The organism is Eubacterium sp. AF16-48, assembly GCF_003479405.1.
GTDB classification, from domain to species: domain Bacteria; phylum Bacillota; class Clostridia; order Lachnospirales; family Lachnospiraceae; genus Eubacterium_G; species Eubacterium_G segne.
The window spans coordinates 159,635-217,305 of the sequence record NZ_QUHB01000003.1 but is presented as its reverse complement, the minus strand read 5'-3'; the positions used below and the strand labels follow the sequence as shown (position 1 = coordinate 217,305).

Below are 57,671 nucleotides of genomic sequence, written 5' to 3'. Positions count from 1 at the left end.
TTGTTGGATCATCTCCATCAGAACCGATGGTTCCTTCCGTATCCGTGTTTTTCGACTTTCCATTTCCATCACTGCCGTAAAATAAACCCTTTGGCTTTGTTTTTGATGTTCGAGGCTGAATTGTAATGGAACCAATCTTATCTTGAAGACTTTCTTTATTACTGTCATCTCCACGCTGATTAGTCTTATCCGATTCCTTCTGAAGAACACCAGCCAAACCTGCAACTTCAATTTCATCGTCACTGGAATGTTCGCCCAACGTTTGAATACAGCCTCTTATCCAATCCTTTAGCTCATTGTTATATTCTTTTGCAAGCGGCACATTTGTTGAGTGTCTGCTTGGCAACCACTTATCATGTGCTGGCGTTTCCATTTCTCTAAAGAATTCATTAAGCTCTTTACCTCCCATTTCAAGCACACCAGAAAATGAAATAATTCTCGACATACTACCCAATGCAAACAATTTCATTCCGGAAGATCTAGTGATGAGAATTTTTCTATTCAATTTCTCCGAAGGATCGACCAGAACGCTAAGTTTTAGAGTTCCCATCCCGTGAAAGTCCTTTTTGAACACTTTTGTTTCAGGTCGAACAAGCACTTGGTAGTACCAATATGCATTTTTTATCTTTGAGTTATACGTGCTGAGATAACTTGCAAGCGTAGAGTTATCGATGACTTTATTGTCAACTGTAACACTTAATAAATTCTTGTGAATAGACATCAAGAAATTTTCTAGAACCTCGTTAATTACATCGCTATTCCATTCATGTCCCGCATTAAATCCGTACACAAAAACATCTGTACCAATCTCAGTTCTCTGATATAGTTTTTCCAACTCACTGATAGAATCAACAGGTAAGTTACCTTCCGGATTTCCGTAATAACCAATTCCAGTTGTCATCGTATTCATACTATTGCTTAAATCTTCTGGAAAAGATATAAAGCGTGACATTCCCTGTGCAGCAGTCTCTTGATCTTCATTTAGAGTTCTATAAAAAACTAATCTATAATCCGAATTTGTAAATGGTGCGTTCTTTCCTATTCCAAATGCTCCGGCTTTATCACCCGTTTTTGTCGCACCACCATCGAGTTTTGTCAATGCATTCCAGCCTTCGTCACTATCCTCATATGGATGGCTAAGTCCAGTTGTGTTGAAATCGCTAATTCGCAAAACAACTGTATTAGGCTTCTTAATTGCATTTAATGCCTTTGTCAGTACCTTAATGGTCTTTTCACTATTCTTTTTCGACCAATAATCATAAGCCTTCTGAATTTTAGAAGCATACTGCTCATATCCAGGAATATCAGAAGAAGGAATTCTATACTGTTCAAAATCAACTTTGATGGTCGCATTACTGCCTTCCACCGCTGCATCTAATGAGTTTTGACAAATTTCTCTTGCAAGCGACTGTATCTCTGTTCCTGTAAAGGTTTCAATGCCTGCGTCCGATACTCCACGCACTTGTCCAAATCCATTATGCGGAAACTTCCATTCAATAGTCATCTAAATCACCTCAACGTAAATTTGCTTTCTTTATTGCTATTATCCTGATACTTGCTTTTACAAGTTTTTAATTCTGATTCTAGTGCAGAGAAAATCTTTTTTACGTCTTCATCAGTGTATTCATATGTTGCGGTATTAGAGCAGTTACTTAAAAGTCGAATCATATCAATAATTTTGTTTGTTCTAGCTTCAGCAACTCTTATAAATTTATCATGCTTCGATTCAGCCATAATTTTTCTCCTTATCGTACATTTTTATTTTATCATACACATTTCAACTATATTTGTCAATATATCGCAATTATTTCTAAATTATTTTTCATATAATTTTATTATTTGTAAATTAAAATGTCCAGACTTCCGTCTGGACGCTGCTAATTTCTTTATATTTTATCTTAAAACATTGATTTCCATCTTGGCCTTAAAGCAGACCACAAACTTATCGTCATAAATCTTTATCTGATCGATGTATTTCCTTACTAGCTTATCATCATACTCGGTTATCTGAGTATCCTGTGTTTTAACATAGGCTACAAGTTCATTGATTCGCTGTCTGGTGCCTTCGGTCTGAGCATGCTTTACCAAAAGCAGCTGTTTATTCTGCCTAAGCTTTTCCATTTCATCAGCACATTTCGAATAATCTTTTTTGCTGTGTACCAATTCCAAGAGTTCCTTTTGCTTTTATGCAATGGTCTTGTTAATTTCCTCAATTTCATCAGAATTGTCTTGGCTGACAACTTCCAGAATATTCTCTTCCAATATAGCTATCACATCCTTGGAACTCTCCAATACAGCATTCATGGCATCGATAACTGCCTGTTGAAGTTCTTCCTCCGGCACTGTCGGTGCTGTGCAACCCGATGGTCCATTTTCCACTCTTGTGCAGCATCTCCATACTATTGATTTCTTGCCTCGGTTATTCCAAGCCACTCGCCTATAAATATCTCCGCATTTCATGCAAGTGCAAATGCTTGAGAGTGCGTATCGGCTAGAGTAGATTCTTCGTTTCTTCCCATCTCTTCCACTTGTCATATCGGCTCTTCTTAGCATTTCTTCTTGAACCTGGGTGAATACATCTCTCGGTATGATTGCTTCCTGACTGTTTTTTACATAATACTGGGGAACCGTTCCATCGTTTTTAATTCTTGTTTTTTCGATAAAATCTGTTGTGATGGTCTTCTGCAAAAGTGCATCACCAATGTATTTCTCATTTGAAAGAATTCCACGAACCGTACTCATATGCCATTTATAACGTTTTCCTCCGGTTTTAATATGATCTCGTTCCAGTCCCATTGCGATATCTCTAAAGTTTGCCCCTTCCAAATACTCTCGGAAGATACGCTTCACAACCTTCGCTTCTTTCTTATCAACGATTAGGTTTCCTTTTGCATCCTTCGTATATCCGAGGAAATGCTCATGGTTCACTACTACCTTTCCTTCCTGGTATCGGAACTGCAGTCCCAACTTTACGTTCTGTGATAAGGATGCTGATTCCTGCTGTGCAAGCGAAGCCATGATAGTAAGGAGCAGCTCCCCAGATGCCTCTAGGGTATTGATGTTTTCCTTCTCGAATATGATGGCTATATTCTTTTCTCTCAGCTGTCTTACATACTTTAGGCAGTCGATGGTATTTCTTGCAAATCGGCTGATTGACTTAGTAATAATCAAATCTACTTTTCCAGCCATACAGTCATCGATCATCTCATTAAATCCTTCACGCTCCTTGGTATTGGTGCCGGAGATTCCATCGTCAGTATAGGTTCCAGCAAGTTTCCATTCCTTATTTCTGCCAATATATTCTGTGTAGTGCTGAACCTGCACTTCATAACTCCCCGCCTGTTCATCGCTGTCAGTACTGACTCGGCAGTACGCTGCGACTCTTAATTTCGGCTTATTTTCTTCCTTAGATATTCGATTGCCTGCTCGTATTCTGGCAGGAATCAATGTTACATTCTCATTCATTTGCTACCTCCGTGATTTGACTATATGCGTATTCTGCCTGTTTGTATGGATCATCGTATTGCACTGCTACCTTTCTAATAGTGAAAGTACCAATCTCTCCTTTCGGATGAGGTCTGTATGCTCCTATACGATTTTGGCTTTTGGCATTGTTTCCTCTGATTTCCTGTGCCTTCGTAAAAACATTTTCATTGATAATCTGCGGATAATACTCTGTGCCAACATACACTTTGTTTTTTAGAAATCTGCCGATTACCGAGTGCGTTTTATCAATTCCGGCTTTCTTAGCTGCAGCTCTCATGGATCCACATTTAATGTATTCTCGGAATAACATTCTCACTCTTTCTGCATTTGGCTCATCAATAACTGCTTGACCATTGTCAATGATGTATCCGTATGGTGTATGTGTCATGCGTTCACCAACCTCTCCGTTAAATTCAGTCCGCATTTCAGATTGAAGGTTATTTCATCTCTGCAATGAACTGTCATCATATCAACATATTCCAGGAACATCTCATCTTCAAACTCTGTGATTTCTGCTTTCTTTGAAACAAACCGTAGGAGCTTCTGTGCCTCTTCCAAATGAGTAAGGTCACCATTGATACTCTTCGAAATCAGCTGTTTCTCCATTGCAAGCCTGTCAGCCTCTAAGATTAGCTGATTCTTTTCTGTGTGGAAAATCTCCGGCTCGATATAACTGGAACTCAGCAGATTCGTAAGAACCGTTATCTGTTCCACGTTCTTTTCTATCTGTTCTTCCAATGAAAGCACCTGGTACAATCCTTCCTTATTGTTTGCTCCTCTTAGTTCTTCAACAAAAGGCTTTAATACCTTTGCATGAGCAGTTTGCAACTTCCGAATCATTCTGAGAAATGCTGTCTTGATGTCCTCATCACGGATGTACATCATAGAGCAGGCATCCTTATCTGTAATATGCGTATTGCAGCACCAAGCAACATAATCTCCGCTCGGCTTATAATGCTGTCTTCTCTTAAATGTTGATCCGCATTCGCCACAGATAATCTTCCCGGAAAATGCATAAAGACGCTGGTACTTTCCAATACCTGCCTCAATGCTTTTTTCTTTTGCTCTCTGTCCAATCACTGCTGCCGCCTTATCAAAAATCTCATGGCTGATAATCGGTTCATGATGATTCTTGCAAAGGTACATGTTTTTCTCTCCGTAATTGGTGTGCCGATTGAAATCATCATCGGTATATGTCTTTTGAAAAATTACATCCCCGGTATATTTTTCATTCTGCAGAATTCCTCTTACAGTGGATGGATGCCATTTAGTTCCCTTCCTACTTTGAATGCCCTTTTCGTTGAGTTCTCTTGCAATCACATAGGTTCCCATGCCGTTAATGGTCATGGAAAAAATCTCCTTAACAACTACTGCCTCTTCCGGAATGATTACCATCTTACCATCTTCGTTTGCGTATCCATATGGTGGATAGCTGATAATGAAAATCCCTTCTTCGAAGCGGTGTTTTACGGACCATTTGCTGTTTTGCGAAATGGATCTCGACTCGCTCTCTGCAATGTAACTTAATATGGAAAGCATCAATTCTGAACTCATGTGTTCGGTGTCGATATTTTCCTTTTCGAAGTACAGATAAATGTTTAATAATGCCAGTCGTCTTACCATCTCCAGGCAGTCGGTTGTATCTCTTGAAAATCGACTGATAGACTTTGTGATCACTCGGTCGATTTTGCCATCTTCACAATCCTTCAGAAGTGCAAGCAGTCCATCACGCTTTTCCACCTTTGTGCCGGAAACACCTTCGTCATAATACAGACCTGCATATTCCCATTCGGAATTCGCACTAATGAAATTGTCGTAATGTTCCTTCTGTGTTTCCAAACTTAGTAACTGCCCATCCGATCTGGTAGATACTCTGGCATAGGCAGCAACTCGTGTTTTCTTTTTTCTATGAAACTCTTGATGGCTTCAATCTTGGTTATCCTTGCCATTGTCTCACCTGTTATGAAGTGACCTTTGTCAAGAGTAAATTCACAAAAATCACCACAAACTTTTCCTTTCATTAAATTTTAACACTGGGTACAGAGGTAGAACCCCAGACTAACAGTCCCTGGCCTTGGCCACTCTGTTATACGTGGATTGGTTACCAACAGGTCAATGATCCGCCGTGAATCTTGCCGTCTCCTAGCGTGAATCAAAATATATAAATATAGTGTCAACAGAGGTGAGTCGCAAATAATTAGGACCTTAGAGTGCTCCAAGGCTCTACCTCTGTATCCAGTGTTAATTAGTTGTTTTGCAGATGTAATCTGACAGAGTCAGTTTCTTCTGCTTGATTACCCTTAAGAATATTCAGATGATTCTGTCAGGGACCTGTCGCCAATGGCGATGCGAAGCATCCTTGACTGAAACAGATGAATATTCTACTAACTTACATGTTCTGTCATCATACCCCAGATAAAACACGCTAATTCTCTTGCTATTGCTGTTGCTGCCACATTTCGATTAACTCCTTTGTTTAGAGTCATTTTGTAAAGCCTTCGTCTAAGCCTTTCATTTGCTTTATCTGCATACGCAATTACTTCCGGTGGATTTCCTTGCTGTCTTTGCCTCAATGCCACTGATTTGTGTCCTACATTTCCCCTTGTATAACTCTGGGTTGCTTCAACTAAAAGTCTTCGCAAGTGGCTATTTCCAGCTTTTGTTATGCTGTAGCGATTAACTCTCGTATCACTGGAATCTTCACTTGGTACAAGACCTAAAAATGAAGCAAATTTCGGTGCTTTTTCAAATCTTTCAAAATCACCAACTTCGACAATCATTTAAAGGGCTGTATGTGTCTTAATTCCAAGAAGACAACTCATATGTTTTACTTTTTCTTCGTATCTTTCTGCTGATGCAAGTTCTTCTATTCTTTCATCAAATCTGTTGATTTTTTCTGTTAAATATTCATACGTCAGAAGATACTCATCTAAAGCTTCTCTTTGTAAATCTGGCAATTCCAAATTTTTTAACCATTTCAGATGTGCAATAGTCCAATAAGATTTTCCGCCTTCAAAACGTTTTCCCTGTCTTAAAACAAACGCAAGTATCTGTTGTTTTACCTTTTTGAGATACAGCTTCTGGTCATCACGCATTCTAATATATTCCTTAACATCATTGTCATCATTATCTGGAACATATACTTCACTATAAGTATGAAATGCCAGACATCTGGCTATATTTGCAGCATCTCTTTTATCAGTTTTTACATGATGTGTATTGGTTACAGCCATTGTACTTGGAGCCAATATTTTGCAATCTACAGCATGATCTTTTAATTGATGATACAAAGAATAACCCAAACATCCTGCCTCGTATCCACAAACAAATGTAACCTCACCTTCATATCTTGAACGAACCTGTTCCATATATTTAAGAACAAGTTTGTAATCTGATGGTATTGTCTGTTTATATTCAACCTTATCTGTATCATAACTATAACAACAAAGTGTGTACTGTTCCTTATGGACATCCATCCCAACATAAACTATACTATTCATATGTGACCTCCTATTGTATGCGGTAATCCCTGTTACCTTATTATTCGTTCAATATGCAAAGGCAGATCCATAATCTGATCCGCCAAATTCAGCATATCTGCCTCAGTAAGTCTGTCCTTCATCAAATCGAATAAATTATACCTGTATGGTTGCAAGTTGCTTCGCTTCTTTGGGACAGTTCCGTAGTAAGTATAGATATATTTTGCCAAAAGATGATCGTGATTACCACGAATCCATTTTACATTTGTATTTAACCCACAAATTCTAAAATAAACACCAACAGGATCTGGCTCGGCACCTCCACGGTCAAATATATCCCCTAAAAGAATAATCTGGTCTTGCGTTGTAGGTGATATCAGCTTAATCATTTCATCAAATTTTTTTTAGTGAATTATGAATATCTCCAATAACATAAGTTGCCATTACTTAGAATCTCCTTCTCATTTCAGTCTAGCTCTTTTCGTTCCACTTCTCTAAATCTGTCATCCATAGCAATATACTCAAATATCGCAACTCTTTGCGATGTAGAAACCGACACCCGCTTCTGCTCTTCATTCCACCATGCAACTGCCCTATCATAGGCTTCCCTTGCTGTCTTTTTGCTTACATATATTCCAAGCCACTCGTCGGCATCATGATTCCATTCATCTGCTGTAACAAGGAGAAAGAACGGTCCCTTCCCATAAACAGATTCCTTATCAAACTCTGCCCATAGCAATTCAGGTTCTACTTCTACAAATATTTCATTGTCCTGATTGAATTCTTCTATCGTAAGTTTTGTACAAGGATTATTGAGATAAAAATCATATTGTTGAAATCCATACTCATCTGCAGGATTACTAATCACGCGTTCATATGAAGCTTTCAACTTCGATATATCATCATATATTCCAATGATTTCATCTCCATCATAATAACCCGGAAAATATAATAAAAATAATCTATTCTCCATAACAAATCCACCTTCCATTTTTGTACTCTATTTTTAATCCGCTTACTGAAATCAATTGCTTTTTTCTTTGCCGTTATGCTCTACAATTATGTGCATTATTTCTCTATTATGCTTTACACCAGCTTTAGGAATACTATATCTGCATGCTATATCCACGGATACATCCGCAACCTTCCCGCAAAATACTTCCTCTGTATCAGTCTTTACCACAATTTGTGTATTACCATCCCAATTTTCCAAAAACTCAGACAAATTCATAATAATAACCATCCTTCGCTCTAAAATATTCCATATATAGTTTTTCCATTTATTTCAATATCCGTCCTCGCTGTATTTGACAACACAATTACCATCCGCTTATTCAAGCATGAATCAAATTTTCTTTTTTCCAACACTTTTGCGATATTTTTATCGCTTTCTTCTAAATTATCCTCCATGCCTATACCATACACAAACATGTCGTCATAACTAGCTGGAATTTCATTTCGATATTCGTATAATCTGTATGACCAGTCTTCTCTATTAACAACAGCAAAATTTCGCCCTATCTGTAAATAAGGCTTTATATCTTTGAACAAAAGAACATCTTCTGCCTTTCTTTCTATCTCACGTGAATTTTCATGAAGAACAATCTCAATCGCAGGTTCTATCGTATCATCGTTTATTGAAACAATTACTCCGTCTAAATCCTTTTGAGATATGTATATATCCTTAGAAAATTCAACATCTGCCATTCCCACACCATAAATATATAAGTCATTGTATTTTTCAGCCGGTATGTCCGAAATCATCAGATAATCGTGATAATGACCATCTTCAAAACATATGGATAACCTGATATTTCTTTCCAAATACTTTCTAAGTTCCTTAAACTGAATTGCCATAATCTATTGCCTCACTTTCTCTTATAAAGTTTTTCCCATAATTTTCCCTCTATGTTCCGCCAAGATTCCGCTCTCCATATTGGTTCTCCCCAAAATCTATAATCCCAAATATGCCATGATTCATTTTCTTTGCGATAATCATTGGATTTACCCGAATATGCATTTTCGAGATTATCTTTTCCCGAACGACGTATTTTCTTATTCGCTACTCTCTTGGCAAATTTCGTTTTGCCACCGACTTTGTATACTGGTGTATGCTTATAACTTCTGCTCATTGTTAAATCTTTCACTCCCAACGACAATCTCTTCTAATGTCCTTGGTTCATAATTCATAAGTGCTATTCCTCCCACTTTGGCAAAACAGTATATCTGCCACTATAATAGCCTTCCAAAAGTTTTTCCTTCAAATCATCATACCATGCTCTCATTGTAGATTGGAGATAGTATATTTCGCCTCTGCCATTTTCATCAATCTCTAATATGTTGCCCGTCGTTACATCCATGTGAAAGATGATTTTCTTTTCATTTCCACCGTAATATTCGATAGTTAGATATTTATCAGCATCTTTTGCAAACACCATAACACAATTCAAAAAAATAGATATGAGACGATACTCAGGATTCCACCATAATTCTTTTATGTTTATTGTTGTTTCTTCTATAGGTAACCATGCCAGTACATTATCAAGTTCAATTACTCCTCCTCGGCTTTGCCTGAAGCTTCCCGCCTTTCCATTTTCAGTGCTCCATAATCCGGTGTCCCAACAACCAGCAGATAGGTGGCCATTCTTCTCTATAATTAAGCAAACCTCAAAATTATGTGGAAGCACATCTTTTATGAAATGAAATCCTGTTAATGTTATTTCTCCTGGCTTATTTGATACAGCAAATGCCTCATATATATCCAAAATTATCTTCTCCTTTATTTTTTTATCTCTATACTATTTTCACGTAGTTCTGCACTGGTCATAGGTCTGCGGTGTGATTGTACAAACATCACAGCTCTCTTTATCCCACTAACCATATTTATTTCCTGCTGTGAATATTCACCATAGTCTGTGACAATATCTACATTTTCTGGATCCTGCAAAACTTCTTCCAACACACTATCAAATCCATGGGCATGATCCAACTGACCATTACGCACGAAATGATATATTAACCCTGTTCCAGAGAACTCCGCCGCAATATAATCAACAGCTCCTCTTTCAAAACCATATCCCATCTGCACACACCAAATACCAGAAGTATCATCATAAACCGGGATATATTCACTAAGATATCTCTGCTCTAATAAATCATCTGAACCACCTGCATATTCAGGTTTGTTATCAGCATTAATCCTATGACTATTTTTACTGTATAAATTCGTGAGATATTTAAGATATGCAATTCTCTCATCTTTTTCGTTCAAGGACATACGCTCAATATATATCGGATTAATATGCTCATGTTCAAACTCTCCCTGATATGCTACTCCATCAAACTTAATATCTACGCAAACCTGAACATCAGAATAATCTCCTCTGAGATTTTTATAAAGCTCATAATCATCGTCAAAATAACCTAAGATTATTCCTATCTTCTCGTTAAACATAGTTGTGTTCCAGTTACCATAGAGACTTCTTACAATGTCACCATGCCGGAAGTTGTGTGGTATAAATATGAAGTCAGACAATGATTCACTGTACGATATATTTCCTGATGCAATATTTCTCTCATTGTAATATTGCTTGTCTTCCCTAATCTGTGATATCGCCTTTAATATCCTATTCCTTAATACATCATCAGTTATTTCGTCCATAAACTGTTTTAACCACTTTACCTTTTCCTCATATGAAATCATAATGTGATTTGCAACTATTGTAGCCTTTTCTATATCTGTAAATTCGTGGTGAATACTATGTAGATAAGCTCTTGTATCTTTCGATGTGATAAACTCATCAATAAAATCCTTTTCCATTCTAGACCTCCAAATAATTATAGGAGTATGTAAAAACAAAAAGACATTTATTTCTATACTCTTTTAGAAGATTCACTATATATTTGCTAGTCAAAGTATAATCTACCGGATCACAACCAAACTTTTCTGTAAGATCAAGAACTACCACTCCTCCGTAATTCCCCTCAATTATGTCGTTAAGATGATTTTGTACAAGATACACATCAGGTTCTATCTCGCTGATTACTTCCATGCGTCGGCTACTTATACGCTTTGCCCTTATTAAGCTCTGCATAAGTGTTTCCGTCATATCTTTTACAGCCTCAATACTATGACCGCATACCACATAATGAACCATATTTCCCTTGAAGACAGATGCATTTTCATGTTCTTCAATATTAATAAGCTCATCAATAAATGCCTGATCATATATAGCACTCTTGCAAATATTTTTGTCCGGAACAATTCTCTCCTTGAAATCGAAGTGAAATGATTTCGTTTCACTATTGTAGTAGTTGTAAATCCATAAGTTTGATGTGTCTACGAATCTGTTAGTTAAATTCACGAAATCCCTTATTCTTGCTTCCAAAAGAAAGTCAAGTGCCTGATACATGGTAATTTCACAAGGTACAGTTTTTATTCTGTTTACTGAATTTTGGTGCCAATATTGATTTTAAACCTACATTTTCACATTTCATACGTTCTTCACCTCTATGTTTTCTTCATCTCTTTTAACGCTATTCGTGTTATGTAAATTTACAAATTTATCTTTATATATGTCTTCTACAAAAAATACTGGTAATTTTCCACGATATGTCTGATATAATACATCCTCTGAAATCTGTATATAACGTTTTCCCACTGGTGTATCTATTTTTTGCATATAATCTACTACAATAGAATTTTTCATTTTATCATTGATTTTCCCACAGATAATACAATAGCTGTTAAGTGATGTATGAATTTTATTTTCTTCCCAATTCCATTTATATCTAATTAGACATTCTTCATATTGATGCCTGTGTTTTGACTTCTTATTTGCTTTAGATATATCATTTTCTTTCCGTTTGAGATATTTGGGTATTTCTAAATCTGAACTAAATTTTTGTTCCATTTCTTTCACCTTCCTCTGTCACCAATCCGACTAAAACCAAAAACAGAAACGTCTTTTAAAATTGAACTCTCAAATATACCCTCGGTCACCCGAGGACCTCACCATATCTATAGCTTCTTCTGCGGTTATCCTGCCTTCAAGCAAAAGAAACACTGGAATACTTAAATCATCTAGCAAGCCGGGGAGCACTGATGTAATAAAATCTTCTATCTCCAACATATCCAGTTCAAAATGCGTATATGGAATAAGCATTGTTGCTGTAATATCTTGCATTTCGTCTTCGGTAACATAGAATCTTGGCAATATTAAATATTGAGACTGATATAATGCACCTTCCAGACCATCTGAAACGCTTACCCACAATCTGGCATTTATATAATTCATTAATCTGTATAATTCAGGCAGATGCTTCGACTTTTGACATATTTCTGCACCCAATTTTGAATAATAAACTCTTACTTCCATAGAATTCTCATAAAACCAGATACACCCCTCTGTAATATAACCTGGAGATCTGTCACAATTCTTAAAAACCATCGTTATTCTCGGTATACCTTCCATCAGATCTGTTTCAAAATACAAATTATGCTGTTTTAAATACAAGGTAATTTTTGACCACATCCAGATACTGGTTCTCTTTATCATAAACTCCAAAACAACTGCCCCTTTTTGTTTTTTACCTTTAGATTTTACTATATCAATTGGTTTATAAATCTACTCAAATCGTTTCTTTCAGAAATATCAAAAACAAAACTTTATCTCTCTTTCAATTCTCGTTTTACACCTGATACCCGATTCTGAGTAGCATATTTTGTTAAGCGTTCCAAATACACTAGTGGCATCTGTTGTATTTGAAGGAAATGGCTCTCTAAAACTTCTTTTCCAATTCCACTATAATTGGATAATGATCGGACAATGTTGACAATGTTTTATTATCATCAATAAAAACGTTTTTTATATTCAATCTAAAAAGCACTGTATTTTTTATTAAAAAATGATCTATTGAAGATCCTGTTATATGATTTGTTACACCACCTCCAGAAATATCCGTGTAGCCATATACATTAATCAGCTTTCGATACTGTTGTCTTTCACACTCATGTTCTTCATCCCATCTATTCTTGATTACGTAATCTCCTGAATTAAAGTCTCCCAAAATTAAGTCCGGTCTATCGGCTTCTCCCATTCCGTGCAATAAAGGCAATAATACAGATGAACTAGGTAGATGAATTCCAAGTATTCTAAATTCTTTTAACAATTCAATATACTTATTTAAATACCCATCTTTAAATGATGTTTTACAATCATCACCATCTGTCTTTTTCCATACACTTTTCTGCTTAGGAACCACAGCTACTGTTACATTTAGTCCCTTTTTGTACGGTTCTATAACTGTTAGATTATTCTTCTCAAATAAAGATGTCCAGTTACTATACTCATCACAACCCCATTGAATACTACCATTATACTCATAATAGGGGAACTCCTGCAATACTGCCACATCATCTTCATTTGATATTAATTTAACCAAATATCCAATGATTGCTTTTGCCATTTTTTCTCGATATTTGGTGTCTTTATCTTTCTTTTTTTCATACCAGTCCCATACCCCATCAAATCTATTTATATTCCATGTTATTATCTTCATTGGTCATACTCCTCATACTTTTCCAATGCTTTTTTCAATGTTTCTTTAATCTTATTTCTATAGGATTTCTCGCCTTTTTTCTCTCTGTCAAGAACTTCTACACATCCGCTATATTGCAATATCCAAAAAGTAAAACTATTGAGATTTACTTTGAGTTCTATATCATAATACTTGTTTTCGTCCGCATCGTATCCTACAACCTTAAAGCGATCTGAGAACCAATCCACAACCTGTGTGAATTGATCTGCATCTATACGTATTCTTACTCTCTCAACCTTACCTGTGAACATATACGGATTTTCCATTCTATATTCAAATAGATCATTTAATTCTAAAAGTCCGACCTCCTCTTTTGTAACAGCTTTCGCTCGATTAATTGTAACGTCTGTCATCAAATCAATTCTGTACAGCTTATATTTCAAGTCTGTACGTCTTTCCGTTTCCAAATCAGCTCCCAACATATAGTAGCGTCCATTAAAAAATATAATATCAAATGGTGAACAAATCCTGTGTACATCCTCTTTATACTTCTCCGGTGTCTCTGGCAGCACCTTTCCATATCTTCCATATGGTACCAGCCTTACCTTCTGATTTCCATAATCATACACGCACAGATTAAATTTTATCTTTTTCCCCTGCTTAATCGCCTGTCTGATTAACCGAACTTGCTGTAAGACGCGACTTTCTATATAACCAACTTTTTCATCTATATCATCATCTCCAACAAAATACGGCTGATTCCCCATACGGTGACGATAATTCGTCAAATCAGAAAATCTCTTGCCAGCCAGAAATGTAATCCTATTTGCAAGATTATCTGCCTCTTTCTTGGTCAAGATTTTGCTATTAAGTACTGAATCCATCAGAAACATCCATTCCGTGTCAGATAATGTTTCCATCATCCAGTATCCAATCGTCCTTCCTTTCTGCCCTTTTTTAGTAAATATTATTTCTCGCTCAGTCACTCGACATTCTCTTATAATTTCGTCGCATTCTTCTTCCGTTTCATAGACTCTTGCACCCATTCTATCCAAAAACCCCTCAATTGCCTTGCGCTCTATTTTAGATTTAGATTTATCTTTTTCCTTTATATATCCCATCGCTTTTACATGTTTGATAATCTCTGCTTTTCCTATTGGATTTTCTCTACTTGCATATTCTCGCAAAATCTCACGTATAATATCATCATTACTACGTTCTCCAAATTCTTTTTCTGGTCGTGGCATAAAACCGTTCCTTTCTATTTTTTTGTGCTATAAGGTTATACATCTTAATCTTGCCTAATTTTATATATTGCTGCATGCCTTGATCTTGTTCTACATATTTCCCCATTTGCATCTCTGCAATACTCCACATCTTTACGTTCTTTAAAATATTTAGCAATCCCTCTTCCTACTGCACTCCGAACAGCTGGTGTTCCAATACTCCGAAAACTTTCAAAATCAAGTAAGGTAAATGTACCGCCCACTTTTTTTACTTTTTCGTCATCTTTAAGGAATTGATCTATCTCTTCAATTAAATTGTGCAATGCTTTCTGATAATCTTCCTTATCTTCTCTTATTCCAAAATGATCTTTTAATATTTGATCAGCAAGCTCGCATGGTTTCATCTGTTTATCCAAAGCTTCTTTGCATAATCTTTCACTTAACATCGGAGACATATATATCTGTAATCTCATAGCTATAACTCCTATCTTAATCACTCTACTAAATATTATAGTAGAGTGCCCATACATTGTCAATAAGAATTCGCTTCCCTTGTCCAATAATATCAACATCTATATCATCCTGTTGTAATGTTACAGACTTAAATTCCTGCACTAATAATTCACTCTCTGACTCATAATTCTTCGAATACTTCTCTCTCTCATACTCATCATATGACGGAAGCATTCTCTCAAAGTATTCCAGCGGTTTTTTTTCCTGCTCTATGTGTTTTTTTTCTGCCTCAAGCCTACGTTTTCGCTCCTGTTCTGCTTCCATCTCTTTCCGTTCTTTTTCCCTGCGAGCTTTCTCATCGGCATAGAGCTTAGCAAGTAATTCATCTATCCTTTTCTTGTATTCTGCATCCTTCCGCTCCTTCTCCTATGGAGATTCCGGTATAGCAGGGTGTAACGGATCTGTCTCCCTATCCTTGTTGGTTTCTGGTTCAAATTCCAATCGAAGATAGGACTGATACATGTTCTGCGGATCACCTTCCCCTACAGGACACGAAAGGACGACATGATACCCCTGTCGTCCTAACTCTTTTCCAAATGTCTGCTTTGGAAATTTCTGTAACATAGTAGGCGAGATACGTTTTTCGTGTTACGAAAACCCATCTCGTTAGTGGCGGCTGCCCCTAATACCCTGCCGGTACACCTGAGGTGTGGGATATATAACTGTATGAAACAAGCTTATCTGATACTTGTTGTTATCTTTAGGGCATGAAAAAAGCAGACACGTGGAATATTTCCACATATCTGCTTCTTTCATTGCGCGTATTCAGTTTTATATATTTGCAACTATATACTTTTATGGTAATCCTTATGGATTAAGCCACTACTCCATATCCATATTACTTAGCTGCCCGATTTGGTCTCTTCTGCTATAAATAACTGCTGTTACCTGAACTCTGTTATTTTCATCATCAACCCAATAGTAAATCAGGAAATTTTTAACAACAATCTTGCGTACTCCCTCAGTCCTCCATGGCCCTTCATCAATCAAGGCATGTTTTTTTGGAAAACTCGACAACTTAGTAATCTCTGCTTTCATCTTATCAAGCAGATTATCTGCTGCGTCCGGTGCCATTAGATCATTTAAAATATAATGCACTATCTCTTTCATCTACCCTAATGCCAGCCTTGTTACCCTTACCTCATATTCATTCATGCACTATATCTCCGACTTTAATTGATTAAAAGCCTCATCAACAGATACCGAATCGTTCTTTTTTGCCTGTGCAAGCCCGGTCTGCATCATCGTATCAAATTCAGCTTGTGTTATAGAATCTCTTGTAACAAGTTTATCCGGAATATCTAGTGAAAATGGTACTCCATCACGCATAATAACCTGTCTGTAAGTCATATCTATGAATACAGATACAGGAATTCCAAGTCTGTCAAGAATTGCCTCTGCCTGCTCTTTTATATTCGGTTGAATTCGTGCTGTTACATTTGCAGTTTTTGTTGCCATAGTATGCACCTCCTGTTTCTTATAGTGTGTCACCATGTATTGCTTTTTACAACACAAATATTTTTAACTGCTGCCGTCAATCTTTTTCCATCCAATTCAATGCGCTCTGCCATTTCCATCTGTGTCACACTTCGGTCCAACTTGAGCCGAAGTTGCATGATTTGCTTCATTATCCGCCAGCACTTCTGCACCATCATATAATGATGAAACCTCCGGTAACCGCTTTCCCTGGTGCTTCATGGCATCAAGCTTCATCTTATATGCAAATGCTTTCTCGCTTGGTTTAAGATTTTCTCTATGCAGGTTAGAATCAACCATTGCCACAATTGCCTGATCATCATCCAATTCTCTTATCACAACCGGAACCTTAATCTCTCCTGCCCATATAGCAGCTTTCTTTCGCCTGTGACCGGATATCACCTCATACCCATCTCCATAGGGATTTGTCCTTACCAGAAGTGGCACAATCACTCCTTCTTTCTCAATACTTTTCATCAGCTCGCATAATTCCGTATTTACCTCTACCTTAAACGGATGATTCTTAAAATCATGCAACTGATTTATCTCCACATTCCGTATCGTCTCCATAAAATCGCCTTTCTCGAATACATCGAATTCATCTTCCCTGAAGTCCATCTGATATAATGAACTTCAGATATAAAGAAAGACCGCTCACTTTCAATTTTTCTTGAAAATGAACGGTCTTTCACGCTTCTGTTATTTAGTTGAATGATATGATATTGTTCAGAGCCAAGCAAATTTCCTGCAAAAGTGCGAGTCAAGCTTGCATGAACAAACACTTTTGTCTGGAAATCTATTTGGCGGATACGCCTCACCGAGGAAACACATCGTGTTTTCGAGGTTGCTCTGAACGATTTGTTCCTACCTAGATGTGTTTCCGAAGCCGCAGTCCAATACGACTGAGACATTCACACCGTCTGAAATTGCCTTTTTGTATGTTTTTCGATCACTCTGGTCAAACCTGAAAAACCTCTCAAAGTGCCGGAAGTCGAAAACTTTTACAAACTTCCCGACTCGCGGGCAGTCGTCAAATTCCGCATAAACACTGGCTTTACAGCCAGTTGTTTCTTCGGAACTCTCCTCGTTGCCTTCGCGCAAATCAAGGATTTTTACATATCGGTCCGATGTAGTGCAACTATTGTCTCCACATGCCCCGAGACACCACTATTGATGTCCTGCGTTAATGGGAACTTGTCATTCATTTTTGACGTTAATAGAAACATCTCATTTACTCCAAATCTTGTGGGCATCAAAATCCTGCTTATTAGACCAGCCGTTGTAGAACTGCTCTGCCATATTGCAGAGACGTTCGCATAAATAATCAATTGCGATACAGGTAATCACCTTTTCTGTTCCATCCGGCTGTGTTTTTTTAATATATGTGTATCCAGGTTTATAATCCTGATCGTCAGGTTTTAGTAATTCAAAACTATCCACAAGTACTTTTAACTTCGGATTAGTAACTTCTGTATTACCATTATGCAAAACCTTACATCTTAGTGAGTAGCACATCTCGCCATCAAAAGTCTGAGTCTCAAATCCTGCCATCGGAAAATGGAAGTCATCATATTCAGCATGTGAGTTGAACCAATTAATATAGAGAGTTCTATTTCCATCCATTACAGCATTCTCTACCTGCGAACAGATATCCGGCAATGTTAAAGATAATGCCAGTGCTGCAAGATAACAATCCTTATCTAAGGCTTTTCGTATTTCCTGAATACTATCTATCATTTTATTCTCCTAACTTATCATCAATCTAGTCTTATCGCAATTCGATGCTTTACTTTTTCTTCATGATAATCTGCATGTGCTATTTCCTCTTGTTTCCTTATTTCTTCACGCTGCTGCTTATTACCAACATATTCTGGATATGCAGACAGCGCTCTTTCAACTGAAGCAAGAATAGCACTAACTCTTACAGTCTTAAGTGCGCTTTTGTGTTCCTTGCAAATATACGCTGCATTTCCAGTTAACTTAGAACTGGCCTTTACAACATGCAGTTGCTCTTCCGTTTCTTCTAATTCAGCTTCTGTGAAATGCTGGATCAACCAACCAGTAAAGTCCCAATTAGGATTTGCTGAAGATCCGTATGTAGCAGTTTCACTTGGACCATCATACTCTGGATAGTCTTTAGGAAGCAGAAAATATTCGCTCCAACATCCATCAGAAGTCAGCATTCTGTAATGGTTCACTTCTTCAACTTTATACTTTTTCTTACAGTCTTCACACTCAATAACAACCGGGCCATCTTTAAATCTGTTCCAGTCATCACCATAATGCTTCTGTGTGATATATCCCTTACCACAAGGACAGACCGTTTGAGATGTACTCATTTCTTCCCAGCTCATTTCTGCTCCTCCTGCATTTTTTTCTTTCCATAGTTTTTAGGAAAATACGCCTTTCCAAGTTGCCACATATATTTATCTATTTCTTTCAAGTTATACTGATCTAAACCATAAAATGACCTGAAGTCAATTAGCGTGCCCTTGAATTTTTCATAATCTTTAAGCTCTGGAGTTTTAAACTTTGCGAAGCCATCTCTATCCCTGAAGTAACACAAAACCTTTTCTACGTAGCTATCATAAATAGGATACTCAAGAGGTTTATGGTGACTGCAATACTTTGTAGAGAATGAATAGAATTTCTTCTCCACTCCGTTGATTGTTACTTTCTGCAAATCTGAAACAAGGGTCACATCTCCTGACTCCAGACGAGCATCTATGTCCAATGACAAGATATGCTTTGCAACAGGATAAACAGAGAAGATATTCGTGCTGTAGAAATCATTAAGTGCCGCAACCTTTAATAGAATATCGGACATCTCTACATTCTCAGGGCAAAGCTGGAAAAAGAGTTTATCCAGTGCATCTTCCTGCAGATGATAGTTTTCAAGTTCATCCCAGGCCCGCAGATAAAACTCTATCTGTTCAGAGGACGGATTCGGCACGTTTATTTTTACAGACCGCATCTCTCTATTCCTCCTTCACTATTTCTTTGGGTTAATCTTTCCACCTGTAACTACTACAACAGCAACAGTCGCAGCTCCAGCTCCTAGTCCCTTCAGGACATTCTTTGCCGTTTCAGCATGCTTATTTCTACATGCCTCACAATACTTATGCTTGTAACCAGCCGGCAGTACCTTCTGGCACTCCTTGTTTTTGCAAACTCGAATTTCTGCTTCCTTACTCATTTTCTTTTCCTCCGACCAGTTTTATTTTAAATCTGCTTTGGTTCTGGTACATACGGAAGTGCCTGAACCTTCTTACTAATATCCGGTAATGTCTTTGACCAATAATTTTCAGGTGCTGGATCAATCAGATCAAGACGCTCTACCAATGCCGGAACAGATACATAGGTATCTTCGATAAAGCTTGAATAATATGTCAGGCTCTTTCTTGCTGCCTCATGCTCACCAAGCTCCTGGTATGCCATCGCTTCCGCAAAAGACACCATATTGACCGCACACAAACTTTCACGGATCTCACTCATTCTGCCATTAATCTTATCGGTAGAAGCTCCTGATAAGATCTTCTGGAAGAAGTTTTCTGGCTGACTCGTGATGAACTCAACATTTGTCTTCTGGCTCAGCATGAGAAGACTTCTGCTATCTTCTGCTGAGGACGCAAGTTGCATAAGTGCCATTGCCTTTAGTTCCGGATTCTTTATTTCCATTGCCTGAAGTAGCTTCTGCTGACAACTATAAGCCGTTGCCAAGCGATCATACTCCTGACCCATTCTTACTTCTTCAACCGCTAGCTGAACCGCCTGTATCTGCTCAGCAATCTGTGCCATTTGCATTTGAGCAGAAAAACTTGTCATTGCCTGAGTCATTTCCGGAGCCATCTGTACTGATTTCAATGGAATAGTCGTCACAATCTTTTTAGTCTCAGGATTGATCAGATTCGCCATAAGGGATCCGTCTTTCTTGGTCATCAGTTTCAGTGCACCTTTGGCAATCTGCTGCTTCTGCTCATCCGTCAGTACAGCTTGTAACGTAACATCCGGTATCGCGGCCTTAACTGCGTTAATGAATGTCGGTGCAATATAAAGAGCCTTTTCAATTTTTGAGAAGGCAGTCTTCGCTTCCTTAAGCAGCGTTTTTGCTACTTCGGGCACCTGTTCAAAATGTTCACTTAATTCCTCTTTATATTCAGAGGCATCAATTACTTCCACGTCTTCAGGTGGAATAACAATTGTATCTTCATCCATGTCAAATAATCCTTTCACGATATTTCTATTATGGAGAATGTAATTCTTGCGAATTTACCTCTTTATGTAAGAAATCTCGATATCATAGCCGAGCTGTTCCATCATCTGGACAAACGTCTTATTTACGATCTTTTCGGGACTCTTGATAAGACGATTCACGTATGACGGAGATGTGCCAACCTTCTCAGCGAGTTCTGCCTGAGTGGTCTGTTCTTCTACGCACTTAACTTTTACATCTATCTCAATATTATTTCTAAGCATCTAACTCACCGTAGCACTTTCTGTACAACTAGATTTCACTATCAGTTCAATTTATTATACCACACGAATGTGAACATTTCATCATGGTACAATAAAAAAGTGTCTGCGACACTCTCAACTCCCCTAACCCCTCATTCATGAGGGGAAGGGGTTTTCTTATCTCCTTCTTTATTGTAAAATTCTATTATGAATATATTACAATCCATCTTTACCGATTATTATGAACACATCATTTATGAACTCCATCCTCGTCCTGCTGTCATTGAAAATGTCAACAAGATGATTCATTGTGGTGACCCTTCTTACGGTGGTGCCATGTATGGCTGTCCTCACTGTGGAAATCTTAAATTTGTTCCCTTTCGCTGTAAAAGCCGTTTTTGCCCTTCCTGTGGAAACAAATACAACCAGCTTCGTTCTTTTCATATGTCCTGTAAGCTTGTTTCTTGCGCTCATCGCCATTGTGTTTTCACTATCCCAGCGGAACTTCGCGTTTATTTTCTCGAAGACAGGACTCTCTTAGATTGTTTATTTCATTCTGTTCGTGATGTTGTCTTACGCATGTTTTCCAAAATGAATAAAACCGAAAACTTTACTCCTGGGCTTATCTGTATTCTTCACACTTTTGGGCGTGATTTAAAATGGAATCCTCATATCCACGCTCTCATCTCCGAGGGTGGGGCTGGTAACATCACTCCTTGGCGTCCTGTCAAACACTTTGATTACAGTTTCCCTCGTAATGCTTTCCGCAAAGTCCTGCTTGAACGACTTACCTCCCGCATTGGTCCGACTTTTCGCAAAGTCAAAAATGAAATGTACACGAAACACGCTGACGGCTTTTATGTCCGTGCAAAGCCAAATCTTTGCACTCCTGATATCACCATTAAATACATCAGCCGATACCTCGGCAGACCTGTTATTGCCACATCGCGTATTGATACTTATGACGGCAAAAATGTAACCTTTCATTACACCAGACACGAAGACAATAAAACTGTTACTGAAACCATTCCTGCTTTGAACTTCATTCAAAAACTCATTGTCCACATCCCCGAAAAACAATGTTTCCTACATTCTATTCAGGACTGGCGACAATCCATTCTGCTCTCTTTTGGATACGACCCTCTCTGTTGTTCCGAGTGTGGCACTTCTATGTTGGTTTTAGAAGTTTACCACAAAAAAACTGCACTATTTGAACGATATCGAAAGGTTATGAAATATGAATAAATCCATGTTCATAATAATTCTTTCTCCATAGTCAGATAGTGCAGCTAACCTAAACCAAAACAAAAAACTTCATAAACAACGTCATGGCGAAGCCCCCTTCGCTCCATTTCCATTACAGAAACTTCTTCACTACTATGGGCTCGGCTGACTTCTCACAGTTCGTTGTTACTAGGCTAATGGAACCTCTGTGAGACCTCCACGCTTAAGGTGCACGCTCTTTCTCTCCATATATCCGCCACATTTACTCTGCTACTACAAAAGTGATAGTTATTAGACTTCGTTGCTTTTAGCCAACTTATCTCTCATAGCCTAGCCTTATATGTGATTTCTGTCCGTCGGACCAGAGATTTGCTTACAGCTTCCTTCAGATTCCATCTCACGATGGACACCCTTGCTGTTCAGCTATACACTTCCCACTATCTGGGCGTGTTCGAGACTTTCACCCGTTAGAGCGCGCCCATGGCGCGCAAACTAAAAAAGAAGGTGTATTTCAACCTTCTTACATTTAGCAATTTGATGGATTATTTAATACTTCTAATGCGTTCCACACTTAACTCTGCTCTAGATACAACTTCGAGTTTTTGATGATATACTTGCGTACTGATTAATGGCTCACTTACAATGAATAATCCGTAAACATTCCATATAACATCAGATAGTTGATAGTATATTTTTAAATCTTCCAGGTGTTCCTTAACCCAGTCTACTCTTCTAGCATGCTTTGTTGCATAGCATTTCTTTTTACCATCAACAAACATTTTCTGATACTCCAGCTGAATTTCATAAGGATTTCTAGAAAAATTAAAATCCTTTACCTCTGCTACATATATATGATGCATCTCATTATCTATTATTAGCACATCAATGTCTCCTAATGTATTTCCATTCTTGTCAGCCACAGGCTTTTTATTAATCCTATCAACATTCGAATCAATAACAAACACTTCCATATCTGACAAGATATCTGAAATTAATTTATTAAATTTTCTTCCCCTATCATCACTAATTCGTCCTATCAAAGTGCACATCTTATCATTTTTTGTTGATATTTTGCCCTCATAAATCAAGTCTGTCACATACATAAGCATATGATATAATTGTCTATTACCCCATATTATCATATCGTTTCTGATTATTACTGGCCGCCTATTAAAAGAATATGCACGATTAAATCGCCATGGATATACATCTTCTTTCCTAAACCCAGATGGCACTTTCAAAAAATCATCTCTTTCAGTCAAAGAAATATCCTTAATTATGGCTATTGCTATTTCATTAGATAGCTTCTCATCAATTTGAACAATATATTCTATAAGTTTTTCCTTAGGTGCTATATAAACTTCCTGCTCTTCTCTCTCCTTACCATATTCTATCATCCCCATTATTAACCTACAAAATTGAGTAAAAGAATACCCATACTCAGCCTGAAAAGCAATATCTAAAGAATCTGAATAATCTTCATGATTGATGATATATTTTTTATGAAAATCACTAGAAGATTTATAATATAACTGTTCTCTTCTATATTTATCGCCATATTGATATATTGTATAAAATTCATCCTGCTTCATTCCTATTCGGTCCGATTTCAATATTTCAACTGGCGTATTAAAAATGTTATAGTGAAACAAGTCATTCTTATATGCCCACTCTATAATAAGTGAGCATATTGCCAATATATATTCATATTTTCCTATACCAAGTGTCACCTCACCTTTAGGCGGTTTAGCAGCAACGTATTCCATCATGAATTTTAATGCTAATGATACTCGATTCAAATTATTGTATTCTGTTATATATTGTTCCTCTTTTTCAGGATAACATGACAACTCATAAGCATAAGTCTTTTCTGCAAGCATTAGCTTGTATAAAACTTCTTCCAAATCGGAATAAATCGCTTCTACCAAATGATGTGAACTTAATACCTCAATCTCTTCTTGTAACATTTTATATAACATTCCTACAACTTCATTGGCAATCATTGTTCTTTTCTCATCTGGAATAACTCCATATGTCCATTTACTACTTTGTAATATAGATTTCCCTATTATATCAAGCAAATAATCCTCGTCTTCTTCTCGAACAATCCTATCCGCAGTAAACAATATTGGTTTATAATATGGTTTATCCTGAAAATCCAAAGAAAATATTTTTCTCCTCATCGGATTATCAAACAATTTATCTAACCTATCCTCATAAGCAACTGGCTCATATGCATTATTATTTAAAATATCCAAAAGCATCTGGCACAATTCTTTTTCCTTTGCATTCGTCTTACAACTCATTTGACTATATGCCTTAGGTGTCCATACCAAATTATAATGTCTGCCTCTTTTTTCAACACGAATTAAATCTGATACAGTAATATCCTCAGTTGGAGCATAATAATAGGCTTTCTTATCACCCTCCAATATTATTGAAAAATGATATAATGTATTCAATAGTTCCATATCTTCAATAATATCTTTGCATTCTGCCAGCCAATAAGATATAGTGTCCATAATTGAAAAATTCAAATTAACATCTGCCTTTTCCTTTATTTCTCCAGATGTAATCCAAATAATACAGTTATTATAACGAATACATAATGTACTCCTTTTTGTCTCCATCATGCATTCTTCGGTGTACATATTTCTCATTTCATCACACAAGACCACTCTCGTTTTCCAACCATCTTCATAAGAATCAATCAATACAGCCCCCTCATTCCTTATTGACTGATTAATATAATCAATGGAATCTCCTGGAGCAATCAAAAGTGTAGTATTATACGGATTAAAATCATCATTCAAATAAAATGAATACTGATTACTTGTATATATGCTGATAGCATTTAGCTCACTAAATAAATTTGGTATTTGTGTGCTTACTTTCTCTTTTGCACGTATATATCTTGGTACAAAATTCTCTTTTTTTCGTTCATTGACACTTATACAATGCAATTCAAATGGATTCAATTGTAATGACTTATATTTAGATGGATTTTTAGCTACTCTTAGTCCCATTCCTCTTCCAAATCCACTAATTATCAACAGACAATAGATATCATTCCTTTCGATAGCATTTTCTTGCATTTTTTCAAAAAAATATTTCATTCTCTTCTCAAATAACAAAGTATGCTTTTCATCAGGATATTCTGAGTGCATTGTTCTTTCTGAATAGTCACAAGCATCATCACATACAAAAACAGTCAACATTAACTGATTATTATACACATTTACGATACATTCTTTATAATATGCATTATTTATTAACTCAATTCCAAGCATGCTCTCCTTTATTTTGTGATGTTCCAATGCTTCTAGTGACTTACGGCAATCTCGCCATACATAATTGTTATATCTATTTATCACCTTATCCTTTATTCCAAACTCTGAAGCTATTTTTAATGCCTGAAAGAAAAGAAAATTTGGTAATAGAGAAACATTAAGTAATATAATTGTATTGTCTCTGCAATTTCTCACAAATGGTTTACTGTAAAATGGTCTATTATTCATTGAACCCACATTACCACTTCCGAAAGGCATAATTATTTCTTCTAGTAAATCAGAATAATCTTTCAGAAACAACTGTATTCTCTGTTCATCAAACACAACGCATTCCGCATATTCTTTGACCTTTTCACTATCTGGTATCACCACATACTTTCCTTCATCAGATGCTATTTCACATTCCTTTATGCTTATTTTTCTAGCTATTTCCTCTGATAATCCCAATATAAGCATCATCAATCTTCCTATTTTCTGGTTGTATTCTTTAGGAAAGTCATTTTCATAATTGAACAATATATCTATAAGCATTTGAAGATTATAAGCGGGTGTATTATCAATTCCATTAAAAACCGTATAATTATCCATCAACATTACATTCTGGTAGAAAGCATTTTCATTCGGGTCAATAGACAATGCTAAATTAGTTTCATTTATTTTTCCTATTAATTTCTTAAACTTTCCAGCACTCATCTTATATGTGGAATTGTATGTATTTTCCTCTTCACAAATAATACCTGCTATCAAGGAATCTAATAAAACAGATTTATTTTGGTTATGAGGCATTAAATTTAAGCCTGATATTCTTGCTAAGACATCATAAACATCATACTTTTTTATCTCGTCAGATATGTCCTTCAATTCATCTATCGTTTCTTGACTTTCAAATATATCACCAAACTTCATGATTTCATTAAAAAAATCCATATTTTCCCCTTTCTGTATATATAATCACTTTATTCAAATAACTCAAAACCTATAAAAATAACCTCACCAGACACCAATCCAGTGAGGTCATATAATCACGCTTTCTGTTTAGGTACAAACTCAATCTTAAGAGCCATTCCCATACCATCCGCTAATCTTTTAAGCAAATTAACAGAAGGGTTTCGTGTTCCATTCTCAAGCTTGCTGATGTCTGCCTGGTTAATACCAGTACGTTCTGCAAGCTCCTTCTGCGTCATATTCTGAGAAGTACGAGCATCCACGATAGCTCTTATGACATCCATCTCTGGCTGAATAGCTTCATATTCTTTTCTGAACTCATCATCTTTTAGCTGCTTAGAAAGCATATCATCAAATGTTCTCATCCTTCATCACCCTTTCTATGAAATCTTTTCTTCTATCCTTTGCAATCTTAATCTCCTCTTTAGGAGTTTTCTGTGTCTTTTTAACAAATCCGTTCGTCAGTATTATTTTTCCCTCATAATAGAAAAAATATAAAACTCTGGTAATATCACTTCCGAATTTACAACGCAATTCAAATATTCCATCATCCAGATGTTTACTGTAAGGTTCTCTAAGCATATTTCCCTTTTCTTGTAATATACCAAGCAATCCAAATATTTTAGCTCGCATCTTAGGATTAACAGAATCCAGAAATTCTTCCACTGGAACCTCGCCATTTTCTTTTTCATATGCTATCAGTTTAAATTCTGTCATGTAATCACCTTTGTAAATATTATATGGCATATATACCATAATGTCAATTATCCATTTATTATAATCATACCGAGCTATTTCTCTAAAAACGTGTAGTAAGTGTGTAGTAGAGCACTTTTCCAGCCGAGAAATGGCTTATTTATAGGCTTTGTAGGAGTATCTAGTGATATTGCCGTGACACACCATCAATTTTACTAAATCAATTTAAAATACCTCAACGCATCCTTAATATACTCCACCTTCTCCTGTGGACACTGCTTCACTTCTGGATTCTTTTTCTTGGACTTATTATAATTCTCACCCATGTCCAGACCACACATCCGCTTCACCTGTGCAATATAAGAAGTATACACATTCACACCATACTTGTTCTTCACATAATCCTTAATCTTCTGATAAGTAGCCTTTTCTTCTGGTGTGTAGTTGCTCTCTTCATCAGGCTCCATTGTAACCTCAATCTTAGGTGTATCTTTTTTTAGGGATAATTTGACAACCGTCTCCACATGCACCGTCCCCGGAAACATATCCACGGCACTTGCCTTTTCCACCTTGTATCCCTGCTGCTGCAACACTTCCAAATCCCTTGCCAGACTTGTTGGCTTACAGCTTATATACACCATTTTGTCCACGCCAAAATCAATAATCTTCTGCAATGCCTTAGGATTAATTCCGTCTCTTGGTGGGTCTAAAATAATCATGTCTGGCTTGTCCTTAATATCGTCAATTACCTTAAGCACATCCCCTGCTATAAATTCGCAGTTATCAAGACCGTTAAGTTCGGCATTCTCTTTAGCTGCATGAACAGCCTCTTCCACGATTTCCACACCTACCACTTTCTTTGCCACCGGTGCTATTATCTGGGCAATGGTTCCCGTTCCGCTATATAGGTCAAACACCGTCATATCCTTTGTGTCACCAATATAATCCCTTGCCTTAGAATACAAAACCTCAGCACCTAATGAATTTGTCTGAAAAAATGAGAAAACTGATATTTTGAATTTAAGTCCCAGCAACTCCTCATAAATATATTCCTGTCCGTACAAAATTCTTGTTTCGTCACTTTGCACTATATCTGCCAAACCATCATTAATTATGTGAAGAACGCCACATAACTCTGCCTCTAAATTAAGAGCCCTGAGTTTTTCCACCATTACATCAAGCTGTGCCTGTTTTTCCCACTGTTCATCCGACGTGGTAACAATTGCCACTATCATCTGTTTAGTTTTGGTGGTTCTTCTTACAAGAAGGTGGCGCAAATAGCCTTCATGCTTTAACTTTTTATAAAAAGGCAGCTCTCTTTCACTGCAATGTTTGAGAACACAATCCATTACCTTTCTGTAATCCTCATCTACAATCCGGCATTTATTAACTGTGACAATATCGTGAAAACTGTTTCTTTTATGCATCCCAAGAGCCAGAGGACCGTCCTTGTATTTGTCCCCAAAAGAAAATTCCATTTTATTTCTGTATTCCCACTGAACCGGGCTTTCAATTATGCCCTCAAAGTCATATTCACTCTTTATGGCATTATCAAGAATATCCTTCACCATATTTTTCTTTAATGATAATTGATTTTTATAGCTTAAAGTCTGATATGAACAACCTCCGCAAAATTCAAAATGCGGGCATTTTGGTGTGACATCTTCAAGGTGGGATTTTTCCACCACTTCCTTTAGCCTTCCAACGGATTTTCCTGCTCTTTTTTTTGAAACCACAAACCGCACTGTCTGTCCCGGTATGGTTCCTTTAACTGTTGCCACTCCATCTTCCCTGCAATCCACTTCACCTTTGTTAGGAAATCCTAATTTTGTTACAACACCTGTATATTCAACACCTTTTTTCATTTTATCTCCAATCCAATGTATTATTTTCATTATTAGCAAAAAAACAGCTATAAAGAGCTTCTGACCCTCTATAGCTGTCTTTTTTCTGCATCACACACTAGTCTTCAAAGTCATCTTCGTCTTCATCATCTTCATCGAAAAGATCATCAAAATCGTCTTCGAAATCATCATAATCATCTCTGTTTACAAATCTGTAAATAGCATATGCTGCTCCTGCTATGGCTGCAATTGTTGCAATAACGCCAACTACAATGGCGATAACCTTGCAGGTTTCTTTTTTTTCATCTTTGCCTAAAAGCTTGCCAATCTTTACGCCCTTCATGATTTCGTCCATATTGTCACCTCTTTAATCAAATTTTAAACAATGAATGTTTCACAATTCATTACATATCTGCTATGTTATGTCTTTTACATTAGTATATCATTTATGCTTAGGATTTACTACAAAAATTTTAAATTTGTACGTGTGTCCTTTTATGTAAAAAACATCAGATTTTTTTCAATTTGGCAAAAGATGCCATCATAACTTTCTGACCTACAGTATCAAAATTAACAGTTACCTGATAATCACGGCTTCCGTCTTCAATTCCCAAAACCGTTCCCTCGCCAAACTTAATATGTTTTACTCTGTCCCCCACAACATAATCTATATCAGCTTTTGTTACCTTAAATTCTTTTCCGAAAGAAGGTCTTGTTCCTGAACCATACGCAGGCTTCGTGGCCATTGCCTTATATGCATTTTTTCTTGCACTTGCTGCATAGCTTCTTGAGCCCCCAACTCCTCCGAAATTAACTTCTTCACTTCTTCCACGTCTTATTACCCCGGCACTTCCTCCGCCAAACTGTGAAAATGAAGAGCTTTTTTCCGCTAATCTGTCTTCCACATTTTTACTGCTAACAATAAGTGGTGGAATTTCCTTAACAAATCTTGATACCACATTGTACTGGGTTTCACCTCTTACCATACGTTTTTTTGCATAACTGATGGTAAGCTTTTTCATTGCCCTTGTTATAGCCACATAGCAAAGACGACGCTCCTCTTCTAATTCCTCATTGTCATCAGACATTATGCTCATATATCCCGGGAACAGACCATCTTCCATTCCACACAAAAATACATTTGGGAATTCCAATCCCTTTGCACTGTGTACAGTCATTAAAACAACGTAGTCGCTGTCTTCATCAAAAGTATCCAAATCCGAAACCAAAGCAACCTCTTCTAAAAACCTGTCCAAGGTAGGATTCTCTTCCGTTGCCTCATATTCAGCTATTTTACTTATAAGTTCCTCGATATTTTCGATTCTTCCCTTTGCCTCGTCGCTTCCATCATTCAACAGTTCATTCTGATATCCGCTTTTAACAAAAATAGTTTCAGCTAAATCCTTAAGGGAACCTGTTTCATACGCCTCCTGAAAGATTTCCATATGATACAGGAAATATTTAACCTTATTAACGGCTCTTGATAACTTAGGAATATCCTCTACATTTACCAATGCATCGTACAAATCCATTCCCTTTTCCTGAGCATATTCCTTGGCATATCCTATGGTGGTCTCGCCTATTCCACGTTTTGGAACATTTACAATACGCTCCACTGCCAAATCATCTGTTGTATTGTTTATTATTTTCAAATACGCCAGCATGTCCTTTATTTCTTTTCTCTGATAGAAATTCTGACCACCTATGATTTTATAAGGTATACTCTTCATAAGAAGCTTTTCCTCTAAGGCACGGGACTGGGCATTGGTTCTGTACAAAATAGCAAAATCATTATATGAGGCATTATTATTTAAAACCTCTTCCTTAATGGTATTCGCCACCATTTTTGCCTCATCATATCCATCCTCTGCCTTATATATATCTATCTTTGCTCCCTCTTCATTATCACTCCACAATACCTTATCTTTTCTGTTTGTATTATGCTGTATAACTGAATTGGCAGCCTCTAATATATTTTTCGTGGAACGGTAATTCTGCTCTAATTTTACTACCCTTGCATTAGGAAAATACTTCTCAAACTGAAGAATGTTGGATATATCCGCTCCTCTGAATTTATAAATTGACTGGTCATCATCACCTACAACACAAAGATTTTTGTTTTTTTCCGCTAACAGCTTCACAAAGGCAAACTGTGCCGCATTGGTATCCTGATACTCATCTACCATAATATACTGAAGCCTTTCCTGATAGTTTTCCAGAACTTCCGGAAGCTGTCTGAATAACTTCACTGTCATCATTATTAAATCATCAAAATCCAAAGCATTGTTTTTATATAAGGTATCCTGATACTCATTATATATTCTGGAAATATTAAGGAGTTTAAAATCCTTTTGTGCCATGGAAGCCACATCGCCTGTAGTCATAAGCTTATTTTTAAAATCAGATATTTTTCCTAAAACAGAGGATTCTCTATACATTTTGGAATCCAGATTTAATCCCTTAATAATTTCCCTGATAACTTTTTTACTGTCGTCTGTGTCATAAATTGAGAAATCATTTTTAAAGCCTATTCTATCTATATATCTTCTAAGGATTCTTACACATGCTGAATGAAATGTGCTTACCCACACCTGCTCCGCACCAAAGCCAACTATCTTATTTACACGGGTTCTCATTTCAGCAGCTGCTTTATTGGTAAATGTAATTGCCATAATATTGTATGGATTAACATGTTTCTCTTCAATAAGATACGCTATTCTATGGGTAAGAACTCTTGTCTTGCCGCTTCCTGCCCCCGCTAATATAAGCAACGGTCCTTCCGTATGATAACATGCTAACTGCTGCATATCATTAAGTGTTTCATAAATACTGCTCATCTTTAATACCGTTTTACCTTTCAAATAATTTTATCTTGTAGTTTTTAATACTACATATTATAATAAAGTCTATACAAATTATATTCTATTTAAATTTAGGAGGAATAATATGAACTCAGATGAAATCATTAAGCAGGTTTTAGATGAAGTGCGTAATTTTAATATAGATGACCTGCCTAACATTGACCTTTATATGGATCAGGTTACCACTTATTTAAATAATAAATTTATTGCAACTAAAAGACACGAAAACGATAAGCTGCTTACTAAAACCATGATAAATAACTATGCCAAAAGCCGCCTTCTGCCATCACCTGAAAAGAAAAAATATTCCAAGGATCATATTATTATCCTTACTATGATTTACTTTTTTAAAAATGTTATATCAATTAATGATGTTACCAAAATTTTGTCACCGCTAATTGAGAAATACTTTCATAACGAAGATACGCCTATGGAAAATATAATTAATAATTTTCTTGATTATATAAACAATCAAAATCTTGCCAATCCGGCATCTATTGAATCCGGTTGCTCAGAAAACATTTTTGATGGCATTGATTCCAATGATGATAATGAGGAATATCTTCATACTTTAAGTATTATAACGTCATTAAGTTATGATATGTTTATCAGAAAAATAATGATTGAGAAACTTATTGATTCTCTCCCTGACAACAATACCGAAGACAAGAAATAAATCACCGGAAGCGGCATATGCCGCATTCCGGATTTTTTTTGTTACTTTATTTATCTTTTACACGTTCTAAAACCATATCATATCCATCATTTCCATAATTTAATGAACGGTTTACTCTGCTAATGGTAGCCGTTGAAGCTCCTGTGGAATGGGAAATTTCCAGATAGGTCTTTCCCTCTCTTAGCATCTTTGCCACCTCATAGCGCTGGGAAATGGATAACAGTTCGTTTACCGTACACACATCCTCAAAAAATGTATAACATTCTTCCTTGTCCTTTAAACATAAAATAGCATCAAACAAATGATCAACTTCTGTTGTTCTTATTTTTTTACTCATAATTCAAACCTCCGGCTATTAATAATAACCCTGTAAATCTATTCTATTTTTACATTTTAACACTCTAAAGTTTGAAAGTCCAGTAATTTATAACTATTTTTAATATTTCTTAATTTCTAAACTTCTTTCTTGATATTATAAATACCAAAATCACACCAATTACCATTAATATAATTCCCATTATAACCTGCATTAAAAATTCGTGACCTACATAATAAGTAAAAAATCTTCTCATATATGCATCAGATATATTAAATTTATAAATAAATCCGTTAGAAATCAATGCTGCAAACAGGGTTAATAATGTAACCCCTGCTCCTAATACTCCGTAAGCAATATACCGCATTCCGCGATATGTTTTCGACCTTGATGCCACCAGATAGAACATACACAATATTGCAATAAGAACACAAACAGGTATTCCTATTAAAAACAGCTTTGTAAAAATGTTAATCATTTTTGCAATATATTCAGAACATGGGATAACCATTTTCTTTTGGTAGATTTTTTCCACCTTATTGATGTATTCATCTAAAGATTTCTGCTGCTCATCCGTTAATTTTCCTTTATATTGCTTCTTTATATTCCGGGTTATTTTTGTCTTTATATATGAAGTATTTATAACCGCTTTTTCCTCATTAATATCAGCGGATAAGGTTGCCATTAAATCTCTCATGGCATTTTTTCTTATAAACACACCATTTAAATCATTACTTTCAATTCCATAAGGAATGCCTATGTTATAAGCCTCTTCCTTTAATTCTGAACAGATTTTAGTAAACAGGCCCACCTTGTCATATGCGTGAAATACGGCACGTTCACTAAACATACTATACTTTCCCATTCCTATTAAGGATATTCCCATTATGCACAGCATGAGAATAAATGTCAGTATATAACTTATGATTCTTCTTCGTATTATTCTTCCTTTCACTGCCATGCACCTCCTAGTATTGAATATCCGGACCGGTTACCTTGTCCAGATATACAAACATTCTCTTTTCCTTCGTACCCTTTAACTTACCAAATGGATAGCATGTATATAAAACAAGGCTTTCTTTATCTGCACTAAGGTCATATGCCTCATCATATTTATCTTCCTCTACAATTTTAATATCCTTAACTTTATATTCATAAACTCCATATTCCGTTGTAAATTCAAAAGTCTGCCCCTTCTTAACCTTTTCAAGTTTCTTAAAATATGTAGTATCATGGGCACCAATTAATATTGTTCCCCCTTCTCCCGGAAGAAAACTTCCATTATACTGACCTGCACCTTTTTTAAGAATATTTCCTCTGTCACCAAAATAAACCGGAGCTTTTAACTGTAACTTATCACAGGTTATTTCACCATACTGGTCTCCGTATTTTGGAGTTGGTATATCTGAAAGTTTAATTGTCTTTTTCTGCTTATCCTTCTTAACTGTAGTTTTAACAAACTGTCTGTTACTTTCAACATAGACAGGCTGAGTATTAATAAAATTGTTCTTAACACTTGATGCTATATCGTCAAAAAATGTCATTCCCACCATTACGGCTCCAATTACAATTAATCCCATAATGATAGGTACAAAACAGTAACGGAGAATCTGCTTTACAGCCTTGTATGAAAATGTCTGCATTCTGGCTCTTCTTGTACGTCTGTTAGCCACTTCCAATTCACTTTCATCCTCATCATCTTCATATGTATCGCTATTTCGTCTTATTTTTCTTCCCCATCTTCCAAGGTTTAATAAAAGACCTATGATACATAAACCAATAATAGCTGTAAATATTAATTCCGTAGGCATCACTGATTTTTCATTTCCTGTATTTTTTACAACATCCTGAAAATCCAGTACAATATATCCTGATGAATCCGTAAAATAAAATACATTTTCCCTGCTGTCATAGGACAATAATAAACCTATCGCTGAACCAGCCTTTTCAAAACGGATATAGCTATCCGCCATTTCTTTAGGTGTATCTCCATTTTTTCCGGACAAAGCTTCACCTAAATACTTAACAAAATCCTCTGCCTCTCCTTTTCCCAGTGAAATATCATCCTGGCAAAAATAATTTTTCAGCTGATTTATATATCTTTGCTGTACTTTGGCAGGAAATTTATCTTCTGATATTTTCTCTAAGACATAGCTTTCGTTTTTGTCTAATTGTCCTGCATTTACACTGTTGTTCATCAAACCTGTCATGAATAAACTGCAAATCATTATCATAACAGTAGTTACTATCTTTTTCACCTTGTTTCCTCCATAAATTAACCTATTCCCTATTGATACTGCTTTCGCAATGTTTTCAATTCTTCCACACTGAATTTATAAGTTGTATTACAGAAATCACATTTAACGTCTATTTCCTTGCCGTCATTTATGATTTCATCTAAATCTTTTTTACTTATGCCTGCTAATGCCTTTACAATTTTCTCCTTACTGCAGGTACACTTAAATCCGGTTTCGATTTTGTCAGTAAACTCAACACCCATATCTCCCATAACTTCTGTAAGAATATCCTCAGGTGTCATGCCCTTTTCCAGCATTTCCGTTACACTGGAAATACTGTTAATTCTTTTTTCCAGCTTGTCTATTACCTCTTCTTCCGCAAAAGGCATAAGTTGTACAATAAATCCACCTGCCTGCTTTACGGTATTGTCCTTTGACATAAGAACTCCCAGTCCCACTGCTGACGGAACCTGCTCCGATGCCGCAAAATAATAAGTTAAATCCTCTGCTACTTCACTGGTGCCAAGAGGGACCTGGCTGGAATAAGGCTCCTTAAGTCCCATATCCTTAATTACCGTAAGGGTTCCATAACCTATGGCAGCGCCTACATCTAATTTTCCTGCATAATTTGCCGGAATAATAACATTGGGATTTCCCACATATCCTTTTACATTTCCGTGAGAATCTGCTGTAACCGTAACACCGTTTATAGGGCCGTCACCTTTCATCATAATGGTGAGCATGTCCTTTTCACCCTTCATCATTACCCCCATCATGGCTCCTGCACTAAGCAATCTTCCTAATGCCGCCGTAGCCACAGGACTGGTATTATGATGTTCTCTGGCTGTTTCAACCATTTCCCTTGAAGTAATGGCAAATGCCCTTATTTGTCTGTTTGCCGCCGTTGCTCTTACTATATAATCCATTATAAATCTCCTTATTTCTTTAATACCACATATATTCTGTCATCATCTTCACTTGCATTTTCATGGCTAAATGCCCTATATAATGACACAATATTCATACCGGCTTCCTTTGCCGCCTCTTTAATTTCTTCTATTAAATATCCCCGCTGGTAATGTTCTTCAACGAATTTATCATATCTGCCGTCATCCCCTTTTATAAACAATGACAACTGATATTCATTTATATTGTCACTTTCATCAAAATAATTATCCCAGATAAAACTACATTCGTCCCTGTCTTCTGCAATTACATTATCCCCTATGCTCCTAAAGTACTTAACAGTCTTTAAATCAAAAATAAATACACCCTCCGGTGCAAGATACTTTTTAACTCCTTTAATAACTATAACCAAATCATCATACTCCGTTATATAATTGATGCTGTCGCATATGCTAACTGCTGCTGCCACCTGACATGGCAGTTCCAATTCCCGCATATCCATAGCTACATACAGAATATTATTTTTCACTTCATCAGTTAATTTTTCAAATGCAATTCCCAGCATTTCCGGGGAAATGTCCGTTCCAATAATATTATAACCTTCTTTAGCCAGACCCATTGTAACATTTCCTGTTCCACAGCCTAACTCAACCAACGTTCCTGTCTCTACCCCGTTATCCTTCAGCAGTTCACACAGGTAATGACACCACATGGGATAGTCTATATTATCCATAAATTTGTCATAAACCTCGGCAAATCCGGTGTACGCTTCCATAATTTTCTCCTTCTAAACATACCTAGTTTAATTTTACCAATAATCCCTCTTAAACGCAACCTTGATTAAATTACTTTACTCATTTATACTGTACTTATATTTTTCAAAAAAGGTGCATTATGGTAGACATTATATTTAACATAAAAAAAGTATGTAAGAGAAAACTTATATTTCCCCTTATAATAACCGTGATTATGCCGGCTATTCTTTTTTTGTGCCCTTTTTACAATATTTTTCATCCGGATGTTATTGATAACATTAGTGATGTTGACGCCGGTCATAAATATGTTAGCGTCCATGCTGACAGACTGTATTATACCGGTTACAATCTGAATAAATCCTTTGGCAGGGAATATGGTTATTATTACTCTATCGATGAAGATAAATGCATTTTTGCCATTGTTCCTGTAAGTGATACCCCGGCAAAAATTCTAAAGGATTATGATTTCAAGGCCAAAGTGATCAAAAGAAACCGTCCTTTTAAAAAGATGCTTTCAGCCTTTGCCAATGATTTAAACTGGAATATAAACGACCTGTCCGGTTTCTCGGAAGATTTCGTTGTAAGTTCCCCAGATTATTCTCCAAAGCTTTATATGGCTATTATGTGGATAACTCTCTTTATTTTATTTGTTTCCATTAAAAAAGTTATATCAGAAATAATGGGCATTTTCGTTCCCTATTTCTATCCCGTATGTACTTTTCTTGGAAAGAAAGAGCAAAAAGCTCTTATTGATAACGCCCAAAGTGAGCTTTTATCAGAGAATTATCTTCAAATAAATTCAATGTACATAACTGAAAATTATTTTATAGATATTGACAAAAGCTATGTTTCCATAATCCCCTTAAAGGATATAATCTGGTGCTACAGGGTAGGTGAATTACGGTTAAATCCAAACAGCACATCTCCGGATTACTCCCTTTGTTTTGCCATAAAAAGTGGATCCGTAATAACTGACAGGCATAAAACCAGCGATGAAGCCTTAGAGCTTTTAAATGCCATCCGTGCCACTGAATATGACATTATTATCGGTCACTCCGAATCCAAACAAAAGGAAGCCAAGGAACGTTTAAAAGTTTTACGCAATAATTAACCGACCTGCCAATTGTATGTAACTTTTGGTGGTCGGTTTAATTATGTTATTTGGTGCCTCTTCCATTTAATATTCTGTATATAAGTAACATTGCATATATAAATGCCGGTATTACAACCATGCACCATGCACTTGCTTTCCATGCATTTGAGAAATCTCCCACACCGAAATTTGTCAGCAACGCAAAAATCAAAGTTAATATTGCACATATAACAATTACTATAACTCCTATCATTGCAAGAGTACGTCTTACCTTATCCATATAATCCCTCATTTCTGTTATTTGTCTCTGCAAAACAATCCTTTATTAGAAAAAGATTTATCTTTTACACTGTATCCTATTATATATGAAAGATTAATCTATTGCAATTATTCAATATGGTCGGTATAATTAGAGTGTTTATAACTATATTTTGGAGGATAACAATGGATAAGAAGTATTTATTGGAAACATGGAGAGAAATTGCATATAATCAGCAACAGACTCAGGAACAGTATGATCAGTTCTGGGGTGCATATTTTGCTCAGGAAGTGGAAGTTTACAAAGATCTGCTTAAAAATCACGGCACAGTTGTTTCCGGTACAGTTGAAGAACTTGCCAAGAAATACAACATGGAAGTTCTTACTATGGTTGGTTTCCTTGACGGAATTAACGAAAGCCTCAAGACACCAAACAACTTAGAGGAGTTGACAGAAACCAGAGAAGTAAGTCTTGATTATGATGATGAGCTTCTTTACAAGAACATGGTTGAAGCTAAGGCAGACTGGCTTTACGGTCTTGAAGAATGGAACGACATTCTTGATGCAGACAAGCAGAAGAAATTATATAAAGAGCAGAAATTATCAGGCACAGTATTTAAAGATAAAAAAATCGGCAGAAATGACCCATGTCCATGTGGAAGTGGAAAAAAATATAAATATTGCTGTGGCAGAAATTAATTGACTAATATGCATAATAAAACCGGTGGCTGCGAGCCACCGGTTTTATTTTTTACTTACGATTTATAATTTCATGACGTCCCGGTCCGTTGCTGACCATAGTAATTGGCACGCCAAGTTCTTTCTCAATAAATTCAATGTATTTACGACAGTTTTCCGGTAATTTTTCGTATTCCGTAATTCCACGAATTTCCTCTTTCCATCCCGGAAGCTTTTCGTAAACAGGCTTTGCTTTCTTAAGTTTAGCTGTAACAGGGAAGTCTTTTGTAACCTCTCCGTCAATTTCATATCCTACACAAACAGGGATTTCATCTAAGTATCCTAATACATCAAGTACAGTAAGGGCTACCTCTGTAGCACCCTGCATTCTTACACCGTAACGTGATGCAACGCAGTCAAACCATCCCATTCTACGAGGACGTCCTGTTGTGGCACCAAACTCACCACCGTCACCGCCACGTCTTCTAAGTTCATCAGCTTCATCTCCAAAAATTTCACTTACAAACTCACCTGCTCCAACGGCGCTGGAATAAGCCTTAACTACAGTAATAATATCCTTAATTTCATAAGGTGGAATACCTGCACCAATAGCTCCATATGCAGCCAATGTTGATGAAGATGTTACCATTGGATAAATACCAAAATCAGGATCCTTCAATGTTCCAAGCTGTCCTTCAAGAAGGATTGTCTTGCCTTCCTTAATGGCATTGTTTAAGAATAATGACACATCACATGCATAAGGCTCAATTACATCTCTATAACTATGTAATGTCTCAAGTAATTCATCCGGATTAATAAGTGGCTTATGATACATATGCTCTAATAAAATGTTCTTCTGAGCAACTACTCTTGCCACCTTTTCCTTAAGTGTTTCCTCATCAAATAATTCTGATACCTGGAATCCAATCTTTGCATATTTATCTGAATAGAAAGGAGCAATACCTGACTTAGTTGAGCCAAATGCCTTTCCGCCTAATCTTTCTTCCTCATATGCATCAAAGTCTATGTGATATGGCATAAGAATCTGTGCTCTGTCTGAAACAAGAATATGTGGCTTTGGGACTCCCTTTGAAACTATATCATCTATTTCTCTTTGAAGATAAGGAATATTCAGTGCAACTCCGTTACCGATAACGCATGTAGTATGCTGATAAAATACTCCTGATGGAAGTAAATGTAATGCGAATTTACCATAATCATTTATAATGGTATGACCTGCATTACTTCCTCCCTGAAATCTTACAATGATGTCTGACTTTTCGCCAAGCATATCTGTAATCTTTCCTTTTCCTTCATCGCCCCAGTTAGCACCAACTATCGCTCTAACCATATTGGTCTCCTCCTAACATTTATATAATTATATATCAATAGTTCTGTTTGCAATGTTCCATATTTAATTAAGCCAAAGCAAACCATTGAACATTATACTATTTGTTGATGAAAAATGCTAGTGGTTTAAAGCATTTTTATGACTTTTAATCCCCCTGCAATTGAATTATCTTCCATTCTCTGATATAATTTAATCCTTAGGAGGCAGAATTAATATGCGTATTTCAAAAAATAAAAATTTCATATGCATTTTGTTATCCATATCCTTGATTCTTTCAGGGATGTTTTATAATGTTCTGACTCCACAATCAGTTTTAGATGATTTCGCACCGGATAAAACTACTACATATTATTCTGTAAAAGATGTTTTACCTGTTAGCGTTTCTACCAAAAGCGAAAATCAAAACACAACTGTTTCTTCTAATAAACTAAAAAGCTCCTCCACATATTTAGGAGGTTTTGGTGGAATTGTAGCTAATGCTGCATTCTTTCTTCATAACAGCTTTTGTTCAGACTTAATAGCTTTGGTATGCTGCAACGATAATTTAAACAGCCATACCGTAATTCTAAATTATATTCACCAACAGGACGGCAAAAAGTAATTTTATGTACCACCTTTTTAAAGGTTTTATTTTAGTACAATTAAATAAGGAGGTATATAAATCATGGGTACAATTATAGCCGTTGTGGTAATGGCACTTGTGTTTGCCGCTGCCGGAATCTGGGCATGGTATATGTCTAAAGATAATGATTAATATGAATATACATAATTTGTATAAATGAACTTAAGCCTATAAGGGATTTTGAATTTGCTTTTTGCATTTTCAAAGTATCTTATAGGCTTTATTTTATTTAGCTGTTGTTGTATAATATTTTTTTGAAATTAACTAAGGTGAGATTAAGATGAATAGTAAAAATACAACCAGATTAAATAACAAAAAAATCTTTATTAAGGGAATGCATGACGGTGTTCCCATTGCATTAGGATACCTTGCCGTATCCTTTTCTTTAGGTATTGCCGCAAAAAATGCAGGAATGACTCCATTTCAGGGCTTTCTCGCCAGTGCATTATGTAATGCATCAGCGGGAGAATATGCAGGCTTTGTAACAATTGCGGCTCTTGCCTCCTTTGCTGAAATTGCCATAATCACATTAATTGCCAATGCCAGATATATGCTTATGAGTTGTGCCATGAGCCAGCGAATCAGCCCTGACACTTCAATTATTCACAGAATATTAATGGGATTTTATTTAACGGACGAGCTTTTTGCCATTGCAATTGCAAGACCGGGATATCTTAATCCCTACTATACATATGGTGCAGTTTCCATCGCCGGTCCATGTTGGGCAGTTGGAACTGCTTTAGGTGCCATGGCAGGTAATCTTTTGCCCGGTAATATTACCAGTGCCTTAAGCGTATCTTTATATGGAATGTTTTTGGCAATTATTATTCCACCATCAAGAAAAAGCAAAATCATTGCAGGCATTGTTGCCGTAAGCTTTGTTGCAAGCTTCGCCGCTGCCTATATTCCACTGATTTCTTCCCTTTCTGATGGAACTAAAACTATTATTTTAACTATTGTTATTTCTGTTTTGGCAGCAGTTTTGTTTCCTGTTGGCACTAATAAGGAGGAGGCTTAATAATGAATACACGAATTTATATTTACATATTTATAATGGCAGCCGTAAGTTTTGCAATACGTGTGCTTCCCCTTACCCTTATTCAGAAGCAGATTAAAAACCGATTTTTGCAGTCATTTTTATATTATGTTCCATATGTTACATTATCGGTAATGACATTTCCTGCCATTATAAATGCCACTCACTATCCGGTTGCCGGAGTTTTAGCACTTATTGGTGGAATTATTGCTGCATGGTTTAATGCCGGACTTTTCAAAGTTTCCGTATTATGCTGCTTTATTGTTTTAGTATCAGAATATTTAATAATCTTTATAAAATAGTTTCTTTCATAATTGATAAATTTTTAACACTATGCTATACTTTACGTTGACTTTTTGTAATTATTTGAGAGATTAAGTATTTAAGAACATTTTAAATTTTAGGAGGAAAATAAATGTACAAAATTGTTAGAAGACAGCAATTAAATGATACAGTTGTACGCCTTGATGTTGAGGCGCCTTTTATTGCTGCTAAGGCAAAAGCCGGTCAGTTTATCATTTTCCGTATTGATGAACAGGGCGAGCGTGTTCCACTTACTATCGCTGATACTGACCCGGATAAGGGTACTGTTACTATTATTTTTCAGATTGTAGGACAGTCAACTATGCTTCTTTCACAAATGAAGGAAGGTGACTACATTTTAGATTTTGTTGGTCCTTTAGGTACCGCTACAGACTTCGGTGATGCAAAGAAGGTTTGCGTTATTGGTGGTGGCGTAGGTAATGCCATTGCTTATCCGTCTGCTAAAGCTTTATTTAAGGCTGGTGTTGACGTTGACGTTATTGCCGGATTCAGAAGTAAAGATATTGTTATTTTAGAAGATGAATATAAATCCATCTGTAACAGACTTTTCATTACAACAGATGATGGTTCATATGGTGAAAAGGGCTTTGTAACAAACAAGCTTCAGAGCCTTATTGACGAAGGAAACAATTATGACCTTGTTATTGCCATCGGACCTATTCCAATGATGAAGTTCGTTTCAAAGGTTACTGAACCTTATAATATTAAGACTCTTGTTTCTTTAAATCCAATTATGATTGACGGAACAGGAATGTGCGGTGGTTGCCGTGTTACTGTAGATGGCAAAATCAAGTTTGCCTGTGTTGACGGTCCTGATTTTGACGGACATAAGGTTGATTACGATGAGTTAATGAAACGTAACTCTACTTACAGAGATTTTGAAGCACATGACAGAGAAAACTGTCGTATGTATAAAGCTGCTGAGAATTTAGGAGGTGCAAAATAATGCCAAATATGAGTTTAACAAAAGTTCCAATGCCTTCTCAGGAGCCAAATGTCAGAAATAAGAATTTTGATGAGGTTGCTCTTGGCTACACAGCTGAAATGGCTATGGAAGAAGCAACAAGATGTATTAATTGTAAAAATAAGCCATGTATGAGTGGTTGCCCTGTTTGCGTCAGAATACCTGAGTTTATTGCAAAGGTTGCAGCAGGTGAATTTGATGAAGCATACAAGATTATTACCAGCACCAACGGTCTTCCTGCTGTTTGCGGACGTGTTTGTCCACAGGAAAACCAGTGTGAAGGAAAATGTATCAGAGGAATTAAAGGCGAACCTGTTTCTATTGGACGTCTTGAAAGATTCGTAGCTGATTATCATCTTGCTCATAGCAATGATGATGTGGAAAAACCTGAAAGTAACGGTATCAAGGTTGCTGTTATCGGTGCCGGCCCTGCAGGACTTACATGTGCCGGAGATTTGGCAAAGCTTGGTTATCAGGTTACAATATTTGAAGCTTTCCACAAAGCCGGTGGTGTTTTAGTTTATGGTATTCCTGAATTCAGACTTCCTAAGGCTATTGTTCAGAAGGAAGTTGATAATTTAACAAAGCTTGGTGTTGATATTGAAACTAACATGGTTATTGGTCGTGTACTTTCAGTTGACGAAATTATGGAAAGAGGTTACAAAGCCGTATTCATCGGTTCCGGTGCCGGACTTCCATCATTTATGGGTATTGAAGGTGAAGCATTAATTGGTGTTTATTCAGCTAACGAATATCTTACAAGAGCCAATCTTATGAAGGCTTACAAGCCTGAGTATGATACTCCTGTTATTAAGAGCAAAAATGTTGCTGTTGTTGGTGGTGGAAATGTTGCCATGGATGCAGCAAGAACTGCTTTAAGACTTGGTGCTGAAAACGTATATATTGTTTATCGTAGAGGTATGGAAGAACTTCCTGCCAGAAAAGAAGAAGTTGAACATGCAGAGGAAGAAGGTATCATCTTTAAGACATTACATAATCCTGTAAAACTTATTGGCGATGAAAATGGTCGTGTTTGCAAGATGGAATGTATTCAGATGGAACTGGGAGAAGCTGATGCTTCAGGACGTAGACGTCCAATTCCTGTTGAGGGAAGCAACTTTGAACTTGATGTTGATACAGTTATCATGTCAATTGGTACTTCTCCTAACCCGCTTTTAAGAACTACAACTGAAGGTCTTGAAGCAAACAAATGGGGATGTCTGGTAGTCAACGAAGATACTCTCGAAACAACAAGAGAAAATGTATATGCCGGTGGCGATGCCGTAACAGGTGCTGCTACAGTTATTCTTGCAATGGGTGCAGGAAAACAGGCAGCTGCAAGCATTCACGAAAAGTTAAGCAAATAATATTTATTATACTAAAAAAAGTAGCGTTAATGAGTTGTTCACTAACGCTACTTTTTTGCTTTTATTTACCTGTAATTTTTACTTTTTTAACTTTGCTCCACTTGCCGGATATCTTTGTTTTCTTAACATATGCTATGGCTCTGGCTCTTACATAAAGTGTTTTTCCTGACAGCTTACGGCTCTTAAAAGTGAATTTTACTTTTTTAACGGTCTTTGATACCAATACCTTTTTAAAGGACTTCTTCTTGGAAATCTGGACCTGATATTTGGTAGCCTTTTTAACTTTTTTTAATGTAATTCTCACCTTGCGTGATTTTTTGGACTTTGTTGCCTTAACTACCTTAGCCCTTGCCAATTTAACATTTTTAGCTATTGGCACCTGCGCTTTGGTTGTTGTTTCCGGCTTTTTAGTTGTCTCATCATTCTTTGTATCATTATTGATTTTTGGGTTTCCATAGTCCCTGTAAACTTCACCGGCTTCTGTCAGCTTTCCGGTTTTATACAGCCACAATCCTGTTGCTTCATTATTGAAACAAAATCCTGCATACCGCTCCACATATTCCCTTTCATCCAGCAAAGGCATTACAGCTTTCCAAAACTCCGCTGTTTTTTTGGCTGATTGTGCATTTGAACTGAAAATTCTCTTAGAAAACTCAGTAATCCAAATTGGTTTATGATATTTTTCCCATGCCTTATCCACTACATCTGTAACAAACCATGTTGCCATTTCTGCTCCACCGTCCCATCCGTCAGGATAGCAATGAATAGATATGAAATCCACATCTAAATTCTTGTCTGCATCAATTTTTTCCATAAAAGGAATAAACCAATCTTCTGAAGCTGTAGGCCATGTAGCTGTAACCGGTGAACTGACATTAATGTTATCATTCATCATTGCCGGCCACAAATTAAAAACCTCATCTACCGACATATTACACTGTTTAGACATGTCCGGTTCATTAAATGCCAACACATATTTGTATCCGCTTTCTACATATCCGTTCAATTTTCTTTTTATGGTTGCCTGATTTCTTTCTCTCCATAACATGGGAACAAACTCAACGTTCTGATACTGACTTCCTGAACTTGGATTATTTCCCCAGTTATAGTACCAGCTGCACTTCATATCTTTAAGATTAATTTTCGCTCCCATATCTGTTGCCAAACCTAAACCTTTTTTTGAAACAGCAAAACTAATTGTTGCTGTCTTATCACTGGTACCATCCACATATTCAACCTCCACATATGCAGAGTGCACGGCAACCTTTGTGGTATAACAATCAAGCTTGTTATCTGTTGTTTCTCCCACTTTTTTCTTGTCCATGTAGACTCTGTAAGTTTTCACATTCTTTGTTTCAATATTAGTCCACTTAATGTCAAAATGACCTGCTCCAATAAGTGAGTTGCTCTCAGGAGCGGTAATTCTAAAGTTATCTGTAGCACTTACCTCTTTACCTGAAAATGGAGCCACTCCAATCACCATTGCCATCATTACAAAAACAGCAATTACTCTTCTTATACCTTTCATGGTAATCCTCCTATTTTTTTAACCCGTTCAACTTCCTTATAATAGTTATAATAAAGAAACGTTTTTGTATCAATAAACATTTTGTCTAAATTTAATCTTTTCTTTTTGTTTAATATGATGACGTAGTTGGTATGCTATTCTATGAGAATTTCAGATGTTCATATATTCAGAAAATTGTGTGGCAATGCATTAATCCGTGGACATGGATAAATGGCTAATTTCATCTTTGTCCGTCAAAAATAATATAGCATTTATTTTTTTCAAAAAAACTATTGACATTTTTAATTTATTTGCTAAACTAGTAATAGTTACTATTATTGATTTAGGAGTTGTGTTATATGGAAAAGCGAAGTCTACAAAGAGATTTAATTAAACAGAACCTGGCATCACGATATGATCACCCTACTGCTGACATGGTATATAGCAGCATACGGGAGGATTTGCCCAATATCAGTCTTGGTACGGTTTATAGAAATTTACGTTTTCTTGTAGAACATGGTGAAGCACTTTCCCTTAAGTTAGGAGACGGTCGGGAACACTTTGACGGTCATGTAGAGCCCCACTATCACTTCATATGTACTAAGTGTGGTGCTGTTGAGGACATCTTTATGAAGGAGATTCCGATATGTGAAGAGGCTGCTAAACATTGTTCCGGCACAATAACCGGTCACCATACTTATTTTTATGGCTTCTGTAACAATTGTAAATCCGACAATTAATAGTATGTTTATAATTAATTTATTTTTAAATATTTAGGAGGAAATCAAAATGGCAAAATTTGTATGTTCAGTATGTGGTTATGTTCACGAAGGAGATTCAGCACCTGAAAAGTGTCCTGTATGTGGAGTAGGCGCTGATAAATTCACTAAGGTAGAAGAAGGCGAAAAAGAATGGGCTGCAGAACATGTAGTTGGCGTAGCTCAGGGAGTAAGTGAAGACATCTTAGCTGATTTAAGAGCAAACTTTGAAGGAGAATGCTCAGAAGTTGGTATGTACCTTGCAATGGCAAGAGTAGCTCACAGAGAAGGATATCCTGAAATTGGATTATACTGGGAAAAGGCCGCTTACGAAGAGGCAGAACATGCTGCGAAATTTGCAGAATTACTTGGTGAAGTTGTAACAGACTCAACAAAGAAAAACCTTGAAATGAGAGTTGAAGCAGAACACGGAGCAACAGCAGGAAAATTTGACCTTGCAAAACGTGCAAAAGCTGCAAACCTTGACGCAATCCATGACACAGTACATGAAATGGCAAGAGACGAGGCAAGACACGGTAAGGCATTTGAAGGTCTTTTGAAGAGATACTTTGATTAATTACGAGCCGAGCAAATATAAAATAAAAGTAGTTGGAAGAGGATGCTTGCATACTCAGACAACTACTTTTTATTTTATATTTATTGGGCGACAGCCCACAGCGAGATGAAACGAAGTGAAATCGAGCTGGCTCGGCTTGCACTCTAATTGTAATATTTGTTTACTGCCTGGACAGCTTCATCTTTTGACAAATTAAATTTTTCTTCTACCTTCTTTTCAATTATATCAGTTGTAGCACCTAACTCTTTTGCCACTTCTATAAGCGCTTTTATTCCTTCCTGTATGCCTTCCTGTATACCTTCCTGTTTGCCCTCAAGAATCATGTCTTCTATTGCCTTACACATATCAACTTCCTCCTTATTTTTCTCATACTGCTTCATGTCTATCTTTGCCTTTCCAAATGTTTCTATCATTCTAGCAGATTCAAGATCCATATGTAAATAGTATTCATGATTATTTTCCAATATTTCTTTCATTTTTGCCAAACTGTCTGATGCATTAATAAACTCCAGCACTTTCCCTAGTTCAGTTCTAAATTTTGAGAAATCCTTTATGTCTTTTGGTTCTATTAGGTTTATGTGATAATCATTTACATATCTTAAAATATCAAGGTCTGTTTCCTTAAACATTTCATACAAACTTTTAGGACCATCCCATGCTTCATTGCCCCAGTATAGTACCAGTGTTATAACTGGTGTGATTTTATCACTCTTTGTCACTCCTGACAGATATTCTGCTGAACTAAGCTTATCTTTACATTTTTTATGATTTTTTTCTATCCTGCTGACCTGCCCGGAATAATTTAGAGAATCATAAAGCATGTTTCTTACAGGCATTGCATAATGAATCTCTGACTGATTCTCTATTCCTAGCAGAAAATATGTATAGTGATTGTCACTTTTTACCACACACCTTTTTATAATGTCCCTGTACTTTTCAATAAAGGTATTTTTGTTTTTTTCACTATAGGGAAGGGCAATTTCACTTATGCTCTCTTCATGTAAGTTTTCTGGTTTTATAACCTGCTTTCCATTGTATAAATAGTAATTAAACACATCTGCAAACTTTTCATTGTCTGACATGTACTTTTTTGCTAACAAATCAATATCAAAAAAAAAGCCAAAAATAAGCAGTAGCCGGGAAATTAAATTGCTACTGCTTATTTTATCTCTTTTTAAGCTATCTATGTAAGAAATTAAATATGAAATTAATTATACCGTGAATATAACGTAGTAAATCCCAAATCACCAGATGATACCCCTACGGAATATGTACCCATAATGTAGTCGAAATCCAGTAAGCCAATTGCAACAGATGATGTGGCTAACTCCTCAATAGACTGAACATCATCGGTCATATCTGTTACACCAAAAGCAACTGCACTCTTCTGATGAATCAGCTTCTTATATACTATGCCCTCTCCATAATTATCATAAGAATCACTATACCAGATTTTGCTTGTAGCATCCTTTACATTAGTAACATCAAATGTCGTATAATCATACTCCGACAAGTAAGTATCATCAATTGAAACACTTATTCTTACTGTGTTCGTTGCAGGATAATATTTCACACAGGTAAAATATTCATACCTTTCATCATCATTGGAAACTGTCTGTCTGCTTAAATAATAATATTTACCGGACATATCCTCAGACACAGTACCATATTTTATGCAGGCATTCTTTATTTTATCCTTGACAGTTACAGTTGTAGCCTTTTTCTTCTTAACTGTAACCCTGCATTTATATTTCTTGCCACCAACTTTTGCAGTTATGGTAACTTTTCCTGCTTTCTTTCCCTTAACTTTTCCCCTTTTACTAACTGTTGCTATTTTTTTGTTTGATGAAATCCACTTAACCTTCTTCTTATTGTTTTTAACCTTTAGTGTCACTGTTTTTCCAACATAGATTGTTGCAGATTTCTTATTTAACTTAGCTTTTGATGCCGCACTTACACCGGTATTTGGAAGTACAATAAAAGACATCACAATTACTGATAAAATAACCAATAGTTTCTTAATTTTCTTTTCCATTTCATTTTCTCCTTTTTATTTTCTGATACCTACACCCTCAAGTTACATACATTAATTTTTTTTATTTTGAAATATTAATGTATATATTAAAATTATAATCAAACAATCTTTCTTAGTCAACTAAATAAACACATAATCAACCCATTGTTTACATATTATATAGTAAACTGTGTTTAGGAGGTTTTGAAATGGTTGATTTTGGAAACAGACTAAAAACATTAAGAATACAGAATAATATGACCCAATTCCAGCTTTCTCAGAAATTAGGATTAACCAAATCCGTAATAAGCGCCTACGAAAACGGACTAAGAATGCCATCCTATGATGTGTTAATTGCAATTTCAAATATTTTCAGAGTTACAACTGATTTTTTGCTTGGCATTGAGCATAAAAATAATATTGATTTATCCGGTTTATCCCTTGAAGAAGTGGACGCTTTATTAAACCTCATATCTGCCATGAAAAGAAAAAAATAACACTATCTTGTGGATAAAGATAGTGTTATTTATGTTGTCACATTTTATTTATTTTTTTCCCATAAGCCATCCTGCTCTACTCTTTCCCAGTCAACAGTTAAAATTTTAGGTTTTTTCCCATGATATTTTATTTCTTCAAGATTCAAATATTTGTTATTCATCAGGTCATTTAATGCCGCCTGAATACGCTCTTTTGATACCCCACTATGAGCAGAAACGCTCTCTATTGTCTTGCCATATGTAGCCATTTTACGTCTTTTCTTTACGATATATAATGAATTTAATATTGCATCATAATAATACTGCTGCTCCTGTTTAGACCTTGGCATTTCAACATATGAATTGGCTGATGACTTAAGCTTATTACTAAGGGAATGTTTTACTCCATATATAATGACTTTCTTTTTCAACTCACGCAAATACTTTATTGCCAAATTAAAATGTGCATCCCCTGTAAAAATAATAAAAACATCCGGTGAATTCTTCTTTGCAGCTTCACGATATATTGCATCTAAAATAATAAAATCCGTAAAATCTTTATCAACACCGTCTTTTGTGCTTGCCGTATGAACTACATTCTTCGTTATTTTTTCTAATCGTGGCAATTCCTTTTCTATTGAATTTCCATGAAAATCGCCAAAAAATACTATGTTCTTTACACTATACTCTTCAGTTAATTCTTCATACCACTCTTCTACATTAGGTTTCATGGAAAAAATATTATTGTACCCATAATACCAATGCTCATAATCAACAAATACAGCTGCCGAATGTTTTCCACTCTTATTAAACAGTCCGTTAAACACGTTCTTCCTCCTTTCCTTAAATTTCCTATATTATTATAACAGAATTATAATAAAAAGAAACAGATTTTAATATCCCATTGCAAATCCGTTTCTTTTTTACCTTACCTAATGAAAAATGTTGTTATTAAATAACACTTTCCACTAATCCATTATTTATTTTTTTTATCATAAAAGAATTTCATAACCAGTAAAATTGCCCATACCACAAATCCAACAACCGTAAGAATTGTTCCAATATGACTTCCACTTACATAATAATCTGCCATATTTCCTGCAACTATAAGAATAAGTCCTCCAAAAAACATCCAAAAAACTAATTTACTTGGTCTCTCCTGCATTGTATTCCTCCAAAATTTTCTAAATATCGCCAGTCCTATTATAACAGATTTTCAGACAAATGTGCATTGGATATTGATTATTCATTTATTATTCACATTTAAGGTACTTAACAATTTCTACCCTGCTAGACATTACTGCAAACAAGACACTAAAAAACAAGGATAGAAACACACTACAGATGACTAACGTGATTACAGAATATGATGTTATTCTTATGCTCCATACCTGATATTCTGCAAACCATTTATACAATTTAATTCCACACATTGAAATCATAATTGTGGCAATTGATATTAAAATATCAACCAGCATAACTATAATGCCTCAGCAAAAAACTGAAAAATAACATTTCCTCTGTCATTAGCCAACACATCATTCTTGTGAATTTCCTCACCTTCCCTGCATTGAACATTTGCCTCATTGCTCAATATGATTTTTAAATTTTCTATAGATGTTACTGTTACATCCACTTTATAATATTCCCGCATATCGGTTTTCTTCACTTCCTCTATTGCACCATATGCCATAAGTTCAGTCTTAAAATCCTTGTCCTCATTATATTTTTTTATTTCTTTATTGGAAATTGATATAACCGCCCCTAATGGAATACAATATATCAATACACACACTACAAATATCAAAAAGTATTTTGCTTTCACTATTCTTTATCTTCCTTTGCTAAATTTTTCAAATATAGATTAAATATGTCAACCTTATCAATTTTGTATGCATATATTTCCTGTGCACTTCTTGAGTACCCTCTCGCCATTACCGGAACATTCAAAGTACCTGTTTTTTTGCCCAATTTATAATCAATACATACTATGGGCGAAATGTAACTTCCGATATTGTTCTCTAAAATATCATTACTGCATTTTAGAACAACAGTTGTACTTGTTTCCTTTGGAATTATATTATTTCCGTTCTTATCAAAATCAAATTCCACTGTACCATTTTCATTAGATGTAGAAATACTTATGTTTTTAACTTTTATGCTATCATCAATATTTTTTAAATATATATTCTTTATTTCCAATTTATCCTTAAATGTTTCTATAATACCATCCAATGTTATATCAAAATCAGAATCCATTGATATATAATCCAAGCCATCTATTGTCTGCATTGCTGAATTTTCACCATCTATATCCTGAGCAAAAGTTTCTTTCATTGCCTGTTTTTTATTTACATTTATTTTTCCAATGTCAAATTTATACTCATCACCATCATATGTAACAATCATGTTTTTTATTTCATAATCCCTATCTTTACTTACATTTTCCATGTTTATTTCAGTTGAAACCGTATATACATAAATTTTGGGGAAATTTTTATTTTCTGTTACACATCTTTGATAATCTTCATTACTTACCTGTTCAATTTGTGATTTTATTTTTTTTACCTCATAACCATTATATGCACACAGCAGAGGATAACTAAATTTATTTTCACCTTCAACTTCGCTATCAGATATACTCCACTCATATTCCAATGTTGTATCAAATTTAATATCTAATTTTTTTTCGTCTAATTTTTCCGTGGAAATAATCTTAAAATCAAAATCGGTATATGGCATATTTTTAATAAAATTAATATTACAGTTTTCCAAATCTGTTAGGATAACCTTTTTATATTTAGGGATTTTTATGTTTTCCGTATCTACGTTTTTTCCAACTTTTTCATTTGTTTTTCCACAACCACATAGCACTACAACTACTAATGCCATACACATTATTTTTCTTACTAAACTTCTCATAAATCCTCTCTATTCTTCCTTTGCAAAGTATCAATCCATTCGCTTTGTATGCCAGCGACTAATTTTTTTCAATATTTTTCGTTTCAAATGACAAACATTTTTCACCTTACCTGACATATTGCATTTTCATATACCTAACAAATATCTCTTTCACCTTTTTTCTTTTTCTCTTCGCCATAGGAACTTCTTCACTACAATACTCCATAATAACGCTATTTTCCTTTATTATTAAAACATATTTCAAAGCTATTAAATAACCTCTATATGGTGAGAAATACTCAACCTGATTAAGCCTTTCTTTCCACCATACAAGTGAATGTTTAGATTCAATAACTCCGTTTTTCATATGTATATATGTTCCATCCCCATAGCCTTCCAAAAAAATTATGTCATGTTCACTGACCTTAATAATCTCTTTTTTATTTTCTATTACAAAATATTTTCTTTCTTTTTCTTTATGTAATTTGCATAAAATATTAGCCATTTTTTCCTCTTTAAATGGTCTTTGTAAAAAGGTATATGCTTTAACCTCAAAAGCCTCATCTACTCTTGATAAATTATCTGAAATAAAAATAATATCAAGATCTTTATATTTCTCTTTAATCTTTCTTGCCAGACTTATTCCATCACAATCCCATAATGTTATTTCAAGAATTATTAAATCTAATCTCTCAAGACTTTTAACTAAATCATTATAGTTTTTATAATTATATATTTTATCATCTGTTTTCATATCAATTAATATTCTTTCCAAAATTGTGCGGTCATTTTTATTTAGGTCATACATTCCAATGTTCATCATATTTGTCTTTCTTCCTTTTTTCACACAATGTACTTTAATTTCAGCATTTTATCACATTTTGAAACATTTTAATATTGTTAATCTCAAATTTGCCAACAATATGCAAAAAGCCACCAATTATATACAATTCTATTAAATCAAGTAGGCTGACTCCTACCCGATTGTAGGCAGCGGATATCTCAAAGTGTAGATTATGAAACACATCAAGTGTTTCATAAGTTGTAGTTTTTCGATGTTCTTATGCCCAACAAATGATATTTCGTGCAAATGCGATTAGCTTGCCGGGCTTTTGCTACAAAAAAATGTTACCGGACGTCTTACTATAAACATATCCGGTAACGTATTAACTTACATTTATTTAATTTTGTCCTCTATGTAACTCTTCACCTCATCAAGCTTGGCATTATCTTTTAAATCCCTATAAAAGTTACTGCTAAATAATATATTCCCATTTTTTTCAATAAAAGCAAATCTTTCAGCATCTTCAAATCCATAGTCGGCAAGTTCTGACAAATATAAAATCTTTTGGTTTAATTCCAAAGTGTCATCTATACCATATTTGTGAATTATAAATATTCCTCTGTCCCCCTCTTCTATCTGAGAGTTAATATATGAATCTTCCTGATATATTTCCTCTTTCATGGTGGCACATCCTGATAAAACAGAAATCGTGCTTCCTTCTTTTATTTTTCCTTTAATGTCTGATTCAACCTTGATTTCAATAATGGCATTATACATTTTTTTATCATCAATCCTGATTTCTATATTATTCGCCTTTTCTACTGTACCCTCAACTATGCAATACTTATCATCATTCCAGATTTTATCCTGCTTTATCTCAGCCAAATTACTTTTTGACTCATTTTTATAATTTCCATCCACATAGCTTACTTCTATTCCACCATCAGATTTCTTTAATTCAATCGTATTATTATTTCCATTGCTGTAAAAATAAATCATTGCACCAATAATAACAGCAATAATTACAATTACAAAAATACATATCTGTTTTTTTTTCATATAGCCTTACCTTTCCAATATTTTTTTCACATCTTTATACTTATTTAACGAAATATTCGATGCTTCGCCAGAAAGAAGTAAACTTCCATCTTCCTGTTTTAATGCCATAAAAAGATACTTTTCACCAACATCAGGTAACACATCATTTTCCATTATTAAAATACTCTTTCCATCACGTTCCAAACCGCCCCTCTTTTTCACACAGATCGTTGTTCCTCTTTGAATATTCCCTTTCAATATACTCAAAACTTCTATTTCATAATTAGTATATGTATCATAAACAACTTCTTCTCCTGATTTTCCATCAACAACTATAGGTGCTTCATAGCAGTATCCATCTATGCTTTTAACCTTTCCAACAAATATACAGTCCATAAATTTTACTGTATCCGTTAAACTCTTCACATTATAACTATAGTTTGCATGTACTATATTTAAGCCAACCTGTTTATCCTTATTCTTATCATTGTTTTTTCCCCCTACATCTTTTATCACAAGTGCCCCAACTATTACCGTTAAACATATTAATATCATCATTATTTTTTTCATCTTATTCTACCCCCAATATCCAGTATGACTTCTCATTAAATATTCCAATGCTGCACTATCAATTTTTTGTAACCCATTAACCACTGGTGTACTCTTATACATTATTGTTTTTTTTGAATTACTATCATCCATACCTAACGCATGCCCAAATTCATGTGTTATTACTGCAATTTTAGTCAATCGTGTCATATTATTGCTGTTCATATAATACCTGTTCAATCTCATATCACCAAATCCTCTAATGTTTGTTGATAGGTATGCATTGATTCCGTCATTTTTATTATAATCGTCTATGGTGACATCACAAACCGTAGTGCTTGTATCCTTTCTAAAAATTGATTTACATCTAGATACAGTAATAGCACTTGCTTCGGTGTTCCATTTAGCTGCTGCCTTTTTAATGTGTTTACCAAAAACATTTCCCTCATATTCCCAATCAATATGCCCTCCTTTATCCCAGCACGTGTAATCAAGCACATCAAAAACATACCCATTCCAATGCACGGTTTTGGCCTCTACCGTTGTTTCTAGCGTCAAACACATAGCCAAACAAAAACAAATGATTAATCCCATTGTCAACATTCTTTTTTTCATCCTAATTTGTTTCTCCTCTCAGATTATCTTTTCTGTCTTGCAGATTAAATTGTATTCAATCCAGATTTAATGTTTACAATGACAATTATTACATATTAACATTTTTTTTCAATACAACACTGTTTAAATGACATTATTACCGGTTAAAATAACATTTTTTCTTTAACCTACCATAAATGCATAATTCCTCTGTATCCACACTCAATAGCTATATAATTATATGCAACACTATTTTCCCTCTTGTTTTTAATCATAGTAAGTGGATTCCTATTATAATAAAATTTATGGATGGTAAATATACTTAACAACTATTTGGATTGTGTGAGCATAACATCCACAGTCACACTTTTGCTACAAAAAACAGATGCCACTAATGTAGCATCCATTTCTTATTTAATATAATCCATAAAAGCACTTTTTAATTTTATAATGCTTTAATTCTGTCTATTGCTTTTAATGTGTTTTCATATGTTCCAAATGCTGTCAGTCGGAAATATCCTTCTCCACTTGGTCCAAATCCTGAACCTGGAGTTCCCACGATATTTGCCTTTGTAAGCAGATAGTCAAAGAAATCCCATGATGACATTCCATCAGGTGTCTCTAACCACACATATGGTGCATTAACGCCACCGCTAACTGTGTATCCTGCTGACTTAAGACCTTCAATAATAGTCTTAGCATTATTCATATAATAAGCCACCTGCTGCTTTGTCTGTGCCTTTCCTGCTTCTGAATAAACAGCTTCTCCGGCTCTTTGAATAATATACGGTGCACCATTGAATTTTGTTCCATGTCTTCTTGCCCATAATGAATTTAGCATAACACCGTTAGACTTTAATTCTTTAGGAATAACCGTAAATCCAAGTCTTGTTCCCGTAAATCCTGCGTTCTTTGAAAAACTTCTAAGTTCGATGGCACATGTCTTTGCACCATCACATTCATAAATTGTATGAGGAACATTTTCCTCTGAAATATATGCTTCGTAAGCAGCGTCATAAATAATAACTGCTCCAACCTTGTTAGCATAATCTACCCATTCCTGTAACTGGTCTTTTGTAATTGTTGAACCTGTAGGGTTGTTAGGGAAGCAAAGATAAATAATATCCGGTGTCTCCTTTGGAAGTTCCGGTGCAAAATTTGTTTCCTTGGTACAAGGCATATAAATTACGTTGCTCCATCTTTCCTCATCAGCAATGTAATCTCCAGTTCTGCCTGCCATGGCATTTGTGTCAACGTATACAGGATATACAGGGTCACAAACTGCTATTTTATTATCAACAGCAAAAATATCACCAATGTTTCCTGAGTCTGACTTTGCTCCGTCACTGATGAAAATTTCATCTAAAGCAATGTCTACTCCTCTTTCCCTGTAATCGTTGTCCCTGATTGCACTTCTTAAAAATTCATATCCAAGGTCCGGTGCGTATCCATGAAATGTAGCAGCATCTGCCATCTCATCCACGGCACTATGCAATGCCTCAATTACAGCCGGTGCTAACGGCTGTGTAACGTCGCCGATTCCAAGACTGATAACATCTTTGTCCGGATTTGCAGCCTTATATGCAGTCACCTTTTTCCCAATATTTGAGAATAAATAACTTCCCGGTAACTTTAAGTAGTTTTCATTAATTTTGTACATCTTTTTCTGTCCTTCTTTCCTTATTCTTTATACATAATTTTCAGAACCGATATCGCAGTTTCCACCATAGTTCTGCCACTGTCCATGGCCGACTTCTGAATGTATCTGTGAGCCTCGTTTTCTGACATATTATTTTTCTCCATTAAAACTGACTTTGCCTCATCTATTACACTTTGTTCTTCTTCAGTCCTTTGG

General features: G+C 35.7%; 67 protein-coding genes and 2 pseudogenes (2 of these 69 running past the window's edge). 12 read left to right on the top strand and 57 right to left on the bottom strand.

Annotated elements, in window-relative coordinates:
* From DWW68_RS05415 to DWW68_RS13875, 31 genes and pseudogenes are all read right to left on the bottom strand, one after another.
* On the bottom strand, positions 1-1,504 hold the 5' portion of the coding sequence (locus DWW68_RS05415) for a hypothetical protein (RefSeq protein ID WP_118589055.1). 410 nt of this gene lie to the left of the window's left edge; only the first 1,504 of its 1,914 coding nucleotides appear in the window; it begins with the start codon at positions 1,502-1,504; the stop codon falls past the left edge of the window.
* 5 nt (positions 1,505-1,509) lie between these two features.
* Entirely contained in the window at positions 1,510-1,734 is a 225-nt protein-coding gene (locus tag DWW68_RS05410; RefSeq protein WP_117688270.1) for a hypothetical protein, read from the bottom strand.
* A 159-nt stretch (positions 1,735-1,893) separates the two neighbouring features.
* Positions 1,894-3,465: pseudogene (locus DWW68_RS05405) on the bottom strand (recombinase family protein).
* A complete protein-coding gene (locus DWW68_RS05400) occupies positions 3,458-3,874 on the bottom strand; it encodes a recombinase family protein (protein ID WP_118589056.1) in 417 nt (138 codons plus the stop codon). The pseudogene DWW68_RS05405 and the gene DWW68_RS05400 overlap by 8 nt, the downstream one beginning before the upstream one ends.
* A pseudogene (locus tag DWW68_RS05395) lies at positions 3,871-5,435 on the bottom strand (recombinase family protein). Before DWW68_RS05395 ends, DWW68_RS05400 begins: the two are co-directional and overlap by 4 nt.
* A 435-nt stretch (positions 5,436-5,870) precedes the next feature.
* Positions 5,871-6,266 (bottom strand): transposase, encoded by a 396-nt coding sequence (locus DWW68_RS13705; RefSeq protein WP_243053028.1) that lies wholly within the window; start codon positions 6,264-6,266, stop codon positions 5,871-5,873.
* On the bottom strand, positions 6,267-6,986 hold the full coding sequence (locus DWW68_RS13700; protein WP_243053030.1) for a transposase: 720 nt from the start codon (positions 6,984-6,986) through the stop codon (positions 6,267-6,269).
* A gap of 32 nt (positions 6,987-7,018) precedes the next feature.
* Positions 7,019-7,354 carry a metallophosphoesterase family protein gene (locus DWW68_RS05385; protein ID WP_118589057.1) on the bottom strand — a complete coding sequence of 112 codons (336 nt, stop codon included), beginning with the start codon at positions 7,352-7,354 and terminating at the stop codon, positions 7,019-7,021.
* Positions 7,355-7,431: 77 nt separating this feature from the next.
* On the bottom strand, positions 7,432-7,938 hold the full coding sequence (locus DWW68_RS05380) for a hypothetical protein (protein WP_118589058.1): 507 nt from the start codon (positions 7,936-7,938) through the stop codon (positions 7,432-7,434).
* Between the two features lie 51 nt (positions 7,939-7,989).
* Positions 7,990-8,196: a hypothetical protein gene (locus DWW68_RS05375; protein WP_021951759.1), complete on the bottom strand. Its 207-nt coding sequence runs from the start codon at positions 8,194-8,196 to the stop codon at positions 7,990-7,992.
* 20 nt (positions 8,197-8,216) lie between these two features.
* Positions 8,217-8,822, bottom strand: coding sequence for a hypothetical protein (locus tag DWW68_RS05370; protein ID WP_118589059.1), 606 nt, complete (start codon positions 8,820-8,822; stop codon positions 8,217-8,219).
* Positions 8,823-8,833: 11 nt separating this feature from the next.
* Positions 8,834-9,118 carry a hypothetical protein gene (locus DWW68_RS05365; protein ID WP_118589060.1) on the bottom strand — a complete coding sequence of 95 codons (285 nt, stop codon included), beginning with the start codon at positions 9,116-9,118 and terminating at the stop codon, positions 8,834-8,836.
* A gap of 42 nt (positions 9,119-9,160) precedes the next feature.
* Positions 9,161-9,730 carry a hypothetical protein gene (locus DWW68_RS05360; protein ID WP_118589061.1) on the bottom strand — a complete coding sequence of 190 codons (570 nt, stop codon included), beginning with the start codon at positions 9,728-9,730 and terminating at the stop codon, positions 9,161-9,163.
* 14 nt (positions 9,731-9,744) lie between these two features.
* Positions 9,745-10,785, bottom strand: a complete 1,041-nt coding sequence (locus DWW68_RS05355; protein WP_243053031.1) for a hypothetical protein — start codon at positions 10,783-10,785, stop codon at positions 9,745-9,747.
* Position 10,786: 1 nt separating this feature from the next.
* Entirely contained in the window at positions 10,787-11,377 is a 591-nt protein-coding gene (locus tag DWW68_RS05350; protein ID WP_118589063.1) for a hypothetical protein, read from the bottom strand.
* An 81-nt stretch (positions 11,378-11,458) separates the two neighbouring features.
* On the bottom strand, positions 11,459-11,878 hold the full coding sequence (locus tag DWW68_RS05345) for a hypothetical protein (protein ID WP_021951753.1): 420 nt from the start codon (positions 11,876-11,878) through the stop codon (positions 11,459-11,461).
* A gap of 69 nt (positions 11,879-11,947) precedes the next feature.
* Positions 11,948-12,523 carry a hypothetical protein gene (locus DWW68_RS05340; RefSeq protein WP_118594973.1) on the bottom strand — a complete coding sequence of 192 codons (576 nt, stop codon included), beginning with the start codon at positions 12,521-12,523 and terminating at the stop codon, positions 11,948-11,950.
* A 223-nt stretch (positions 12,524-12,746) separates the two neighbouring features.
* Positions 12,747-13,526, bottom strand: coding sequence for an endonuclease/exonuclease/phosphatase family protein (locus DWW68_RS05335; RefSeq protein WP_118589065.1), 780 nt, complete (start codon positions 13,524-13,526; stop codon positions 12,747-12,749).
* Positions 13,523-14,752 (bottom strand): WYL domain-containing protein, encoded by a 1,230-nt coding sequence (locus DWW68_RS05330; RefSeq protein ID WP_118589066.1) that lies wholly within the window; start codon positions 14,750-14,752, stop codon positions 13,523-13,525. The genes DWW68_RS05335 and DWW68_RS05330 overlap by 4 nt, the downstream gene beginning before the upstream one ends.
* Before the next feature lie 44 nt (positions 14,753-14,796).
* The gene (locus tag DWW68_RS05325) at positions 14,797-15,204 is read right to left on the bottom strand and encodes a hypothetical protein (protein ID WP_118589067.1); all 408 of its coding nucleotides are present in this window, start codon (positions 15,202-15,204) and stop codon (positions 14,797-14,799) included.
* A 28-nt stretch (positions 15,205-15,232) separates the two neighbouring features.
* The gene (locus DWW68_RS05320) at positions 15,233-15,508 is read right to left on the bottom strand and encodes a hypothetical protein (protein ID WP_118589068.1); all 276 of its coding nucleotides are present in this window, start codon (positions 15,506-15,508) and stop codon (positions 15,233-15,235) included.
* Positions 15,509-16,066: 558 nt separating this feature from the next.
* Positions 16,067-16,354: a type II toxin-antitoxin system RelE/ParE family toxin gene (locus tag DWW68_RS05310; RefSeq protein ID WP_118589069.1), complete on the bottom strand. Its 288-nt coding sequence runs from the start codon at positions 16,352-16,354 to the stop codon at positions 16,067-16,069.
* A gap of 48 nt (positions 16,355-16,402) precedes the next feature.
* Positions 16,403-16,702 carry a type II toxin-antitoxin system RelB/DinJ family antitoxin gene (locus DWW68_RS05305; protein ID WP_055068119.1) on the bottom strand — a complete coding sequence of 100 codons (300 nt, stop codon included), beginning with the start codon at positions 16,700-16,702 and terminating at the stop codon, positions 16,403-16,405.
* A gap of 96 nt (positions 16,703-16,798) precedes the next feature.
* On the bottom strand, positions 16,799-17,290 hold the full coding sequence (locus tag DWW68_RS05300) for a ParB/RepB/Spo0J family partition protein (protein ID WP_243053032.1): 492 nt from the start codon (positions 17,288-17,290) through the stop codon (positions 16,799-16,801).
* 657 nt (positions 17,291-17,947) lie between these two features.
* Complete coding sequence (locus tag DWW68_RS05290; RefSeq protein ID WP_118589071.1) at positions 17,948-18,457, bottom strand: hypothetical protein; 510 nt, start codon at positions 18,455-18,457, stop codon at positions 17,948-17,950.
* A gap of 20 nt (positions 18,458-18,477) precedes the next feature.
* Positions 18,478-19,074 carry a hypothetical protein gene (locus DWW68_RS05285; RefSeq protein WP_118589072.1) on the bottom strand — a complete coding sequence of 199 codons (597 nt, stop codon included), beginning with the start codon at positions 19,072-19,074 and terminating at the stop codon, positions 18,478-18,480.
* Entirely contained in the window at positions 19,071-19,694 is a 624-nt protein-coding gene (locus tag DWW68_RS05280) for a hypothetical protein (protein ID WP_118589073.1), read from the bottom strand. Before DWW68_RS05280 ends, DWW68_RS05285 begins: the two co-directional genes overlap by 4 nt.
* Before the next feature lie 18 nt (positions 19,695-19,712).
* The gene (locus DWW68_RS05275; RefSeq protein WP_118589074.1) at positions 19,713-19,916 is read right to left on the bottom strand and encodes a hypothetical protein; all 204 of its coding nucleotides are present in this window, start codon (positions 19,914-19,916) and stop codon (positions 19,713-19,715) included.
* A 26-nt stretch (positions 19,917-19,942) separates the two neighbouring features.
* Complete coding sequence (locus DWW68_RS05270) at positions 19,943-20,953, bottom strand: hypothetical protein (protein WP_118589075.1); 1,011 nt, start codon at positions 20,951-20,953, stop codon at positions 19,943-19,945.
* Positions 20,954-20,989: 36 nt separating this feature from the next.
* Positions 20,990-21,196: a helix-turn-helix transcriptional regulator gene (locus DWW68_RS05265; RefSeq protein ID WP_118589076.1), complete on the bottom strand. Its 207-nt coding sequence runs from the start codon at positions 21,194-21,196 to the stop codon at positions 20,990-20,992.
* 195 nt (positions 21,197-21,391) lie between these two features.
* Entirely contained in the window at positions 21,392-21,655 is a 264-nt protein-coding gene (locus DWW68_RS13875; RefSeq protein ID WP_347497885.1) for a hypothetical protein, read from the bottom strand.
* Between the two features lie 111 nt (positions 21,656-21,766).
* Here DWW68_RS13875 and DWW68_RS13690 point away from each other — a divergent pair, with 111 nt between their 5' ends.
* On the top strand, positions 21,767-22,420 hold the full coding sequence (locus DWW68_RS13690; protein WP_243053046.1) for a transposase: 654 nt from the start codon (positions 21,767-21,769) through the stop codon (positions 22,418-22,420).
* A 521-nt stretch (positions 22,421-22,941) separates the two neighbouring features.
* Here the strand turns inward: DWW68_RS13690 and DWW68_RS05255 are convergent.
* From DWW68_RS05255 to DWW68_RS05230, 6 genes are all read right to left on the bottom strand, one after another.
* On the bottom strand, positions 22,942-26,616 hold the full coding sequence (locus DWW68_RS05255; RefSeq protein ID WP_118589078.1) for a hypothetical protein: 3,675 nt from the start codon (positions 26,614-26,616) through the stop codon (positions 22,942-22,944).
* Between the two features lie 95 nt (positions 26,617-26,711).
* Positions 26,712-26,999: a helix-turn-helix transcriptional regulator gene (locus DWW68_RS05250; protein WP_022263216.1), complete on the bottom strand. Its 288-nt coding sequence runs from the start codon at positions 26,997-26,999 to the stop codon at positions 26,712-26,714.
* On the bottom strand, positions 26,986-27,351 hold the full coding sequence (locus DWW68_RS05245) for a type II toxin-antitoxin system RelE/ParE family toxin (RefSeq protein WP_118589189.1): 366 nt from the start codon (positions 27,349-27,351) through the stop codon (positions 26,986-26,988). The genes DWW68_RS05250 and DWW68_RS05245 overlap by 14 nt, the downstream gene beginning before the upstream one ends.
* Before the next feature lie 194 nt (positions 27,352-27,545).
* Positions 27,546-29,195, bottom strand: a complete 1,650-nt coding sequence (gene rlmD / locus DWW68_RS05240; protein ID WP_118589079.1) for a 23S rRNA (uracil(1939)-C(5))-methyltransferase RlmD — start codon at positions 29,193-29,195, stop codon at positions 27,546-27,548.
* A 97-nt stretch (positions 29,196-29,292) separates the two neighbouring features.
* Positions 29,293-29,529 carry a hypothetical protein gene (locus tag DWW68_RS05235; protein WP_021952441.1) on the bottom strand — a complete coding sequence of 79 codons (237 nt, stop codon included), beginning with the start codon at positions 29,527-29,529 and terminating at the stop codon, positions 29,293-29,295.
* A 154-nt stretch (positions 29,530-29,683) separates the two neighbouring features.
* Positions 29,684-32,011 carry a UvrD-helicase domain-containing protein gene (locus DWW68_RS05230; RefSeq protein WP_118589190.1) on the bottom strand — a complete coding sequence of 776 codons (2,328 nt, stop codon included), beginning with the start codon at positions 32,009-32,011 and terminating at the stop codon, positions 29,684-29,686.
* A 109-nt stretch (positions 32,012-32,120) separates the two neighbouring features.
* On the opposite strand from DWW68_RS05230, the gene DWW68_RS05225 reads away from it, so the two are divergent.
* Positions 32,121-32,711 carry a DUF1836 domain-containing protein gene (locus DWW68_RS05225; protein ID WP_021952443.1) on the top strand — a complete coding sequence of 197 codons (591 nt, stop codon included), beginning with the start codon at positions 32,121-32,123 and terminating at the stop codon, positions 32,709-32,711.
* Between the two features lie 46 nt (positions 32,712-32,757).
* Here DWW68_RS05225 and DWW68_RS05220 read toward each other — a convergent pair whose 3' ends face one another.
* From DWW68_RS05220 to DWW68_RS05200, 5 genes are all read right to left on the bottom strand, one after another.
* A complete protein-coding gene (locus tag DWW68_RS05220; protein ID WP_021952444.1) occupies positions 32,758-33,048 on the bottom strand; it encodes a YerC/YecD family TrpR-related protein in 291 nt (96 codons plus the stop codon).
* Positions 33,049-33,157: 109 nt separating this feature from the next.
* Positions 33,158-33,982: a hypothetical protein gene (locus DWW68_RS05215; RefSeq protein WP_147365647.1), complete on the bottom strand. Its 825-nt coding sequence runs from the start codon at positions 33,980-33,982 to the stop codon at positions 33,158-33,160.
* A gap of 13 nt (positions 33,983-33,995) precedes the next feature.
* Entirely contained in the window at positions 33,996-35,285 is a 1,290-nt protein-coding gene (locus DWW68_RS05210; protein WP_118589080.1) for a class D sortase, read from the bottom strand.
* A 29-nt stretch (positions 35,286-35,314) separates the two neighbouring features.
* Positions 35,315-36,193 carry an Hsp33 family molecular chaperone HslO gene (hslO, locus tag DWW68_RS05205; protein ID WP_118589081.1) on the bottom strand — a complete coding sequence of 293 codons (879 nt, stop codon included), beginning with the start codon at positions 36,191-36,193 and terminating at the stop codon, positions 35,315-35,317.
* A gap of 8 nt (positions 36,194-36,201) precedes the next feature.
* Entirely contained in the window at positions 36,202-36,945 is a 744-nt protein-coding gene (locus tag DWW68_RS05200; protein WP_118589082.1) for a class I SAM-dependent methyltransferase, read from the bottom strand.
* 119 nt (positions 36,946-37,064) lie between these two features.
* Between DWW68_RS05200 and DWW68_RS05195 the strand changes: the two genes are divergently transcribed.
* Positions 37,065-38,036, top strand: coding sequence for a hypothetical protein (locus DWW68_RS05195; RefSeq protein WP_118589083.1), 972 nt, complete (start codon positions 37,065-37,067; stop codon positions 38,034-38,036).
* Positions 38,037-38,082: 46 nt separating this feature from the next.
* Here DWW68_RS05195 and DWW68_RS05190 read toward each other — a convergent pair whose 3' ends face one another.
* The gene (locus DWW68_RS05190) at positions 38,083-38,298 is read right to left on the bottom strand and encodes a hypothetical protein (protein ID WP_021952450.1); all 216 of its coding nucleotides are present in this window, start codon (positions 38,296-38,298) and stop codon (positions 38,083-38,085) included.
* 164 nt (positions 38,299-38,462) lie between these two features.
* On the opposite strand from DWW68_RS05190, the gene DWW68_RS05185 reads away from it, so the two are divergent.
* Positions 38,463-38,975, top strand: a complete 513-nt coding sequence (locus tag DWW68_RS05185) for an SEC-C metal-binding domain-containing protein (RefSeq protein ID WP_021952451.1) — start codon at positions 38,463-38,465, stop codon at positions 38,973-38,975.
* Positions 38,976-39,027: 52 nt separating this feature from the next.
* On the opposite strand, the gene DWW68_RS05180 is transcribed toward DWW68_RS05185, so the two are convergent.
* Positions 39,028-40,305 (bottom strand): adenylosuccinate synthase, encoded by a 1,278-nt coding sequence (locus DWW68_RS05180; protein ID WP_118589084.1) that lies wholly within the window; start codon positions 40,303-40,305, stop codon positions 39,028-39,030.
* Positions 40,306-40,519: 214 nt separating this feature from the next.
* On the opposite strand from DWW68_RS05180, the gene DWW68_RS05175 reads away from it, so the two are divergent.
* The 5 genes from DWW68_RS05175 (at position 40,520) to gltA (ending at position 44,618) form a co-directional block, all read left to right on the top strand.
* Positions 40,520-40,906, top strand: a complete 387-nt coding sequence (locus DWW68_RS05175) for a hypothetical protein (RefSeq protein ID WP_118589085.1) — start codon at positions 40,520-40,522, stop codon at positions 40,904-40,906.
* 301 nt (positions 40,907-41,207) lie between these two features.
* A complete protein-coding gene (locus DWW68_RS05170) occupies positions 41,208-41,945 on the top strand; it encodes an AzlC family ABC transporter permease (RefSeq protein WP_118589086.1) in 738 nt (245 codons plus the stop codon).
* 2 nt (positions 41,946-41,947) lie between these two features.
* Positions 41,948-42,265 (top strand): AzlD domain-containing protein, encoded by a 318-nt coding sequence (locus tag DWW68_RS05165; RefSeq protein WP_021952456.1) that lies wholly within the window; start codon positions 41,948-41,950, stop codon positions 42,263-42,265.
* Positions 42,266-42,378: 113 nt separating this feature from the next.
* Complete coding sequence (locus DWW68_RS05160) at positions 42,379-43,233, top strand: sulfide/dihydroorotate dehydrogenase-like FAD/NAD-binding protein (protein WP_021952457.1); 855 nt, start codon at positions 42,379-42,381, stop codon at positions 43,231-43,233.
* Complete coding sequence (gene gltA, locus DWW68_RS05155; protein WP_021952458.1) at positions 43,233-44,618, top strand: NADPH-dependent glutamate synthase; 1,386 nt, start codon at positions 43,233-43,235, stop codon at positions 44,616-44,618. The genes DWW68_RS05160 and gltA overlap by 1 nt, the downstream gene beginning before the upstream one ends.
* Positions 44,619-44,679: 61 nt before the next feature.
* On the opposite strand, the gene DWW68_RS05150 is transcribed toward gltA, so the two are convergent.
* Positions 44,680-46,146, bottom strand: a complete 1,467-nt coding sequence (locus DWW68_RS05150) for a glycosyl hydrolase (RefSeq protein ID WP_021952459.1) — start codon at positions 46,144-46,146, stop codon at positions 44,680-44,682.
* 338 nt (positions 46,147-46,484) lie between these two features.
* On the opposite strand from DWW68_RS05150, the gene DWW68_RS05145 reads away from it, so the two are divergent.
* The gene (locus DWW68_RS05145) at positions 46,485-46,865 is read left to right on the top strand and encodes a transcriptional repressor (protein WP_118589087.1); all 381 of its coding nucleotides are present in this window, start codon (positions 46,485-46,487) and stop codon (positions 46,863-46,865) included.
* Positions 46,866-46,914: 49 nt separating this feature from the next.
* Positions 46,915-47,460, top strand: coding sequence for an NADH peroxidase (locus tag DWW68_RS05140; protein ID WP_118589088.1), 546 nt, complete (start codon positions 46,915-46,917; stop codon positions 47,458-47,460).
* 143 nt (positions 47,461-47,603) lie between these two features.
* Here the strand turns inward: DWW68_RS05140 and DWW68_RS05135 are convergent, their stop codons facing one another.
* Entirely contained in the window at positions 47,604-48,542 is a 939-nt protein-coding gene (locus tag DWW68_RS05135; RefSeq protein ID WP_118589089.1) for an Rpn family recombination-promoting nuclease/putative transposase, read from the bottom strand.
* A gap of 125 nt (positions 48,543-48,667) precedes the next feature.
* Entirely contained in the window at positions 48,668-49,495 is an 828-nt protein-coding gene (locus DWW68_RS05130; protein WP_118589090.1) for an Ig-like domain-containing protein, read from the bottom strand.
* Positions 49,496-49,683: 188 nt separating this feature from the next.
* Here DWW68_RS05130 and DWW68_RS05125 point away from each other — a divergent pair, with 188 nt between their 5' ends.
* Complete coding sequence (locus tag DWW68_RS05125) at positions 49,684-49,971, top strand: helix-turn-helix transcriptional regulator (RefSeq protein WP_021952465.1); 288 nt, start codon at positions 49,684-49,686, stop codon at positions 49,969-49,971.
* 44 nt (positions 49,972-50,015) lie between these two features.
* On the opposite strand, the gene DWW68_RS05120 is transcribed toward DWW68_RS05125, so the two are convergent.
* From DWW68_RS05120 to DWW68_RS05070, 10 genes are all read right to left on the bottom strand, one after another.
* Positions 50,016-50,777, bottom strand: coding sequence for an NYN domain-containing protein (locus tag DWW68_RS05120; RefSeq protein ID WP_243053033.1), 762 nt, complete (start codon positions 50,775-50,777; stop codon positions 50,016-50,018).
* Positions 50,778-50,926: 149 nt separating this feature from the next.
* Entirely contained in the window at positions 50,927-51,115 is a 189-nt protein-coding gene (locus DWW68_RS05115) for a hypothetical protein (protein WP_118589091.1), read from the bottom strand.
* 315 nt (positions 51,116-51,430) lie between these two features.
* Entirely contained in the window at positions 51,431-51,775 is a 345-nt protein-coding gene (locus tag DWW68_RS05105; RefSeq protein WP_118589093.1) for a hypothetical protein, read from the bottom strand.
* The gene (locus DWW68_RS05100; RefSeq protein ID WP_118589094.1) at positions 51,775-52,872 is read right to left on the bottom strand and encodes a hypothetical protein; all 1,098 of its coding nucleotides are present in this window, start codon (positions 52,870-52,872) and stop codon (positions 51,775-51,777) included. The genes DWW68_RS05105 and DWW68_RS05100 overlap by 1 nt, the downstream gene beginning before the upstream one ends.
* A 106-nt stretch (positions 52,873-52,978) precedes the next feature.
* Entirely contained in the window at positions 52,979-53,674 is a 696-nt protein-coding gene (locus DWW68_RS05095; RefSeq protein WP_118589095.1) for a LytTR family transcriptional regulator DNA-binding domain-containing protein, read from the bottom strand.
* Positions 53,675-54,028: 354 nt separating this feature from the next.
* Positions 54,029-54,694, bottom strand: a complete 666-nt coding sequence (locus DWW68_RS05090) for a hypothetical protein (protein ID WP_118589096.1) — start codon at positions 54,692-54,694, stop codon at positions 54,029-54,031.
* Between the two features lie 6 nt (positions 54,695-54,700).
* Entirely contained in the window at positions 54,701-55,243 is a 543-nt protein-coding gene (locus DWW68_RS05085; RefSeq protein WP_118589097.1) for a hypothetical protein, read from the bottom strand.
* A gap of 6 nt (positions 55,244-55,249) precedes the next feature.
* On the bottom strand, positions 55,250-55,837 hold the full coding sequence (locus DWW68_RS05080; protein WP_118589098.1) for a matrixin family metalloprotease: 588 nt from the start codon (positions 55,835-55,837) through the stop codon (positions 55,250-55,252).
* A gap of 424 nt (positions 55,838-56,261) precedes the next feature.
* Positions 56,262-57,476, bottom strand: a complete 1,215-nt coding sequence (locus tag DWW68_RS05075; protein WP_021952473.1) for an LL-diaminopimelate aminotransferase — start codon at positions 57,474-57,476, stop codon at positions 56,262-56,264.
* Between the two features lie 20 nt (positions 57,477-57,496).
* Positions 57,497-57,671 carry the 3' end of an ANTAR domain-containing protein gene (locus DWW68_RS05070; protein WP_118589099.1) on the bottom strand. It continues 374 nt past the right edge of the window, so only the last 175 of its 549 coding nucleotides appear in the window; its start codon lies beyond the right edge, outside the window; the stop codon is at positions 57,497-57,499.

Excerpts from the sequence above, each read along its gene's own strand:
- rlmD (WP_118589079.1), bottom strand. The coding sequence starts at position 29,195 with ATGAAAAAAGGTGTTGAATATACAGGTGTTGTAACAAAATTAGGATTT.
- DWW68_RS05130 (WP_118589090.1), bottom strand. The coding sequence starts at position 49,495 with ATGGAAAAGAAAATTAAGAAACTATTGGTTATTTTATCAGTAATTGTG.
- DWW68_RS05400 (WP_118589056.1), bottom strand. The coding sequence starts at position 3,874 with ATGACACATACACCATACGGATACATCATTGACAATGGTCAAGCAGTT.
- gltA (WP_021952458.1), top strand. The coding sequence starts at position 43,233 with ATGCCAAATATGAGTTTAACAAAAGTTCCAATGCCTTCTCAGGAGCCA.
- DWW68_RS05100 (WP_118589094.1), bottom strand. The coding sequence starts at position 52,872 with ATGAGAAGTTTAGTAAGAAAAATAATGTGTATGGCATTAGTAGTTGTA.
- DWW68_RS05090 (WP_118589096.1), bottom strand. The coding sequence starts at position 54,694 with ATGAAAAAAAAACAGATATGTATTTTTGTAATTGTAATTATTGCTGTT.
- DWW68_RS05325 (WP_118589067.1), bottom strand. The coding sequence starts at position 15,204 with ATGAGATTACAGATATATATGTCTCCGATGTTAAGTGAAAGATTATGC.
- DWW68_RS05170 (WP_118589086.1), top strand. The coding sequence starts at position 41,208 with ATGAATAGTAAAAATACAACCAGATTAAATAACAAAAAAATCTTTATT.
- DWW68_RS05380 (WP_118589058.1), bottom strand. The coding sequence starts at position 7,938 with ATGGAGAATAGATTATTTTTATTATATTTTCCGGGTTATTATGATGGA.
- DWW68_RS05195 (WP_118589083.1), top strand. The coding sequence starts at position 37,065 with ATGGTAGACATTATATTTAACATAAAAAAAGTATGTAAGAGAAAACTT.
- DWW68_RS05355 (WP_243053031.1), bottom strand. The coding sequence starts at position 10,785 with ATGGAAAAGGATTTTATTGATGAGTTTATCACATCGAAAGATACAAGA.
- DWW68_RS05150 (WP_021952459.1), bottom strand. The coding sequence starts at position 46,146 with ATGAAAGGTATAAGAAGAGTAATTGCTGTTTTTGTAATGATGGCAATG.
- DWW68_RS05095 (WP_118589095.1), bottom strand. The coding sequence starts at position 53,674 with ATGATGAACATTGGAATGTATGACCTAAATAAAAATGACCGCACAATT.
- DWW68_RS05300 (WP_243053032.1), bottom strand. The coding sequence starts at position 17,290 with ATGGAGACGATACGGAATGTGGAGATAAATCAGTTGCATGATTTTAAG.
- DWW68_RS05310 (WP_118589069.1), bottom strand. The coding sequence starts at position 16,354 with ATGAAAGAGATAGTGCATTATATTTTAAATGATCTAATGGCACCGGAC.
- DWW68_RS05290 (WP_118589071.1), bottom strand. The coding sequence starts at position 18,457 with ATGATAGATAGTATTCAGGAAATACGAAAAGCCTTAGATAAGGATTGT.
- DWW68_RS05085 (WP_118589097.1), bottom strand. The coding sequence starts at position 55,243 with ATGAAAAAAATAATGATGATATTAATATGTTTAACGGTAATAGTTGGG.
- DWW68_RS05220 (WP_021952444.1), bottom strand. The coding sequence starts at position 33,048 with ATGAGTAAAAAAATAAGAACAACAGAAGTTGATCATTTGTTTGATGCT.
- DWW68_RS05115 (WP_118589091.1), bottom strand. The coding sequence starts at position 51,115 with ATGCAGGAGAGACCAAGTAAATTAGTTTTTTGGATGTTTTTTGGAGGA.
- DWW68_RS05350 (WP_118589063.1), bottom strand. The coding sequence starts at position 11,377 with ATGTATCAGGCACTTGACTTTCTTTTGGAAGCAAGAATAAGGGATTTC.
- DWW68_RS05175 (WP_118589085.1), top strand. The coding sequence starts at position 40,520 with ATGCGTATTTCAAAAAATAAAAATTTCATATGCATTTTGTTATCCATA.
- DWW68_RS05320 (WP_118589068.1), bottom strand. The coding sequence starts at position 15,508 with ATGGAAGCAGAACAGGAGCGAAAACGTAGGCTTGAGGCAGAAAAAAAA.
- DWW68_RS05410 (WP_117688270.1), bottom strand. The coding sequence starts at position 1,734 with ATGGCTGAATCGAAGCATGATAAATTTATAAGAGTTGCTGAAGCTAGA.
- DWW68_RS05235 (WP_021952441.1), bottom strand. The coding sequence starts at position 29,529 with ATGGACGAAATCATGAAGGGCGTAAAGATTGGCAAGCTTTTAGGCAAA.
- DWW68_RS05180 (WP_118589084.1), bottom strand. The coding sequence starts at position 40,305 with ATGGTTAGAGCGATAGTTGGTGCTAACTGGGGCGATGAAGGAAAAGGA.
- DWW68_RS05305 (WP_055068119.1), bottom strand. The coding sequence starts at position 16,702 with ATGGCAACAAAAACTGCAAATGTAACAGCACGAATTCAACCGAATATA.
- DWW68_RS13700 (WP_243053030.1), bottom strand. The coding sequence starts at position 6,986 with ATGAATAGTATAGTTTATGTTGGGATGGATGTCCATAAGGAACAGTAC.
- DWW68_RS05345 (WP_021951753.1), bottom strand. The coding sequence starts at position 11,878 with ATGGAACAAAAATTTAGTTCAGATTTAGAAATACCCAAATATCTCAAA.
- DWW68_RS05225 (WP_021952443.1), top strand. The coding sequence starts at position 32,121 with ATGAACTCAGATGAAATCATTAAGCAGGTTTTAGATGAAGTGCGTAAT.
- DWW68_RS05075 (WP_021952473.1), bottom strand. The coding sequence starts at position 57,476 with ATGTACAAAATTAATGAAAACTACTTAAAGTTACCGGGAAGTTATTTA.
- DWW68_RS05135 (WP_118589089.1), bottom strand. The coding sequence starts at position 48,542 with ATGTCAGACAATGAAAAGTTTGCAGATGTGTTTAATTACTATTTATAC.
- DWW68_RS13705 (WP_243053028.1), bottom strand. The coding sequence starts at position 6,266 with ATGATTGTCGAAGTTGGTGATTTTGAAAGATTTGAAAAAGCACCGAAA.
- DWW68_RS13875 (WP_347497885.1), bottom strand. The coding sequence starts at position 21,655 with ATGGCGATGAGCGCAAGAAACAAGCTTACAGGACATATGAAAAGAACG.
- DWW68_RS05190 (WP_021952450.1), bottom strand. The coding sequence starts at position 38,298 with ATGGATAAGGTAAGACGTACTCTTGCAATGATAGGAGTTATAGTAATT.
- DWW68_RS05185 (WP_021952451.1), top strand. The coding sequence starts at position 38,463 with ATGGATAAGAAGTATTTATTGGAAACATGGAGAGAAATTGCATATAAT.
- DWW68_RS05255 (WP_118589078.1), bottom strand. The coding sequence starts at position 26,616 with ATGGATTTTTTTAATGAAATCATGAAGTTTGGTGATATATTTGAAAGT.
- DWW68_RS13690 (WP_243053046.1), top strand. The coding sequence starts at position 21,767 with ATGAATAAAACCGAAAACTTTACTCCTGGGCTTATCTGTATTCTTCAC.
- DWW68_RS05335 (WP_118589065.1), bottom strand. The coding sequence starts at position 13,526 with ATGAAGATAATAACATGGAATATAAATAGATTTGATGGGGTATGGGAC.
- DWW68_RS05385 (WP_118589057.1), bottom strand. The coding sequence starts at position 7,354 with ATGATTAAGCTGATATCACCTACAACGCAAGACCAGATTATTCTTTTA.
- DWW68_RS05080 (WP_118589098.1), bottom strand. The coding sequence starts at position 55,837 with ATGAAAAAAAGAATGTTGACAATGGGATTAATCATTTGTTTTTGTTTG.
- DWW68_RS05280 (WP_118589073.1), bottom strand. The coding sequence starts at position 19,694 with ATGCGGTCTGTAAAAATAAACGTGCCGAATCCGTCCTCTGAACAGATA.
- DWW68_RS05165 (WP_021952456.1), top strand. The coding sequence starts at position 41,948 with ATGAATACACGAATTTATATTTACATATTTATAATGGCAGCCGTAAGT.
- DWW68_RS05275 (WP_118589074.1), bottom strand. The coding sequence starts at position 19,916 with ATGAGTAAGGAAGCAGAAATTCGAGTTTGCAAAAACAAGGAGTGCCAG.
- DWW68_RS05370 (WP_118589059.1), bottom strand. The coding sequence starts at position 8,822 with ATGGCAATTCAGTTTAAGGAACTTAGAAAGTATTTGGAAAGAAATATC.
- DWW68_RS05230 (WP_118589190.1), bottom strand. The coding sequence starts at position 32,011 with ATGAGCAGTATTTATGAAACACTTAATGATATGCAGCAGTTAGCATGT.
- DWW68_RS05200 (WP_118589082.1), bottom strand. The coding sequence starts at position 36,945 with ATGGAAGCGTACACCGGATTTGCCGAGGTTTATGACAAATTTATGGAT.
- DWW68_RS05145 (WP_118589087.1), top strand. The coding sequence starts at position 46,485 with ATGGAAAAGCGAAGTCTACAAAGAGATTTAATTAAACAGAACCTGGCA.
- DWW68_RS05330 (WP_118589066.1), bottom strand. The coding sequence starts at position 14,752 with ATGCCACGACCAGAAAAAGAATTTGGAGAACGTAGTAATGATGATATT.
- DWW68_RS05245 (WP_118589189.1), bottom strand. The coding sequence starts at position 27,351 with ATGACAGAATTTAAACTGATAGCATATGAAAAAGAAAATGGCGAGGTT.
- DWW68_RS05285 (WP_118589072.1), bottom strand. The coding sequence starts at position 19,074 with ATGAGCTGGGAAGAAATGAGTACATCTCAAACGGTCTGTCCTTGTGGT.
- DWW68_RS05250 (WP_022263216.1), bottom strand. The coding sequence starts at position 26,999 with ATGAGAACATTTGATGATATGCTTTCTAAGCAGCTAAAAGATGATGAG.
- DWW68_RS05265 (WP_118589076.1), bottom strand. The coding sequence starts at position 21,196 with ATGCTTAGAAATAATATTGAGATAGATGTAAAAGTTAAGTGCGTAGAA.
- DWW68_RS05125 (WP_021952465.1), top strand. The coding sequence starts at position 49,684 with ATGGTTGATTTTGGAAACAGACTAAAAACATTAAGAATACAGAATAAT.
- DWW68_RS05375 (WP_021951759.1), bottom strand. The coding sequence starts at position 8,196 with ATGAATTTGTCTGAGTTTTTGGAAAATTGGGATGGTAATACACAAATT.
- DWW68_RS05140 (WP_118589088.1), top strand. The coding sequence starts at position 46,915 with ATGGCAAAATTTGTATGTTCAGTATGTGGTTATGTTCACGAAGGAGAT.
- DWW68_RS05340 (WP_118594973.1), bottom strand. The coding sequence starts at position 12,523 with ATGATAAAGAGAACCAGTATCTGGATGTGGTCAAAAATTACCTTGTAT.
- DWW68_RS05160 (WP_021952457.1), top strand. The coding sequence starts at position 42,379 with ATGTACAAAATTGTTAGAAGACAGCAATTAAATGATACAGTTGTACGC.